Here is a 57671-nt window from a genome sequence, read left to right as displayed (position 1 = left end):
CGTCAGAAAGCAGTGGCCGGACGAATTGAAGATTCATCTGGTTGAATATGTGCCGATTGCGCGTTGGAATGATCAACATATGGTCGATGTAGAAGGGAATTCCTTCAGCGTCCCGGCGGATCGCACCAATAAGCAGAATTTACCGATGTTGTATGGCCCGGAAGGCAGTGAGAACGAAGTGTTGCAGGGGTATCGCGACATGGGGCAGGTGCTGGCAAAGGATAAGTTCACGTTGAAAGTGGCGGCGATGACCGCACGTCGCTCCTGGCAGTTGACGCTGAATAACGATATTAAGCTCAACCTTGGCCGAGGCGATACCATGAAACGGCTTCAGCGCTTTATGGAACTCTACCCGGTTCTACAGCAGCAAGCGCAGACCGACGGCAAACGGATTAGCTACGTTGATTTGCGTTATGACTCTGGCGCGGCGGTAGGCTGGGTACCTGCTCCCGCAGAGGAAACTAATCAACAACAGAATCAGGCACAGGCAGAACAACAATGATCAAGGCGACGGACAGAAAACTGGTAGTTGGACTGGAGATTGGCACCGCGAAGGTTGCCGCTTTAGTAGGGGAAGTTCTGCCCGACGGCGTGGTCAATATCATTGGCGTGGGCAGCTGCCCATCGCGTGGTATGGATAAAGGCGGGGTTAACGACCTGGAATCCGTGGTGAAATGCGTTCAGCGCGCCATTGATCAGGCCGAACTGATGGCGGATTGCCAGATTTCGTCAGTGTATCTGGCGCTTTCAGGTAAACATATTAGCTGTCAAAATGAAATTGGCATGGTGCCGATTTCAGAAGAAGAAGTCACGCTGGACGACGTTGAGAACGTGGTGCATACCGCGAAATCGGTCCGCGTGCGCGATGAGCATCGTGTCCTGCACGTTATCCCGCAGGAATATGCAATCGACTACCAGGAAGGGATCAAAAACCCGGTGGGCCTGTCCGGCGTACGTATGCAGGCAAAAGTCCATCTGATTACCTGCCATAACGATATGGCGAAAAATATTGTTAAAGCGGTGGAACGTTGCGGTCTGAAAGTGGACCAACTCATTTTTGCCGGTTTAGCGGCCAGTTATTCCGTGTTGACGGAAGATGAACGTGAGCTGGGTGTCTGCGTTGTGGACATCGGCGGTGGTACAATGGATATCGCCGTCTATACCGGCGGTGCGCTGCGTCATACCAAAGTGATCCCCTATGCGGGCAACGTGGTCACCAGCGACATCGCCTACGCTTTCGGAACGCCGCCGAGCGATGCCGAAGCGATTAAAGTTCGCCATGGTTGCGCGCTGGGTTCCATTGTCGGTAAAGACGAGAACGTCGAAGTACCGAGCGTCGGCGGGCGTCCGCCGCGTAGTCTGCAGCGCCAGACGCTGGCAGAGGTGATTGAGCCGCGTTATACCGAGCTGCTCAACCTGGTGAATGAAGAGATCCTGCAACTGCAAGAGCAGCTGCGCCAGCAAGGGGTGAAGCACCATCTGGCGGCAGGGATTGTTTTAACGGGCGGCGCCGCGCAAATTGAAGGTCTTGCCGCCTGTGCTCAGCGCGTGTTCCATACGCAGGTTCGTATTGGCGCGCCGCTGAATATTACCGGTTTAACGGATTATGCCCAGGAGCCGTATTATTCGACGGCGGTTGGGTTGCTGCACTACGGGAAGGAATCTCATCTCAGTGGTGAAGCAGAAGTGGAAAAACGCGTAACTGCATCAGTTGGCTCGTGGATTAAGCGACTTAATAGCTGGCTGCGAAAAGAGTTTTAATTTTTTAAGTGGACGCAGAAAATTAGCGTTCTCAGGCGACAGGCACAAAACGGAGAGAAACTATGTTTGAACCTATGGAACTGACCAACGACGCGGTGATTAAAGTCATCGGCGTCGGTGGCGGCGGTGGCAATGCCGTCGAACACATGGTACGCGAGCGTATCGAAGGTGTGGAATTCTTTGCGGTGAACACCGACGCGCAGGCGCTGCGTAAAACGGCTGTTGGCCAGACAATTCAGATCGGTAGCGGGATTACCAAAGGTCTGGGTGCCGGTGCAAACCCGGAAGTCGGTCGCAATGCGGCTGATGAAGACCGTGAAGCGCTGCGTGCTGCTCTTGATGGCGCAGACATGGTGTTTATTGCCGCAGGTATGGGTGGCGGTACCGGTACCGGCGCCGCGCCAGTCGTCGCTGAAGTAGCGAAAGATCTGGGCATCCTGACCGTGGCGGTGGTCACTAAGCCGTTTAATTTTGAAGGCAAGAAGCGCATGGCGTTCGCCGAGCAGGGGATCACTGAGCTGTCCAAGCACGTGGACTCGCTGATCACTATTCCGAACGATAAGCTGCTGAAAGTTCTCGGCCGCGGCATCTCTCTGCTGGATGCTTTCGGCGCAGCAAACGATGTGCTGAAAGGCGCAGTACAGGGTATCGCCGAACTGATTACCCGTCCGGGTCTGATGAACGTCGACTTTGCGGATGTGCGTACCGTGATGTCCGAAATGGGCTATGCGATGATGGGCTCCGGCGTAGCGAGCGGTGAAGACCGTGCGGAAGAAGCGGCTGAAATGGCCATCTCTTCTCCGCTGCTGGAAGATATCGATCTGTCCGGCGCGCGCGGCGTTCTGGTCAACATTACGGCTGGCTTCGATCTGCGTCTGGATGAGTTCGAAACCGTCGGTAACACTATCCGTGCTTTCGCTTCGGATAATGCGACCGTGGTTATCGGTACGTCCCTTGACCCGGATATGAACGACGAACTGCGTGTGACCGTTGTGGCCACCGGTATCGGTATGGACAAGCGTCCGGAAATTACCCTGGTGACCAACAAACAGGTTCAGCAGCCGGTTATGGATCGCTACCAGCAGCACGGTATGGCTCCGTTAACGCAAGAGCAGAAACCGGTTGCGAAAGTGGTGAACGACAACACGCCGCAAACTGCGAAAGAGCCGGATTATCTGGATATCCCAGCGTTCCTGCGTAAGCAAGCCGATTAAGAATTGGCTGGAAGTTGGGCATCAGCGCTCTTTGTGCTAAACTGCCCTCCCGAATGTATTGTACACTTCGGTTGGATAGGTAACTTGGCGAGATTATACGATGATCAAACAAAGGACTCTTAAACGTATCGTTCAGGCGACTGGCGTCGGTTTGCATACCGGCAAGAAAGTCACCCTGACGTTACGCCCTGCGCCGGCAAATACCGGGGTCATCTATCGTCGCACCGACTTGAATCCACCGGTTGATTTTCCGGCTGATGCCAAATCTGTGCGTGATACCATGCTCTGTACTTGCCTGGTGAACGAGCATGACGTGCGGATTTCAACGGTCGAGCACCTGAATGCCGCATTGGCGGGCCTTGGCATTGACAACATCGTTGTTGAAGTCGATGCGCCGGAAATTCCAATTATGGATGGTAGCGCTGCGCCGTTCGTTTATTTGCTGCTGGACGCCGGCATCGATGAGCTGAACTGTGCCAAGAAATTTGTCCGCATCAAAGAGACCGTTCGGGTCGAAGATGGCGACAAATGGGCTGAATTCAAGCCGTTCAATGGTTTTTCGTTGGATTTTACCATCGATTTTAACCACCCGGCGATTGATGCAAGCAGCCAGCGCTATGCGATGAACTTCTCTGCCGATGCATTTATGCGCCAGATTAGTCGCGCTCGTACTTTTGGTTTTATGCGTGATATCGAATATCTGCAGTCCCGCGGCCTGTGCCTGGGCGGCAGCTTCGATTGTGCCATCGTTGTTGACGATTATCGCGTATTGAACGAAGACGGTCTGCGCTTTGAAGATGAGTTTGTCCGTCACAAAATGCTGGATGCGATTGGCGACCTGTTTATGTGTGGTCACAATATCATCGGTGCATTCACGGCGTTCAAGTCAGGTCACGCGTTGAATAACAAACTGCTGCAGGCTGTTCTGGCAAAACAGGAAGCCTGGGAGTATGTGACTTTCGAAGACGAAGCAGAAATGCCGCTGGCATTCCGCGCACCGTCAATGGTTATGGCATAAGCCTGACCATTCAGTAAAACAGACTGGTAACCTGGTACTCTCTCCGACCAGGGGGCCAGTCTTTTTTCTTTTTTTTGCCTCCCTCTGCCGGTTCTGTCCTGATTCTGCGGCGCTGTTCATTGTGCGTTCGCTGATTTATTGAACGTTTTTGCCTTGCCGCAACCGTCATTCCTGCTGCTGTCGTGCAGTATTAATGGTAGTATTTGGGCGCAAAAAATATTTCCTCGGGTTGCTTCAACTAAAGGTAACGTACGTGAGTGGATTGCTGACGCGCTGGCGACAGTTTGGCAGACGGTATTTCTGGCCGCATCTCCTGTTGGGGATGGTCGCGGCTGGCTTTGGCCTGCCCGCGCTTAGCAACAGCCACGAAACGGCTTCGCCGACCAAAACCACGGCCAGCAACCACAGCCCGAATAAAGTCAATTTCTCCCAGCTGGCGCTGCTGGACGCCAGCCGTCGACCTAACTTTACCGTCGATTACTGGCATCAGCATGCTATCCGCACGGTCATCCGCCATCTCTCATTTGCGATGGCACCGCAAGCGTTGCCGGTTGCCGAAGCGTCTTCGCCATTCCAGGCGCAGCATCTGGCTTTACTTGACACGCTCAGCGCCCTGCTGACGCAGGAGAGCAAACCGCCGGTGATTGTTCGCCAGGCGGCTTACACCCCGTCCCATTCTGCATTTTCTGTCTCGGCCTGGATTAGCCAGGTGGCAGGGATTCGCGCAGGACCTCAACGCCTCAGCTGAACTAAAAACGGATGATTCTTTTTGTGACTCCGCATCGCGGGGCGTTTGAGATTTTATTATGCTAATCAAATTATTAACTAAAGTTTTCGGTAGTCGTAACGATCGTACTTTGCGCCGCATGCGCAAAACCGTTGGCCTCATCAATGCCATGGAACCGGAGATGGAAAAGCTCTCGGATGACGAGCTGAAAGGCAAGACCGCCGAGTTTCGTGCTCGTCTGGAAAAGGGCGAAAGCCTGGAAAGCCTGATCCCGGAAGCCTTTGCCGTGGTACGTGAAGCCAGTAAACGCGTATTTGGTATGCGCCACTTCGACGTCCAGCTGCTGGGCGGCATGGTGCTTAACCAGCGTTGCATCGCGGAAATGCGTACCGGTGAAGGTAAAACGTTGACCGCAACGCTGCCTGCGTACCTGAATGCGTTGTCCGGTAAAGGCGTTCACGTGGTCACCGTCAACGACTATCTGGCGCAGCGTGATGCTGAAAACAACCGTCCGCTGTTTGAGTTCCTCGGTATGACCGTCGGGATCAACATGTCCGGTTTACCGGCGCCTGCCAAACGTGAAGCGTATGGCGCGGATATTACCTACGGTACCAACAACGAATACGGCTTTGACTACCTGCGCGACAATATGGCGTTCAGCCCGGAAGAGCGCGTTCAGCGTAAACTGCACTATGCGCTGGTCGATGAGGTGGACTCCATCCTGATCGATGAAGCGCGTACTCCGCTGATCATTTCCGGTCCGGCGGAAGACAGCTCGGAAATGTACAAGCGCGTTAACAAGATAATCCCGCACCTGGTTCGTCAGGATAAAGAAGATTCCGACACCTTTACCGGTGAAGGCCACTTCTCCGTTGATGAAAAGGCGCGCCAGGTTAACCTGACCGAACGTGGTCTGGTGCTGATCGAAGAGCTGCTGGTGCAGGAAGGGATCATGGACGAAGGCGAATCGCTGTATTCGCCGTCGAATATTATGCTGATGCACCACGTGACGGCGGCGCTGCGCGCGCACGTGCTGTTCACCCGCGACGTTGACTATATCGTCAAAGATGGCGAAGTGATTATCGTCGATGAGCATACTGGTCGTACGATGCAAGGGCGTCGCTGGTCTGATGGTCTCCACCAGGCGGTTGAAGCGAAAGAAGGCGTGGATATCCAGAATGAAAACCAGACGCTGGCCTCCATCACCTTCCAGAACTATTTCCGTCTGTATGAGAAACTGGCGGGGATGACCGGTACGGCAGATACCGAAGCCTTTGAATTTAGCTCTATCTACAAGCTGGATACCGTCGTGGTACCAACTAACCGCCCGATGATCCGTAAAGATATGGCGGATCTGGTCTATATGACCGAAGCGGAAAAAATTCAGGCGATCATCGAAGATATTAAAGAGCGCACCGCCGCAGGTCAGCCGGTTCTGGTTGGTACCATTTCGATTGAAAAATCAGAAGTGGTTTCCCATGAGCTGGCCAAAGCCGGTATCAAGCACAACGTGCTGAACGCGAAGTTCCACGCCAGCGAAGCGGATATCGTTGCCCAGGCGGGTTACCCGTCAGCGGTAACCATCGCCACCAACATGGCCGGTCGTGGTACGGATATTATGCTCGGCGGGAGCTGGCAGGCCGAAGTCACCGCGCTGGAAGATCCGACGCCAGAGCAAATCGCGCAAATTAAAGCCGACTGGCAGGTGCGTCACGATGCCGTTCTGGCGGCAGGCGGCCTGCATATTATCGGTACCGAGCGTCATGAATCCCGTCGTATCGATAACCAGCTGCGCGGTCGTTCCGGTCGTCAGGGGGATGCCGGTTCTTCCCGCTTCTACCTGTCGATGGAAGATGCCCTGATGCGTATCTTTGCCTCCGACCGTGTCTCCGGCATGATGCGTAAACTGGGGATGAAGCCAGGCGAAGCGATTGAGCACCCGTGGGTCACCAAGGCCATCGCTAACGCACAGCGTAAAGTCGAAAGCCGCAACTTTGATATTCGTAAGCAGCTGCTGGAATATGATGATGTTGCTAACGATCAGCGTCGGGCAATCTACAGTCAGCGTAACGAATTGCTGGACGTTTCTGATGTCAGCGAAACCATCAACAGCATCCGTGAAGATGTGTTCAAAGCGACCATCGATGCCCATATCCCGCCGCAGTCTCTGGAAGAGATGTGGGATGTTGAAGGTCTGCAGGAACGTCTGAAAAATGACTTCGACCTTGAGCTGCCGCTGAAAGAATGGCTGGATAAAGAGCCGGAGCTGCATGAAGAGACGCTGCGTGAGCGTATTCTGCAGAGCGCGATTGAGACCTATCAGCGTAAAGAAGAAGTTGTGGGCGCCGAAATGATGCGTCATTTCGAGAAAGGCGTCATGCTGCAGACTCTGGACTCCCTGTGGAAAGAGCACCTCGCGGCGATGGACTACCTGCGTCAGGGCATTCATCTGCGCGGCTATGCGCAGAAAGATCCGAAGCAGGAGTACAAGCGTGAGTCCTTCTCCATGTTTGCCGCGATGCTGGAATCACTGAAGTATGAAGTGATCAGCACCCTGAGCAAGGTTCAGGTCCGCATGCCGGAAGAAGTTGAGGCAATGGAGCAGCAGCGCCGTGAGGAAGCTGAACGTCTGGCACAGATGCAACAGCTTAGCCATCAGGATGACGACACTGCCGCCGCGGCTGCGCTGGCTGAGGAGACCGGCGAGCGTAAAGTGGGTCGTAACGATCCTTGCCCGTGTGGTTCCGGTAAAAAATATAAGCAGTGCCACGGCCGTCTGAGCTAAGCTCAGAGCATGAAAAATGAAGGCGCAGATATCTGCGCCTTTTTTATGGAATAATCACGATGAAACAACTGCAAATCTCCGTGGGTATTATCCGCAATCCGCAAGGGGAGATCTTTATCACCCAGCGGGCCGCCGATGTCCATATGGCCAATAAACTTGAGTTTCCCGGCGGTAAAATTGAAGCCGGAGAATCTGCGGAGCAGGCGCTGGTGCGTGAACTGCAGGAAGAGGTGGGGATTACGGTACGCTCATCCCGTCTGTTTGATACGCTGGAGTATCAGTTCCCGGACCGCCACATTACCCTGTGGTTCTGGCTGGTGGAAGAGTGGTCCGGCGAGCCGTGGGGGAAAGAAGGGCAGCCGGGTCAGTGGATTGCGCAACGAGCGTTAGATTCTGAGGCGTTTCCGCCGGCCAATGAACCCATTATTACGAAACTCGTACAGGCGGCTTCCTGAATCAGCGTTCCCCGGACAATGCGCGATGTCGCCTTGTCCGGGAACCGGTCACGGTTGTTGTTCCTCGCTCCAGCCATCGCTATCGGACAGATCGCTTGCGCTGGGAATACGTTTTTCTTCTGCAGCCCATTCACCCAGATCTATCAGCTGACAGCGTTTAGAGCAAAAGGGGCGAAACAGGCTCTGTGCGTTCCAGACCACGGATTTACCGCAGGTGGGGCAATTGACGATCGTCTCTTCTGACATTTTTTCTCCTTAACAACAAGCCAGTTCGAAATCAAAACGCTCAGGTACCACCCCGAACTCGCTGTCCAGCGGCATGAAGCGGATAGCAAAACGACTCTTATGGCCGGAGATTTGTGGGTAGAGCTGGCTGGCAATGTCCAGTCGCAGACGAAGCAGGTCAGCATCTTCGCCATTGTCCTGATAAAAGCCGTTGAGGCTGGTCTGCTTACGGAAAGGGGCGGCATTACGAATCAGATCGAGGATAAGCACCAGAGATTGAGTCAGCGGCTCAAGGCTGGCTATCCAGACTCCGACCTGTTCATCGCGGTATGCCTGCGGCATGTGCAGCCAGATATGCAGCGTCGGCAAATCAAAACTGCAGCAGCCGCCGGGAATGCTCAGACGCTGGCGTACCAGCGCAATCAAACGATCTTCGCGCAGGAACTGGCCGATGCGCGGCGCGGACATCAGCGTGCTGCCGCACTGCTTGAGCTGCTGGCGTAATACGTCAATGCGCTCCCGATCGACGCCGGGAATATCTGCCCATGACTGCAGTTTACGCTGCTGGCGTTCCAGCTCTTTCAGCAGGTCCGTCCTGACCTCTCCACGTTCCAGTACATCTAAAAGATCGCCCGCGTTGCGGAAAAAATGGAGTGCATCGGCGTAGCTGGCGATTGTCGGATGAACGGACAATTGCTGAGTCAAAAATTCAATACGCAGCCAGGTGCGCATTTTCTCGTTGAGTGGATGTTCAAACAGAACGGGGGTGTGCATTACGATTTTTCCTGTGAGGCTGCCTGCGATGCCAGCATTAGATACTTTTCGTGCAGGCGGGTAACATCCGATGCGATGGCATCCGGAGGGCCCATGTTTTCAATGATATCATCCGCAACGGCAAGGCGCTGTTCGCGCGTCGCCTGGGCGGCAAGAATATGTTCTGCATGTTCACGGCTGACCCGATCGCGAAGCACCGTACGCGCGATCTGCGTCTCTTTTGGAACATCAACGACCAGTACGCGATCGGCATTCGCGGCCAGCCGGTTTTCGACCAGTAAGGGGACGACCCAGAGAAGATAAGGGGAGCTCGCGGCCAGCATCTGCCGGCGTGTTTCCTGCTGAATGAGCGGATGCAGTAGCGCGTTAAGCCAGGCTTTATCCTCGGGGTGAGCAAAGATTTTTTCACGCAGAGCGCGGCGGTTCAGCGTGCCGTCATCGTTGAGCATCTGCGAGCCAAAGTGAGTGGCGATGGCCTGAAGCGCGGTGGTGCCGGGTTCTACAACCTGGCGGGCGATAATGTCAGCGTCAATAACGTTAATCCCGAGGTGGGAAAATGCATCGGCCACGGTACTCTTGCCACTGCCAATGCCGCCTGTTAACGCTACCGTATACCTCATACGCTCCGATCCTGAACTGACCATATACACATTACTCTTCACAGGCGCCCGTTTTGCTGAGCACCACGACCGGGTGAACGCTATCCCATCAAGGTGACTGCCGGCCAGTAAACGGCCATCACAATATATACTGGATTGTTTTGTATATAAATCAAATGGTTAAAAATGATGCGCTGGACGTCGATTATCATCAGCGCGCCATCTACTGTTCACCAGGTAAATTTATACGATTGTAGCGTAAAAAAAGTGAAAATCGCAGTCTTGCGCGGCCATGATTCGTGCGTATGATAACGTCACTGGAGTTGTGCTCTCACAATAATGCCATTAACCCCAGGAATTCGTTCATGCGTATCGAAGAAGATCTGAAGCTTGGTTTTAAAGACGTTCTTATCCGCCCAAAACGCTCTACTCTCAAAAGCCGTTCTGATGTTCAGCTGGAACGTGAATTCACTTTTAAACATTCTGGCCTGTCCTGGTCTGGCGTGCCGATCATTGCCGCTAACATGGATACTGTCGGGACGTTTGACATGGCGAAAGCGCTGGCCTCTTTCGGTATTCTGACCGCGGTTCACAAGCACTATACCGTTGAACAATGGCAGGGGTTTGTCCAGTCGGTGTCTGCAGATGTGCTGAAATACGTCATGGTGTCCACCGGGACCTCGGATGTTGATTTCGAAAAAACCCAGCAGATCCTTTCTCACAATCCGCAGCTTAGCTTCGTCTGCATCGATGTGGCGAATGGTTATTCTGAACATTTTGTTCAGTTCGTCGCTAAAGCGCGCGCAGCCTGGCCGCAGAAAACCATTATTGCCGGTAACGTCGTGACGGGCGAAATGTGCGAAGAGCTGATTCTGTCCGGCGCTGATATTGTGAAAGTGGGGATCGGTCCGGGCTCCGTATGTACTACTCGCGTGAAGACCGGCGTCGGTTATCCGCAGCTGTCTGCCGTTATCGAGTGTGCCGATGCAGCGCATGGCCTGGGTGGCCAGATCGTCAGCGACGGCGGTTGCACGATGCCTGGTGATGTGGCGAAAGCCTTCGGCGGCGGCGCAGATTTTGTCATGCTGGGGGGAATGCTGGCCGGCCATGAAGAGAGCGGCGGTACCGTCGTTGAAGAAAACGGCGAGAAATTCATGCTGTTCTACGGCATGAGCTCCGAATCCGCCATGACGCGCCACGTTGGCGGCGTTGCGCAGTATCGCGCCGCGGAAGGCAAAACCGTGAAGTTGCCTCTGCGTGGACCGGTGGAGAATACGGCTCGCGATATCCTCGGCGGCCTGCGTTCTGCCTGTACCTATGTGGGCGCTTCTCGCCTGAAAGAGCTGACCAAGCGTACGACCTTTATTCGCGTGCAGGAACAAGAGAATCGCGTGTTCAACAGCCTGTAATGCCTGATGCTGGCGCGTTGCGCGCCAGCGCTTATCCCCCCATTCCGCTAATGGCGTCACCCAGATGAAAGATGGGTAAATACATCGCCACCACCAGCACGCCGACAATCGTTCCGGTGACCAACAGCAGGGCTGGCTCCAGTAACGTTGCCAGGTTTTCTGCCTGATTATGCGTCTGCTCGCTATGATGACGGGCGAGATTTTCCAGCATCGTATCCAGCGATCCGGATGCTTCACCGGTACGGATGAGCTGCAGGCATAGCGTGGTAAAACCACCGCTTCGCTCAAGCGCCTGCCAGATGGGCGCTCCGTGGCTAATGTGCCGATGTACCTGCTGGATCCGCTGGCGCCATAGCGGGCAGTTCAGCGTTTCCTCGACGCTTTCCAGACCTTGCAGAAAGCTAATACCTGCACTTTGGGTGAGTGCGAGTACGGTAAAGATCTGGCTAAGCCGCTGTCCGCGTATCAGTTTCCCCACGACCGGAAGCGTGTGCAGCATTTTTTGCCGCCGTAGCAGCCACGGCGGACGGCGGGCGGCTATCAGGTTAAGGAGCGCGGGCAGCATAATCGGCAGAATCAGCATTGGCCAGCCATGGCTAAGGCTTTCGCTGGCGTGAATAATCAGGCGCGTCAGCAGCGGTAGCGGTGTGTTGAAGGTTTGGTAAATCGCCGCAAATTCCGGCAGGACGAAGCACAGCATCGCCACCACCACCGCCAGAGCGAGGCTCAGAATCACGACCGGGTAGCGCACCGCTTTCTTCACTTTATCCGCCAGCTGCTGCTGTTCCTGCTGCTGACGCGCCAGCTGAAGACAACAAAAATCCAGTTTACCGGTGAGTTCGCCGGTACGGATCATCGCCAGACAGAGCGGGGCAAAGGCCTGAGGCCACTTTTCCAGCGCGGCAGAAAGCGAGACGCCTTGCGCCAGATCCTGAGCCAATGCGCGCAATAACGCCTGCCATTGCGCGCTCGGCTGCTGCTGCGCCAGTAGTTCGAGCCCTTCCGCTAAAGAAAGCCCGGCCTGAAGGAGCACGGCCAGCTGGCGAACAACCTGACTGCCATAGCGCGGATGCCAGAGCGTGTTTTTGATCGCACAGCGGCGAATGGCCAGTGGCATAATGCGTTCATGCTGAAGCGCCTGGAATACTTCCAGTCGACCAGGGTTCCACTGTGTCCCCTGACAAATCCGGCCCTGCATATCCACGCCTTGCCAGCGCCAGAGACGGTTAGCGGTCATGAGGGATCCCCAGTACGCGGATGATTTCTTCAAGGTTAGTCAGCCCCTGCTCGACCGCCAGACAGCCACTTTCAAACAGCGTCATCATGCCCGCTTCGCGTGCCAGAGATTCGATTTCCAGCGCGCTCAGGCCGCGGGCAATCGCTTGACGTAGCGGGGCATTCACCGGCAATAGCTCAAATAATGCCTGGCGACCATAGTAGCCGTGATAGCAGTGCTGGCAACCTACGGCCTGCCAGCGCGGGAGGGGCCGGGGCCACAAACGGCGCGGTATATCCGTCGCTTTTCCGGTTTCACGACGGCAGTGTACGCACAGTTTACGCACCAGGCGTTGAGCGATGACCAGCGACAGCGCAGAAGAGAGCATCCAGCCGGCAACCCCCATTTGCTGTAGGCGGGTGAGAGTTTCACTGGTGGAGTTGGTGTGCAGTGTCGAGAGGACCAGATGTCCGGTTTGCGCCGCTTTAATCGCAATCTCTGCGGTTTCCGCATCGCGAATTTCCCCGACCATGACGATGTCAGGATCCTGGCGTAACAGCGCGCGCAGAACGTTTTGAAAAGTCAGCCCGGCACGGGGGTTGATTTGTGTCTGGTTCAGGCCGGCTATCGGCATCTCCAGCGGATCTTCCACGCTACAAATATTGACCGCATCGTGGTTCCTGGTTTGCAGCGCGCTATATAGCGTAACGGTTTTACCACTACCGGTTGGGCCGGTAACCAGCAGCAGTCCCTGCGGCTGGTCGAGGGCCGAGCGCAGCGCGATAAGCTGGTCTGACGAAAGCCCCAGCGCCCCCAGATCCAGCGCCTGATCGACCTGATGCAGTAAACGCAGCACGATTTTCTCCCCGTGGCGACAGGGAAGGGTGGCAATACGGAAAGAGACCGGGCGACCGGCAAGGGGCAGGGTGAACTGACCATCCTGCGGCAGCCGATGCTCAGCGATGTCCAGGTTGCCGAGCACTTTAAGTCGTGCGGCAATCGGGGCTGAGCGTTCAGCGGGAAGGGGCGACAGCGCATGGAGTACGCCATCGACCCGCAGGCGAATGCGCAGGTGATTTTCTGCGGGTTCAAAATGAATATCGGAGGCCCGCTGGCGTAGCGCTTGCTCAAGGATCTGCTGAACCTGCCCGATAACATCGGCCGCGGTATCGCTGTGAGCCGGGAGCGGGGCGTGGGCCGCTCCCTGCTGCCGCTGATGCATCTGCTCCTGGCTCCAGCATTCGATATCGATCCGTTTCTGAGTGGCGAAACGCAGCGCCTCCATCAGTTCAGGCGCCGGAGCGTCGACAACTGCGATGGCGATGGTTTGCTCATCGCTGTTCAACAGCAGCGCCTGATAGCGCTGGCAAAGGGAGATTAACCGATCGGTTTTCATCGCGGCGGCCTCAGTTTATGCGGAACACATCTTCACAGGCCTGCTGGAGTGCGCTGTTGCTGGCTATGCTGCAGACGCGCTGCCAGCCGGTGATACCGTTGGCGTTGTCCCAGGACGGCGTCATGGCGACGCTCAGCCCGTTCAGGCTTTCTTGTCCGTTAAGCGTGACAACACCTTGCGCGACGCTCATTGTGGCGACATAGCGCGTGGTCGCTGAAGAAGGGATCCCGTTGGCGCCGGCGTCGCAGCTTGCCAGCCCTCCGTGTTCGAGCGCGCACAGTTCAATGGCCGTACGGTACGGGACAAAGGTTTGCAGCATGTCGGTCAGGGCCGCTTTGCGCAGGTAGTTCTGATAAGCCGGAATGCCGATAGCGCTCAGAATGGCGATAATGCCGATGACCACCATCAGCTCGATCAGGGTAAATCCGCGTTGTCTGTCCATATATGCTCCTTGTGATTAAGGATGCACTGTGACGCGCTTGAGGCGCAGCGGCGAATGGCAAATGATGAGGCGGGAAACGATCTTCCAGATTTTCTGCTGTTCTTGCAGGTGTGAGCGTCAGCGATGCTCGCTGTCTCGCAAAAGAGCGCCCCGGCGCGTTGTCGATCCGGGGCGGGGCGATTAACGAAAACGCATGGAGAGATCCAGGGCGTGTACGTGCTTGGTCAGCGCGCCGACGGAGATGTAGTCAACGCCGGTTTCGGCAAATTCGCGGATGGTTTTAAAGGTGACGTTGCCGGACACTTCCAGCGCCGCCTTGCCGTCGGTCCGCTTCACCGCTTCGCGCATCAACTCGGTGGTGAAATTATCGAGCATAATGATATCCGCGCCGGCTTTAAGCGCTTCATCCAGTTCATCAAGCGATTCCACTTCCACTTCCACCGGAACGTCCGGGTGCAGCCAGAAAGCTTTTTCCACCGCCTGACGCACTGAGCCGGAGGCAATAATATGGTTTTCTTTAATCAGGAAGGCGTCGAATAAACCCAGGCGGTGGTTGGCGCCGCCGCCGCACAGTACGGCATATTTCAGGGCGGTGCGCAGGCCAGGCAGCGTTTTACGCGTATCGAGCAGCTGGGTTTTGGTTCCTGCCAGGAGCGCCACATAGCGATGTACTTCGCTGGCGACCCCGGACAGGGTCTGCACGAAATTCAGCGCGGTGCGCTCACCGGTCAGCAGCAGCCGGGAAGGGCCCTCCAGCTCAAACAGCGGCTGGTCCGCTTTGATGAGATCGCCATCTTTGACGTGCCAGGTGATGCTGACATCGTCGCCAGCCAGTTGAATGAAGACCTCTTCCACCCAGCGTTTACCGCAAAATACGCCCTCTTCGCGCGTAATAATGACCGCATGCGAGCGCGCGTCTTCCGGCAATAATTGGGCGCTAATATCGTTGTTGGCATTGACCTCGCCACCCAGATCTTCCCGCAGGGATTGGGCGACGGCATCGGTGATATCCAGGTTAATGCGTTCCAGCAGCGCGTCACGGCGGCGGTCGGGATTGTAGCGACGAAGCGACATGATAAAGCTCCAGATAGATAAGATTCAGCAGTGGGAAACATGCTAACCTGAACAGCGTTTCTACACCATACAGACTTCGCCCTTCAGGGCGCCTGTGTATCGGCTATGTCTCTGCTTTTTAGCGATGATTTATGGGTCGCCGGGCCGCAGGCCGAACGATTTTGTGTATGATAATCAGCATCCTTTGGGCCACGGGCGGCCCGGGAGCATGAGTTAGCGAAAGGAGATTCCGCATGCAGTTGAATGGGGGATGGCTGGTGGATGCGCGTCGGGTTCCTTCGCCGCACCATGATTGCCGCCCGGATGATGAAGCCCCTTCCTTACTGGTGGTGCATAATATTAGTCTGCCGCCGGGGGAATTTGGCGGCCCGTGGATCGATGCTTTATTCACCGGAACGCTTGATCCCAACGCTCATCCTTTCTTTGCGGAAATCGCGCATCTGCGCGTTTCAGCGCATTGTCTGATTCGCCGCGATGGCGAAATTGTGCAGTATGTTCCTTTTGATAAGCGAGCGTGGCACGCGGGCGTCTCCAGCTATCACGGACGTGAACGCTGCAATGACTTCTCTATCGGCATTGAGCTGGAAGGAACCGACACGCTGGCCTATACCGATGCCCAGTACCAGCAGCTGGTGGCCGTAACGCGGCAGCTGATCGCGTTGTACCCGGCCATCGCCAACCATATGACTGGCCACAGCGATATTGCGCCAGTGCGAAAAACGGATCCCGGTCCGGCTTTTGACTGGGCAAAATTCCGCGGCCTGCTGGCCGCTTCGTCAGAAAAGGAGATGCCATGACGTTGTTTACTACGCTGCTGGTTCTCATCGCCGAGCGGCTGTTTAAGTTGGGTGAGCACTGGCAGCTCGATCACCGTCTGGAAGTGCTGTTTCGCCGGGTAAAACACTTTTCACTCCCTGCGACGCTGCTGATGACGGCGCTGGCAATGGCGGTGGTCTATCTTATTCAGCGCGTGCTGCACGGGGTGCTGTTTAACGTCCCGCTGCTGGTGTTCTGGATCTTGCTCGGTCTGCTGTGTATTGGCGCGGGCAGGGTACGGCTGCACTATCATGCGTACCTGAAAGCGGCATCGCGCAACGATCGTCATGCCTGCGATGCGATGGCCAGCGAGCTGACGCTGATTCACGGCGTGCCGCCCGGCTGTGACGATCGCGAGTTTCTGAGCGAATTGCAAAATGCGCTGCTGTGGATTAACTACCGCTACTATCTGGCTCCGCTGTTCTGGTTTGTGGTTGGCGGGTCATGGGGACCCATTACGTTGATCGGTTACTGTGTGCTGCGCGCCTGGCAGACGTGGCTGGCGCGTTATCAAACGCCGCGCCATCGCTTACAGTCGGGGATTGATGCCATTCTGCACGTGGTGGACTGGCTGCCGGTGCGTCTGGTCGGCGTGGTGTATGCGCTGGTCGGGCACGGTGAAAAAGCGCTGCCGGCCTGGTTTGCTTCGTTGGGCGATCGCCACTCGTCGCAGTACCAGGTTCTGACCCGACTGGCGCAGTTTTCGCTGGCGCGCGAACCGCATGTGGATAAGGTCGAGACGCCTAAAGCGGCGGTCTCAATGGCCAAAAAAACATCGCTGGTGGTGGTCGTTATCATGGCGCTACTCACCATTTACGGTACCCTGGTTTAAGCCCCGCCCGCTGTCGGGCAGGGGGAATCAAGAGGTATCGTCGGACGGGATGCCGGAGTCAGGCATCCCGTTTTCTTGCCTGCGAACCCGTTTGAACCGCATGTGGCGATGAGATAGTACCGCAGATCCCCCCCCTCAATCCCGGTATCGTTCCGGGCACGATAGACCCATACCTCTTCCCCTACCGGCGTTTGCGTAAACCGCTGTGGCCGGGACCCTACTGACGGTTCTCATCGCCGGTGTGAAATAAATACGGGCTCTGCTGATTTAGACCCGTTCCGGGGTGAACGGAATCAGCAATAAAGGCGTCGCCGTATCAGAATGACGAAATGGCTAAAACTACCGGGAAGGGGAGGGAAGGGATGGGAAGGCGTGAACCCGATAACAATGTGCTGTGCCCGCCATCACGGGACGGGCACAGCGTGTAGAGAGGGATTATTGCGCTTTTAGCGCGCCGGCGCTTTTCTGTTTAAACAGATAGCCGATGCCGAGAACCGCAATCCAGACCGGGATCAGGTACACGGAAATCGCCATGCCCGGCGTCATCAGCATAATCACCAGTACCGCCACCATGAACAGCAGGCAGACCCAGTTGCCGACCGGGTAGAACAGCGCCGGGAAACGCGAAACCACGCCCTGCTGCTGTTTTGCGCGACGGAACTTCATATGCGCGAGGCTAATCATCGCCCAGTTAATCACCAGCGCGGAGACCACCAGCGCCATCAGCAGGCCAAACGCCGACTCCGGTGCAAAGTAGTTAATCAGGACGCACAGCGCGGTGACCACGGCGGAGACCATAATGGTGTTGACCGGCACGCCGCGCTTATCGACGCTCATCAGCGCTTTCGGGGCGTTCCCCTGCTGGGCCAGACCGAACAACATGCGGCTGTTGCAGTAGACGCAGCTGTTATACACGGACAGTGCAGCGGTCAGCACCACCACGTTCAGGGCGTTGGCCACAAAGGTATCACCCAGCTCGTGGAAGATCAGCACGAACGGGCTGGTATCCGCGGTAACGCGCGTCCACGGCAGCAGTGAAAGCAGGACGGCGAGCGAGCCTACATAGAAAATCAGGATACGGTAGATAACCTGGTTGGTGGCTTTCGGGATGCTCTGTTCCGGGTTATCCGCTTCAGCGGCAGTGATCCCGACCAGCTCCAGACCGCCAAACGAGAACATGATAATCGCCATCATCATCACCAGTCCGGTGAAGCCATGCGGCAGGAATCCCCCCTGGTCCCACAGGTTGCGAACGGTTGCCTGTGGGCCGCCGTTGCCGCTGAACAGCAGCCAGCCGCCAAAGAGAATCATCGCCACAACGGCCACCACTTTGATAATGGCGAACCAGAACTCCATTTCACCAAACACTTTCACGTTGCTCAGGTTGATGGCATTGATGGCAATAAAGAACACCGCAGCGGACACCCAGGTTGGGATCTCGGGCCACCAGAACTGAATATATTTCCCGACGGCGGTCAGCTCGGCCATGGCCACCAGAACGTACAGTACCCAGTAGTTCCAACCGGAAGCAAAACCGGCAAAACCGCCCCAGTATTTATACGCAAAATGACTGAATGAACCAGCCACCGGCTCTTCTACGACCATCTCACCCAGCTGACGCATGATCAGGAAGGCGATAAAACCGGCGATCGCATAGCCCAGAATAATCCCGGGGCCGGCGGACTGGATAACGGATGCACTGCCCAGGAACAGGCCGGTGCCGATAGCGCCGCCCAGAGCAATAAGCTGAATATGGCGGTTTTTCAGGCCGCGCTTGAGCCGATCGCCATGCTGTTGACCTTCCATCATGAAACCTCGTGTGTGGTTATTATGTTTATACGCGTCGTCCTTCAGGCTACTGCTTCGTTGTCTGTCCCTGCCAGATAGCATAGCTATCTAAATTCAGGGGCGTTTTGGTCAGCTCTGCCCTGATTGATTCAGCTTACATATTGTTGTGTGGTGTCATTGCGAAATTCCGTTTTCGTATTGATTTCTTTACGCAAGGCGAAACATAAAAATACCAAAAGGCCTTTCGTCTCATCGAGAATAGTGATAAGCGCGAGTGAATGCACCTGCTTTATGAAGGGGTGATGACGAAGCGAGCAAAAAGAAACCATTTGTAAATAATGCTCTGAAGAGGGGGTAGTAATTCCTTTTGATTAACTAATCATATTTTGTGAATTAAAAATCGAATTTGTCGCAGTTGAATCGGTTCAGATGGTTTAGTTTTTCGTTTCATAAACGTTAACGCTACCTCTTATGTGGTAAACACATCATTTGTGTGAAGTTACAATTCTGAAATGTTATTTCTGTAAGGTTGTTAAAATGTGCGTGGTTTCCTGATTTCAATCAAAACCTGTATGGACAGAAGGTGAATACTTTGTTACTTTAGCGCTACGAACTGCGAATTGGTAAGACCAATTGACTACGGGCTAATGGCAGAGACAGGGAATATGGCCTACAGCAAAATCCGCCAACCAAAACTATCTGATGTGATAGAGCAGCAGCTTGAGTTTTTAATCCTTGAGGGGACCTTACGCCCCGGTGAAAAACTCCCGCCTGAACGCGAACTGGCCAAACAGTTCGACGTTTCCCGTCCCTCGCTGCGTGAGGCGATTCAACGCCTCGAAGCCAAGGGCCTGTTGCTCCGTCGCCAGGGCGGTGGAACTTTTGTGCAAAGCAGCCTGTGGCAGAGCTTCAGCGATCCGCTGGTCGAGCTACTGTCCGATCACCCTGAATCCCAATTTGATCTGCTGGAAACCCGTCACGCGCTGGAAGGCATCGCGGCTTATTACGCGGCGCTGCGCAGCAATGATGCTGACCGCGAACGTATTCGCGAGCTGCATCAGGCTATCGAACGGGCCCAGCAGTCCGGCGACCTTGACGCCGAATCTGACGCCGTCGTCCAGTATCAAATTGCCGTCACCGAAGCGGCGCACAATGTCGTGCTGCTCCATCTGCTACGCTGCATGGAGCCGATGCTCGCGCAAAACGTTCGTCAGAACTTCGAATTGTTGTACGCCCGTCGGGAGATGCTCCCGCAGGTCAGCAATCATCGTACTCGTATTTTCGAGGCGATAATCGCCGGAGAGCCGGAGCAGGCGCGCGAAGCGTCGCATCGACACCTGGCGTTCATTGAGGAAATTTTGCTGGATCGTAGCCGTGAGGAGAGTCGTCGAGAACGCTCACTGCGTCGTTTACAGCAACGGAAAGATGAGAACTCCGGTTCTTAAGCGCCATTTTTAGAGCGCGGCAACTAAACGCAGAACCTGTCTTATTGTGCTTTTGGTTGTTCAAATAGTTCGGGTTATATCGCGGCGGCAAGCGCGTGAATCCCCGGGAGCATAGCTAACTATGTGACCGGGGGGAGGAAGCGCAGCCAACAAAGAGATAACCTGAAATATGAAGAACAAAGAGTGCAATGGGACAGGTTCCAGATTAATCAACGATTAGATAGATAAGGAATACCCCCCATGTCAGAACGTTTACCAAATGACGTGGATCCGATCGAAACTCGCGACTGGCTACAGGCGATCGAATCGGTCATCCGTGAAGAAGGTGTTGAGCGTGCTCAGTATCTGATTGACCAACTCCTTTCTGAAGCCCGCAAAGGCGGGGTGAAGGTTGCTGCTGGCACATCTACAGGCAGTTACGTCAACACTATTGCCGTTGAAGACGAACCGGAATATCCGGGGAATCTGGATCTGGAACGTCGAATTCGTTCTGCGATTCGTTGGAACGCCATCATGACCGTTCTGCGCGCATCGAAAAAAGATCTGGAGTTGGGCGGCCACATGGCTTCTTTCCAGTCCTCCGCAACGTTCTATGAAGTGTGCTTTAACCACTTCTTCCGTGCGCGCAACGAGCAGGATGGCGGCGACCTGGTTTACTTCCAGGGCCACATTTCCCCGGGCGTATACGCACGTGCGTTCCTGGAAGGTCGTCTGACTGAAGAGCAGATGAACAACTTCCGTCAGGAAGTTCACGGTAACGGTCTGTCCTCTTACCCGCACCCGAAACTGATGCCGGAATTCTGGCAGTTCCCGACCGTTTCCATGGGTCTGGGCCCAATCGGTGCTATCTACCAGGCTAAGTTCCTCAAGTATCTGGAACACCGTGGTCTGAAAGACACCTCTAAACAAACCGTTTACGCCTTCCTGGGCGACGGCGAGATGGACGAGCCGGAATCTAAAGGCGCTATCACCATCGCGACCCGTGAAAAACTGGATAACCTGGTCTTCGTCATCAACTGCAACCTGCAGCGTCTGGACGGCCCGGTCACCGGTAACGGCAAAATCATTAACGAGCTGGAAGGTATCTTCGCCGGTGCTGGCTGGAACGTTATCAAGGTTATCTGGGGCGGTCGTTGGGATGAGCTGCTGCGTAAAGACACCAGCGGCAAGCTGATTCAGCTGATGAACGAAACCGTTGACGGCGACTACCAGACTTTCAAATCCAAAGATGGCGCGTACGTCCGCGAGCACTTCTTCGGTAAATATCCGGAAACCGCCGCGCTGGTCGCTGACTGGACTGACGAGCAGATCTGGGCGCTGAACCGCGGTGGCCACGATCCGAAGAAAGTCTTTGCGGCACTGAAAAAAGCGCAGGGCACCAAAGGTAAAGCGACCGTTATCCTGGCACATACCATTAAAGGGTATGGCATGGGCGATACCGCTGAAGGTAAAAACATCGCTCACCAGGTGAAGAAAATGAACATGGACGGCGTGCGTCATATCCGCGACCGCTTCAATGTTCCGGTAACCGATGAGCAGGTTGAAAACCTGTCTTACCTGACCTTCCCGGAAGGTTCCGAAGAGTACACCTATCTGCACGCCCAGCGTGAAAAACTGCACGGCTATCTGCCGAGCCGCCAGCCGCACTTCGATGAGAAGCTGGAGCTGCCGACCCTCGAAGATTTCGCTCCGCTGCTGGAAGAGCAGAACAAAGAAATCTCTACCACTATCGCGTTCGTTCGTGCCCTGAACGTGATGCTGAAGAACAAGTCCATCAAAGACCGCCTCGTGCCGATCATCGCCGATGAAGCGCGTACCTTTGGTATGGAAGGCCTGTTCCGTCAGATTGGTATTTACAGCCCGAACGGCCAGCAGTACACCCCGCAGGACCGTGAGCAGGTTGCTTACTACAAAGAAGACGAAAAAGGTCAGATCCTGCAGGAAGGGATCAACGAACTGGGTGCCGGCGCATCCTGGCTGGCTGCTGCGACCTCTTACAGCACCAACAACCTGCCGATGATCCCGTTCTACATCTACTACTCCATGTTCGGGTTCCAGCGTATCGGCGACCTGTGCTGGCAGGCTGGCGACCAACAGGCTCGCGGCTTCCTGGTCGGCGGGACTTCCGGTCGTACCACGCTGAACGGCGAAGGTCTGCAGCACGAAGATGGTCACAGCCATATTCAGTCTCTGACTATTCCGAACTGTATCTCTTACGATCCGTCTTACGCGTACGAAGTTGCGGTCATCATGCACGATGGTCTGGAGCGTATGTACGGTGAGAAACAAGAGAACGTTTACTACTACATCACCACGCTGAACGAAAACTACCACATGCCGGCCATGCCAGCAGGTGCCGAGGAAGGTATCCGTAAAGGTATCTATAAACTCGAAACCGTTGCAGGTAGCAAAGGTAAAGTTCAGCTGCTGGGCTCCGGTTCTATCCTGCGTCACGTTCGTGAAGCAGCGCAGATCCTGGCGAACGACTACGGCGTGGGCTCTGACGTGTACTCCGTCACCTCCTTCACCGAACTGGCCCGTGACGGTCAGGACTGTGAGCGCTGGAACATGCTGCACCCGCTGGAAACTCCGCGCGTTCCGTACATCGCTCAGGTGATGAACGACGCTCCGGCTGTAGCATCAACCGACTATATGAAACTGTTCGCCGAGCAGGTCCGTACTTATGTACCGGCTGACGACTACCGCGTGCTGGGTACTGATGGCTTCGGTCGTTCCGACAGCCGTGAAAACCTGCGTCACCACTTCGAAGTCGATGCTTCTTATGTGGTGGTAGCAGCACTGGGCGAACTGGCTAAACGTGGCGAAATCGATAAGAAAGTGGTGGCGGATGCCATCATCAAATTCAACATCGATGCAGAAAAAGTTAACCCGCGTCTGGCGTAAGAGGTAAAAGAATAATGGCTATCGAAATCAAAGTACCGGACATCGGGGCTGATGAAGTTGAAATCACCGAGATCCTGGTCAAAGTGGGCGACAAGGTTGAAGCTGAACAGTCGCTGATCACCGTAGAAGGCGACAAAGCCTCTATGGAAGTGCCGTCTCCTCAGGCAGGCATCGTTAAAGAGATCAAAGTCTCTGTTGGCGATAAAACCGAGACCGGCAAACTGATCATGATTTTCGATTCCGCCGACGGTGCAGCAGCTGCTGCACCTGCCAAGGCAGAAGAGAAGAAAGAAGCCGCTCCGGCAGCAGCACCTGCTGCAGCGGCGGCAAAAGACGTTCACGTACCGGACATCGGCGGCGACGAAGTTGAAGTCACCGAGATCATGGTCAAAGTGGGCGACACCGTTGCCGCTGAACAGTCCCTGATCACCGTAGAAGGCGATAAAGCTTCTATGGAAGTTCCGGCGCCGTTCGCGGGCACCGTGAAAGAGATCAAAATCAACACCGGCGACAAAGTTTCTACCGGGTCGCTGATCATGGTCTTCGAAGTGGCGGGCGCAGCACCAGCTGCGGCTCCGGCCCAGGCAGCCGCTCCGGCCGCCGCCGCGGCACCAGCCGCTGCTGCTGGCGCGAAAGACGTTCATGTTCCGGACATCGGTGGTGACGAAGTCGAAGTCACCGAAGTGATGGTGAAAGTGGGCGATAAAGTTGCCGCTGAACAGTCACTGATCACCGTTGAAGGCGACAAGGCTTCCATGGAAGTCCCGGCGCCGTTCGCGGGTACGGTAAAAGAAATCAAAATCAGCACCGGCGATAAAGTCTCTACCGGTTCTCTGATTATGGTCTTCGAAGTGGAAGGCGCTGCGCCTGCCGCCGCTCCGGCTCAGGCTGCTGCACCGGCACCTGCTGCTGCACCGGCGGAGAAGGCTAAACCGGCTGCTGCTCCTGCGGCGAAAGCGGAAGGCAAATCTGAGTTCACTGAAAACGACGCTTACGTTCATGCGACGCCGCTGATTCGTCGTCTGGCGCGCGAATTCGGCGTCAACCTGGCGAAAGTGAAAGGTTCCGGTCGTAAAGGCCGCATCCTGCGCGAAGACGTTCAGGCTTACGTGAAAGAGGCGGTGAAACGCGCCGAAGCAGCGCCTGCCGCTGCCGCCGGTGGTGGTCTGCCGGGCATGCTGCCGTGGCCGAAAGTGGACTTCAGCAAGTTTGGTGAAGTGGAAGAAGTTGAGCTGGGCCGTATCCAGAAAATCTCTGGTGCGAACCTGAGCCGTAACTGGGTGATGATCCCGCACGTTACGCACTTCGATAAAACCGATATCACCGATCTGGAAGCCTTCCGTAAGCAGCAGAATGCTGAAGCTGAGAAGCGCAAACTGGACGTGAAATTCACCCCGGTGGTCTTCATCATGAAAGCCGTTGCCGCTGCGCTTGAGCAGATGCCGCGCTTCAACAGCTCGCTGTCCGAAGATGCACAGCGTCTGACGCTGAAGAAATACATCAACATCGGTGTGGCGGTTGATACGCCGAATGGTCTGGTTGTTCCGGTCTTTAAAGATGTGAACAAGAAGAGCATTACCGAGCTGTCTCGCGAACTGACGGTTATCTCTAAGAAAGCGCGTGATGGTAAGCTGACGGCTGGCGAAATGCAGGGCGGTTGCTTCACCATCTCCAGCATCGGCGGCCTGGGGACAACCCACTTCGCGCCGATTGTCAACGCGCCGGAAGTGGCCATCCTCGGGGTGTCTAAATCCGCGATGGAACCGGTGTGGAATGGTAAAGAGTTTGTACCGCGTCTGATGATGCCTATCTCTCTGTCCTTCGACCACCGCGTGATCGATGGTGCTGATGGTGCGCGCTTTATCACCATCATCAACAACATGCTGAGCGATATTCGCCGCCTGGTGATGTAAGCGAAAAGCCGGCCTGACGGCCGGCTTTTTTCTGGTAATCTTGTTTTCGTTTCGGGGTTATCAGCAACAAAGGACAAAATCGTTTGCCGTTTGTTGTTTCAAAATTGTTAACAATTTTGTAAAATGCAGGCGGATAGAACGTCCCGGTGGACATGGGCGTAATTTACACAAAATAATTCGAGTTGCGTCAAGGCGGCAAGGGAGTGAATCCCTGGAGCGTACAAGCGGTACGTGACCGGGGTGAGCGAGCGCAGCCAACGCAGAGGCGGCTTGAAGGATGAAGTGTATAACAATAGCGTCAGACCCGCCGGATACAAACTACAGAGGTCATGATGAGTACTGAAATTAAAACTCAGGTCGTGGTACTTGGGGCAGGTCCTGCAGGCTATTCTGCTGCCTTCCGTTGCGCTGATTTAGGTCTGGAGACCGTCATCGTAGAACGTTACAGCACCCTCGGCGGTGTTTGCCTGAACGTCGGCTGTATCCCTTCTAAAGCGCTGCTGCACGTTGCTAAAGTTATCGAAGAAGCGAAAGCGCTGGCCGAGCACGGCATCGTTTTCGGCGAACCGAAAACCGACATTGACAAGATCCGCACCTGGAAAGAAAAAGTCATCACTCAGCTGACCGGTGGTCTGGCTGGCATGGCCAAAGGTCGTAAAGTGAAGGTGGTTAACGGCCTGGGTAAATTCACCGGCGCTAACACCCTGGAAGTGGAAGGCGAAAACGGTAAAACCGTGATTAACTTCGACAATGCGATCATCGCGGCGGGTTCCCGTCCGATTCAGCTGCCGTTCATTCCGCACGAAGATCCGCGCGTATGGGATTCCACCGATGCGCTGGAGCTGAAATCCGTACCGAAGCGTATGCTGGTTATGGGTGGCGGTATCATCGGTCTGGAAATGGGTACCGTGTACCATGCGCTGGGTTCAGAGATCGATGTGGTTGAGATGTTCGACCAGGTTATCCCGGCTGCCGACAAAGACGTGGTGAAAGTCTTCACCAAACGCATCAGCAAGAAATTCAACCTGATGCTGGAAACCAAAGTGACTGCCGTTGAAGCAAAAGAAGACGGTATCTATGTTTCCATGGAAGGCAAAAAAGCCCCGGCGGAAGCACAGCGTTATGACGCGGTGCTGGTCGCTATCGGTCGCGTTCCGAACGGTAAAAACCTCGACGCAGGCAAAGCCGGCGTTGAAGTTGACGAGCGCGGCTTTATCCGCGTTGACAAGCAGCTGCGTACCAACGTGCCGCACATCTTTGCTATCGGCGATATCGTCGGTCAGCCGATGCTCGCGCACAAAGGCGTTCACGAAGGTCACGTTGCCGCCGAAGTTATCTCCGGTCTGAAGCACTACTTCGACCCGAAAGTGATCCCGTCCATCGCCTACACCGAGCCAGAAGTTGCCTGGGTTGGTCTGACCGAGAAAGAAGCGAAAGAGAAAGGCATCAGCTACGAAACTGCCACCTTCCCGTGGGCAGCCTCTGGCCGTGCGATCGCTTCTGATTGCGCAGACGGTATGACCAAACTGATCTTCGACAAAGAGAGCCACCGTGTTATCGGCGGCGCGATTGTCGGCACCAACGGCGGCGAGCTGCTGGGTGAAATCGGTCTGGCTATCGAAATGGGTTGTGACGCAGAAGACATCGCGCTGACCATCCACGCCCACCCGACTCTGCACGAGTCCGTTGGCCTGGCGGCAGAAGTCTTCGAAGGTAGCATCACCGATCTGCCGAACCCGAAAGCGAAGAAAAAGTAAGTTTTTCTTTCCGGCAAAATGCAAAAGCGGCTCTGAGAGCCGCTTTTTTTATGCTCGATGTTCAGAACTGTGTCTGCGTTAATAAATCGCCACACCTTATAGATATCCTGGTAATAATTACGTCATAAACTTATAGGTGGTTAACTATATGGTGAGGTGTGTCATGAAACTCGTTTTAACAACAGCCCTGTTAGCCGCCACCCTGGCTTCTGGGGCGGCTTGCGCCGCAGATCCTGCCATTCCGTGGGCCGACAACAGCGGCGGCACGGAAAATACCCATATCGCCGCCATGGGGCAGAACCTGAATGCACAGCATCAGGCGATCAGCAAAACCCCGGAAGGCGTGTGGGCGGCGAACTCTGGCAGTATTCACCAGGATGAGGCGGCATTAAGCAGCAGCAAGCCGGCCTTCAGCGGCTATCCGCAGCTGATGCCGCATCAGGGCTAAACACTGTTTCAGCGTCTCAGATGTCCGGCGCAGGACGAGGCGCCGGGCATGTTTTTATGCCTTTTCTCCTGCAAGGGCGTGCCAGCCGTACGAGGGGATGAAGCGGCTGATTTTTGCCGGAATCCTGGTCAGCCGTCGGCAGCGGCCTGAAATTTATATCCCGGGAAATGTACCTAAAGCCTGTAAAATCCTGCCCTTAACGATTCAGCTAAATTTTAATGTTGCTTTTTTGTAAACAGATTAACACCTCGCCGAAATCCTGCTATGCTGCCGACGCGGTATCGGGCATTTACCCTACAAACTGCTGTCTCACAGGAGCGTGAAGAGAATCGCCTACCGCATTTTACAATGAGAGCGAGGAGAACCGTCGTGCTAGAAGAATACCGTAAGCACGTAGCTGAGCGTGCAGCCGTTGGGATTGTTGCCAAATCCTTAGATGCAACCCAAATGGCCGCGCTGGTAGAACTGCTGAAGAACCCGCCTGCGGGTGAAGAAGAATTCCTGTTAGACCTGTTAATCAACCGTGTACCGCCGGGTGTCGACGAAGCCGCCTATGTTAAAGCCGGATTCCTTGCCGCTGTCGCCAAAGGCGAAGCAACTTCCCCACTGGTTACCCCTGAAAAAGCCGTTGAACTGCTGGGCACCATGCAGGGCGGTTACAACATTCACCCGCTGATTGATGCGCTGGACGAGGCTAAACTGGCGCCGATCGCCGCCAAAGCGCTGTCCCATACCCTGCTGATGTTCGATAACTTCTACGACGTCGAAGAGAAAGCCAAAGCGGGTAACGAGTACGCTAAACAGGTGATGAAATCGTGGGCTGACGCCGAGTGGTTCCTGAACCGTCCGCCGCTGGCTGAGAAAATCACCGTCACCGTCTTCAAAGTGACCGGCGAAACCAACACCGATGATCTCTCTCCGGCGCCGGATGCCTGGTCCCGCCCGGATATCCCGCTGCACGCGCTGGCGATGCTGAAAAATGCCCGCGAAGGTATCGAACCGGATCAGCCGGGTTCCGTGGGCCCGATCAAGCAAATTGAAGCGCTTCAGCAAAAAGGTTTCCCGCTGGCCTACGTCGGTGACGTGGTGGGTACCGGTTCTTCGCGTAAATCCGCCACCAACTCGGTGCTGTGGTTTATGGGCGACGATATTCCGAACGTGCCGAACAAGCGCGGCGGCGGCCTGTGCCTGGGCGGCAAAATCGCACCGATTTTCTTCAATACCATGGAAGATGCGGGTGCGCTGCCAATTGAAGTGGACGTGAGCAACCTGAATATGGGTGACGTGATTGACGTTTACCCGTTCAAAGGCGAAGTGCGTAACCACGAAACCAACGAACTGCTGGCAAGCTTCGGGCTGAAAACCGATGTGCTGGTTGATGAAGTCCGCGCCGGCGGCCGTATTCCGCTGATCATCGGTCGCGGCCTGACCACCAAAGCGCGTGAAGCGCTGGGGCTGCCGCACAGCGACGTTTTCCGTCAGGCAAAAGACGTAGCAGAAAGCAGCCGCGGCTACTCGCTGGCGCAGAAAATGGTCGGTCGCGCCTGCGGCGTAGCCGGTATTCGTCCGGGCGCTTACTGCGAACCGAAGATGACTTCAGTGGGCTCCCAGGACACCACCGGTCCGATGACCCGTGATGAACTGAAAGACCTGGCGTGCCTTGGTTTCTCCGCCGACCTGGTGATGCAGTCCTTCTGTCACACTGCGGCCTATCCGAAGCCGGTTGACGTCACCACTCACCATACGCTGCCAGACTTCATTATGAACCGTGGCGGTGTTTCCCTGCGTCCGGGCGATGGCGTTATCCACTCGTGGCTGAACCGTATGCTGCTGCCGGATACCGTCGGTACCGGCGGTGACTCCCATACCCGTTTCCCGATTGGTATCTCTTTCCCGGCGGGCTCTGGTCTGGTGGCCTTTGCCGCCGCGACCGGCGTGATGCCGCTGGATATGCCGGAATCCGTGCTGGTTCGCTTCAAAGGCAAGATGCAGCCGGGGATCACCCTGCGCGACCTGGTCCATGCGATCCCGCTGTACGCGATTAAGCAGGGTCTGCTGACCGTTGAGAAGAAAGGGAAGAAAAACATCTTCTCTGGCCGCATCCTGGAAATCGAAGGTCTGCCGGATCTGAAGGTGGAGCAGGCGTTTGAGCTGACCGATGCTTCCGCAGAACGTTCTGCTGCTGGCTGTACCATTAAGCTGAATCAGGAACCGATCGTTGAGTATCTCAACTCCAACATCGTCCTGCTGAAGTGGATGATTGCAGAAGGCTACGGCGATCGTCGCACCCTGGAACGTCGTATCCAGGGGATGGAAAAATGGCTGGCGGATCCGCAGTTGCTGGAAGCCGACGCTGACGCGGAATACGCGGCGGTGATCGACATCGATCTGGCGGATATCAAAGAGCCTATTCTGTGTGCGCCGAACGATCCGGACGATGCGCGTCTGCTGTCCGACGTGCAGGGTGAGAAGATCGACGAAGTGTTCATCGGTTCCTGCATGACCAACATCGGTCACTTCCGTGCGGCGGGTAAACTGCTGGACAGCCATAAAGGCCAGCTGCCGACTCGTCTGTGGGTGGCTCCGCCAACCCGTATGGATGCGGCGCAGCTGACGGAAGAAGGCTACTACAGCGTGTTTGGTAAGAGCGGTGCGCGTATCGAAATCCCTGGCTGTTCCCTGTGTATGGGTAACCAGGCGCGCGTGGCGGACGGTGCGACGGTGGTGTCCACTTCGACCCGTAACTTCCCGAACCGTTTAGGGACCGGCGCTAACGTTTATCTGGCCTCTGCGGAACTGGCTGCGGTCGCTTCTCTGCTCGGCAAACTGCCGACGCCGGAAGAGTACCAGACCTTCGTCGCGAAGGTGGATCAGACCGCGGCGGACACTTACCGTTATCTGAACTTCAACCAGCTGGAACAGTATACTGATAAAGCTGATGGGGTTATTTTCCAGACGGCGGTCTAAGGTGAGGCGTCAGCTCGCCTGACGAATTGCCTGTAAACTCTCCTATGCCCGGTGAACATTGCATCACCGGGCATTTTTATTTCCAATCCTTCATCCGCCCGGCTTTTTTTCTTCCCCGGTACTGCGATAATTACCCTATGGGTACAATGTAGCGGTGACGCATTGCCCTTGCAGAGGAAGACACTATGGATTACGAATTTCTGCGCGATATTACCGGAGTGGTAAAGGTGCGAATGTCGATGGGCCACGAGGTGGTAGGGCACTGGTTTAACGAAGAGGTGAAAGATAACCTCGCCCTGCTGGACGAAGTGGAACAGGCCGCGCGTACCGTACAAGGCAGCGAGCGTTCCTGGCAGCGTGCCGGACATGAATACACGCTATGGCTGGATGGCGAAGAGGTGATGATTCGCGCCAACCAGCTGGAGATTTCAGGTGATGAAATAGAAGAGGGCATGAGCTACTACGACGAAGAAAGCCTCTCTTTGTGCGGCGTTGAGGATTTTTTACAGGTCGTTGCCGCCTACCGTCGCTTCTTACAAGACCGCTAACTCCCCGGCAGCGCTCTTTCAGGCGCTGCCCGCACTACCCTTCTTGATTACATTTAATCAAATAATCATTAAACGGCTTAATATTGGCCTCGAACTGCGATCTGAGCCTTATCTTTCTTTTATTTGATTTATTATAATCATTTGTGATTGCATTAAATCAACCAGGAGGGCGATGTGAAAATTAAAGCGACAATAGAAAAAATCCCGGGAGGGATGATGGTCGTCCCGCTTGTGCTGGGGGCTATGCTCAATACTTTCGCCCCCGAGGCGCTGCAGGTCGGGGGCTTTACCACGGCATTATTTAAGAACGGCGCCGCGCCGCTTATCGGGGCGTTTTTACTCTGCATGGGGGCGGGTATCCATATAAAAGCCGCCCCTAAATCTCTGTTGATTGGCGGCGGTATTACCTTCACTAAATTTGTTGTGGCGGTGGCGCTTGGATTTACCGTCGAGACGTTTTTTGGCGTCGACGGTCTGTGGGGGCTCTCCTCCGTCGCCATTATTGCCGCGATGAGCAACACGAATGGCGGCCTGTATGCCGCACTGGCCGGCGAGTTTGGCAGCGAGAATGAGGTGGGAGCTACGCCGCTGATGTCGCTGAGCGACGGCCCGATACTGACGATGATCGCTCTGGGCGCGGCGGGTATGGCTAATATTCCGCTGATGTCGATCGTGGTGGTGCTGATCCCCATGCTTATCGGCATGCTGCTCGGCAATCTGGATGTGCAGATGCGTGAATTCCTCACGAAAGGCGGCCCGCTGCTGATCCCGTTCTTTGCTTTTGCGCTAGGCGCCGGAATCGACCTGTCCATGCTGCTGAAGGGCGGGCTTGCCGGGATCCTGCTGGGCGTGCTGACCACTCTGGTAGGCGGTTTCTTCAATATTAAAGTCGATCGTCTGCTGGGCGGCACTGGTATTGCCGGCGCAGCGGCTTCCAGCACCGCGGGTAACGCCGTTGCCACGCCGATGGCCATTGCCCAGGCGGATCCTGCGCTGGGCGAGATCGTGGCGGTGGCAACGCCGCTGGTGGCCACGTCGGTGATTGTGACCGCCCTCTTAACGCCAGCGCTGACGTCGTGGGTGGCGAAACGTAACCAGCAGCAGGCGAAGGTAGTCCTCGGGGAGAAACCATAATGAAGATGATTGTTATCGCAGATGATTTTACCGGAGCAAATGATACAGGAGTCCAGCTGGCCAAAAAGGGCGCGCGTACTGAGGTCATGTTCAATGAGCGGCAGCAAGCGTCACGTCAGGCTGATGTGCTGGTGATAAATACCGAAAGCAGGGCGTTGGAGCCGGCTCAGGCGGCAGAGAAGGTGGGCGCGGTCGTCGCGCCCTGGTTTTGCGAGCGGGGCAATCCACCGCTGGTATACAAAAAGATAGATTCGACGTTCCGCGGTAACGTCGGCGCGGAGGTCGAGGCGGCAATGCAGGCCAGTGGTGCCAGGCTGGCCATCGTGGCGGCAGCGATTCCCGCGGCGGGGCGGGTGACGAGGAACGGGCAATGTCTGGTGCATGGCGTACCGCTCGTCGAAACAGAATTTGCCAGCGATCCCAAAACACCGATTATCTCTTCCCATATCAAGACATTGCTTGAATTGCAGACCACCTGTCCGGTTTATGAGCTGGATCTGGCGACGGTACGTGGCGGTGGCTCAGGCGCCGAACTCCAGCGTATCGGCGAGAGCGACGGCGGGATTGTGGTCGTTGATGCCGAAAACGATGGCGATTTGGCTCTGCTGGCGCAGGCGGTGGCCGGGCTTAACCAGCGTTACTTACTCGTTGGCGCAGCGGGTTTTGCTAACGCGCTGCCGGCAGAGTGTTACCTCAGTCCACGGCTGCAGCTGCCGGTGCTGGTGGTTGCCGGTTCGATGAGTGAGGCAACCCGGCAGCAGATTGTGTTTGCGGCGAAAGAGAGGGCGCTGGGGATTGTCGATATTGATGTTGAGGCGCTGCTACAAACGGACAGCGATAGCATAAAGGAAAAGATAGTCCGCCAGGCCAGCGCCATTTTGCGCGACCGTCAGCATTGTGTGCTGAGAACCTGCCGCGACGCCGATGCGCGCGGGATGATTGAGACGCTGTGCGAACGCTACCAGCTTTCACGCCAGCAGCTCGGAGACTGCATTAGCTCAGCACTAGGCGGTATCACGCTCGCCGTCATCAACCGGGCGCAAATCGGGGGGCTGTTCCTCACGGGCGGAGATATTGCCATCGCCGTGGCGAGAGCGCTCGGGGCTGAAGGCTATCGTATCGCCAGCGAAGTGGCGCCCTGCGTGCCCTGCGGAACGTTGGTGAACAGCGAAATTGACGATCTGCCGGTGATCACCAAAGCCGGTGGATTTGGCGGCGAAGCCACGCTTCGGGATGCACTTTATTTTATTGAGGAGCTGTACAGTGACAAATAACGTAATTGCCGTCACGATGGGCGACCCGGCAGGCATCGGGCCCGAAATCATTATCAAATCTCTGGCCGAAGGCGCGCTTTCCGGCACGCCGGCAGTGGTGGTGGGATGTTTACAGACGCTACAGCGTCTGCAGGCGTCCGGCGTCACGCCGCCCGTAGAATTACGTCCGATCAAGCAGGTTTCCCAGGCGCGCTTTGCGCCGGGGATCGTTAACGTCATTGACGAACCGCTGAAAGACCCGGCCAGGCTTATACCGGGAAAGGTGCAGGCTCAGGCTGGCGATCTGGCGTACCGCTGCGTTAAGCGGGCCACCGAAATGGCGCTGGCGGGAGAGGTTTCCGCCATTGCGACCGCGCCGCTGAATAAAGAGGCGCTTCATCTGGCGGGGCACATGTATCCGGGTCATACCGAACTGCTGGCCCGCCTGACGGACAGCCGCGATTATGCGATGGTGCTGTATACCGACAAGCTGAAGGTCATACACGTTTCGACGCATATTGCGCTGCGTAAGTTTCTCGATACGCTGAACGGCGAGCGTATTAAAACGGTTATCTCGCTTGCCGACACTTTCTTACGGCGCGTGGGGTTCAGTTCCCCGCGTATCGCGGTCGCCGGCGTTAATCCTCATGCTGGTGAAAACGGTCTTTTTGGCGATGAGGAGATCAACATTGTCGGCCCGGCGATTGCGCAGATGCAGCAGCAGGGCGTGGCCGTTTATGGCCCTTGCCCGCCGGATACCGTCTTTCTGCAGGCCTGGGAAGGGCAGTACGATATGGTGGTGGCGATGTATCACGACCAGGGGCATATTCCGTTGAAGCTGCTTGGCTTCTATGATGGCGTCAATATCACCGCCGGGCTGCCGTTTATCCGCACCTCAGCGGATCATGGCACCGCGTTTGATATTGCCTGGACAGGTAAAGCTAAGTCTGAGAGCATGGCGATTTCTATCCAGCTAGCCGCTCAGCTTGCTTAATTTATAGACTGTTATCCGGATTCATTCAGGTTGCACAAGGCGGCAGTCCGCAGTGCCTGAGGCGGTTACCCGCGCCGGTTAAGCGCTGGCGTGGCTGTCGGCTTACAACGTGAAAGATGAAAGGGATATGAAGTCACAAAATCGCTTAGACCAGATTCTGGACTATCTGAAAGGCCATAATCTGGTCACCGTTGAACAACTGGTTACCGCTATTGACGCTTCGCCCGCGACCATACGTCGCGATCTGATTAAGCTGGATGAGCAGGGCGTGATTAATCGCAGCCACGGCGGCGTGGCGCTTAACCGCTTTATCCCGGCCCAGCCGACGACCAATGAAAAGCAGCTGCTGCATCCCCAGGAAAAGAGTGCGATTGCCCAACTGGCCCTGTCGATGATTAAAGCCGGCGATTCGGTTGTGCTGGATGCCGGGACGACGATGCTGGAGCTGGCGCGTAACCTGACTTCGCTGCCGCTGCGCGTAATTACCTCCGATTTACGCATCGCCCTGTTTCTCTCGGAGTTTAAGCAGATCGAGGTGACCATCATCGGCGGTCGCATCGATGACAGCAGCCAGTCATGCATTGGCGATCACGGTCGTAAACTGCTGCGCGGTATCTACCCGGATATCGCATTTATTAGCTGTAATTCATGGAGTCTGGAGAAGGGGATTACCACGCCGACGGAAGAGAAGGCGGGGCTCAAGCAGGATCTGGCGCTGAATGCGAGCCGCCGGGTGCTGTTAGCGGACAGCAGCAAATATGGCTCCTGGTCGCTGTTTTGCGTCACCCCGCTTGCCAGTCTGACGGATATCGTCACCGATCGCGGCCTGACGACCCAGGCGCAGGAGGCGCTCGCCAACCTGCCTTGCCGGCTTCACCTGGCATAACCAGACAGGGCCACTGCCGTAGCCCTGTCTGCGTTTCTCAGATATGCGGAATGTTGCGGGCGTAGTAAATTTCTCGCATCTCTTTCCACAGTAGACTGGTGATGGACTTGCGCTCTTCTGCGCTGAGGTCTTCGGGCCTGGTGTGGAACATGTAGTGCTTCAGATCGAACTCTTTCAGCAGCATTTTGGTGTGGAAGATATTTTCCTGATAGACGTTGACGTCCACCATGTCATACAGCGCTTTGATGTCCTCGGACATAAAGTTCTGAATGGAATTGATTTCATGGTCAATAAAGTGCTTCATGCCATTGATATCACGGGTAAAACCGCGGACGCGATAATCAATAGTGACAATGTCAGATTCCAGCTGATGGATGAGATAATTCAACGCATTAAGCGGTGAAATAACCCCACAGGTGGAGACTTCGATATCGGCACGGAAGGTGCACAGCCCGCCCTCGGGATGGCTTTCCGGGTAGGTGTGCACGCAAATATGGCTCTTGTCGAGATGGGCGACGACGGCTTCCGGGAGCGGGCCCGGGCGTTCGGTCTGGTCGATAAGCTGCGGATCAACCGGTTCTTCACTGACCAGAATCGTGACGCTGGCCCCCTGAGGTTCATAATCCTGGCGGGCAATGTTCAGAATGTTGGCACCGATGATCGAGCAGGTCTCTGACAAAATCTCGGTCAGACGGTTGGCGTTATAGAGTTCATCGATATAGGCGATGTAGCCATCGCGCTCCTCTGCCGTTTTGGCGTAGCAGATATCGTAAATACAAAAACTCAGGCTCTTGGTCAGGTTGTTAAAGCCGTGCAGCTTCAGTTTTTTCAATTTAGTTCACCCCCTTACTGAGGATCGCTGGCGGACAGCGCATCCTGTAAATATTGCGGTAGGGCAAAGGCCGCCTTGTGAATGGCCGGATTATAGTAACGGCACTTCAGGTTCGCTTTGTGAAAACGCGCCTGGATAATTTCATTGGACAGGTCGCGCAGGGCATCATTATCGGTCGCCCACGCGAAGGTCATAATGCCGCCATAGTAGGTCGGAATCGCGGCCTGATAGAAGCTGACATCGCTGAAATAGTGGCCGAGTTTGCGGTGGCTGTCGATCGCTTCATCCTGTTGCAGGAAGCAGACGCCGTTCTGGGCGACAAAAATGCCGCCGGGGTTCAGGCAACGCTTGCAGCCTTCGTAAAAGGCTGAGGTGAACAGGCTCTCGCCGGGACCGATAGGGTCGGTGCAGTCGGAAATTATCACATCAAACGTTTGCGTGGTCTGGTTAACAAAATTGACGCCATCGTCAATCACCAGCGTAAAGCGCGGATCGTCATAAGCGCCCGCGTTATGATTTGGCAGATACTGGCGGCAGAATGAGACCACGCCAGCGTCGATTTCGACCATGGTGATGGTTTCGATGGTGCTGTGACGAGACACTTCTCGCAGCATCGCGCCGTCACCGCCGCCGATGATCAGCACATGTTTCGCCTGGCCGTGGGCCATCAGCGGGACATGGGTCATCATCTCATGATAGATAAACTCATCGCGTTCGCTGGTTTGTACCACCCCGTCCAGCGCCATCACGCGGCCAAAGGCTGCATTCTCAAAAATGATCAAATCCTGGTGATCGGTCTTTTCGTGATACAGCACCTTATCAACCGCAAAATACTGACCAAAATGGTCGTGCAGCGTTTCATGCCACAGATTGTTATCAGCCACAGGCGGGTTCCTCCATTGTGAACATCCGGTACGCTCGAAAAACGAGCGCAACATCATAGCCAACTCTGGATGATGATGCACGGTGGATATTTCAGCCGTTCGCATGGCGGCAGGCTGCATGGCAGGAATGGCGGGACGGGAAGACCATGCCACCTTATACAGGCGGCGGGATTGTGTTCGGGCCCGGCGGGTGGACTATTTCACGTAAGCGAGCAGGCTCAGCGAATCGCGGGCCAACGCCTTGCATTTTTTCGTCGTGGGGATTTTGATACCGCTGAGGTCGCGGTAGCTGTCTTCACCGAGCGCCTTCATATTGAAGCTGTCGTAGTTGCTCAGATCCCATTGGTTCTGTTGAGCAAAAAAGACCAGCGCGCGACGAATTTGGGTATTCGGCAGATTCTGGTAACCGCAGTCGTTTTTCAGAAAGACAAATACCGCCGTTAAATCAGCCATATCTTCCGCTTCGGACTCACTTAACGCATAGCTATTGGCGGATAGAGCAAGCAGGCTGCCGAGCACTATTGTTCTGAAAAGCGTCTTCATTTTCTCTACCATTGGATCACGGACGCTCAACGTTAGCATACTTCTTTACACTACGTAGAGCTTTATTCTTACTCTTCTGCTTGACCTTCCTGCTGGTGGAAGGTTTAAGCTCAAAAGTTCACCAGCAGAATAAAAAGGATGTGAAAATGCAACGTCGTGAATTTATCAAATTAACCGCGGCGGCCAGCGTATTCAGCGCGCTGCCGCTGTGGAGCCGCTCGGTTTTCGCCGCCAGCCGTCCGGTTCTGCCGGTGCCCGATCTTCTGACCGCCGACGCACGTAATCGCATCACATTAACGATCCAGGCCGGAAAAACGCAGTTTGGTCCGCATCAGGCGACCACCTGGGGCTATAACGGCAATCTGCTGGGGCCAGCGCTGAAGCTCAAAAAAGGGGAGGCGGTGACCGTGGATATCCATAACCGCCTGGCCGAAGAGACCACCGTACACTGGCATGGGCTGGAGGTGCCGGGTGAGGTCGACGGCGGTCCGCAGGGGATCATCGCGCCAGGCGCCTCCCGCAGCGTGAACTTTACTCCCAGCCAGCGGGCCGCCACCTGCTGGTTCCACCCGCACCAGCATGGAAAAACCGGTCGTCAGGTGGCGATGGGGCTGGCGGGGCTGGTGCTGATTTCTGATGAGGAAAGCGAGCGGTTGCTGTTGCCCAGGCAGTGGGGGATCGATGATGTACCGCTGATTGTGCAGGATAAGCGTTTTACTGCCGCCGGCGAGATTGATTATCAGCTCGACATGATGAGCGCGGCGGTCGGCTGGTTTGGCGATACCTTGCTGGCAAACGGGGCGCTCTACCCTGAACATGCCGCGCCGCGCGGCTGGCTGCGCTTACGTTTACTGAACGGCTGTAACGCCCGCTCGCTGAATTTCGCCACCAGCGATAACCGGCCGATGTACGTTATCGCCAGCGACGGCGGACTGCTTGCCGAACCGGTGAAGGTCAGCGAGCTGCTGGTGTTAATGGGGGAGCGCTTTGAAGTGCTGGTGGATACCCGCGACGGTAAAGCTTTCGATCTGCTCACCTTGCCGGTGAGTCAAATGGGGATGGCGATCGCGCCGTTCGACACCCCGCAGCCGGTCCTGCGCATCCAGCCGCTGACTATCCAGGCATCCGGTACCCTGCCGGATTCTTTGGTCAGTATGCCGGCGCTGCCGTCGCTGGAGGGGCTGACACAGCGCACGCTCCAGCTGTCGATGGATCCGATGCTGGATATGATGGGAATGCAGGCGCTGATGCAAAAATATGGTGATCAGGCGATGTCCGGCATGAACCATGGTAGCATGATGGATCACGGCAATATGGGTCACGGCATGATGGGCAATATGAGCGCCAAGGGGCAGATGAATCATGGCGATATGGGGAACATGAACCACGGCGGCATGGGACAGATGAACCACGGTGCCGACGGTTTCGATTTCCATAATGCTAACCGGATCAATGGCCAGGCCTTTGATATGAATACCCCGCTGTTCGCCGCGGCGAAAGGGCAGTTTGAGCGCTGGGTGATTTCCGGCAAAGGCGACATGATGCTGCACCCGTTCCATATTCACGGCACCCAGTTCCGTATTCTGTCGGAAAATGGCGCTGCGCCTGCCGCGCATCGTTCAGGCTGGAAAGATACCGTCCGGGTTGAGGGGGGCGTTAGTGAAGTGTTGGTGAAGTTCGATCACGGGGCGTCGAAAACGCATGCTTATATGGCGCACTGCCACCTGCTGGAACATGAAGATACCGGCATGATGCTCGGCTTTACGGTGTAGGTTTTTCCCCGCCGGGGATATTCTGCCCGCATAATAGAGAGGCCCGGTGTTCACCGGGCCTTCTGTTTTGTTACTGCGTTTTTACCTGGGCTTATTGCGCCTCATCAGGCAGCGCATAGGCGACGATATAGTCACCCATCTTCGTGCCAAACGAGCCGTGGCCGCCTGCGGCGATGACCACATACTGTTTGCCATTTACTTCATAGGTCATCGGCGTCGCCTGGCCGCCTGCCGGCAGACGGGCCTGCCACAGTTTTTCCCCGTTGCTCATGTTGTAGGCACGCAGGTAGTTATCGGCGGTAGCGCCAATAAACAGCACGTTGCCCGCGGTGGAGATTGGGCCACCAAGCATCGGCATACCGAGGTTAAACGGCAGCTGGACCGGCATCGGGAACGGCAGGCTATCCTGCGGCGTACCGATACGTTTTTTCCATACCACTTCGTTGGTTTTCAGATCCAGCGCGGAGATGTAACCCCAGGCCGGCTGTTTGCACGGCAGGCCAAACGGCGACAGGAAGGCGTTGAGGGTCACGCCGAACGGTACGCCATACTGCGGCTGGATGCCGGATTCGGTACCGGAACCTTTCGCGTCTTTTGGCGGCTCCATCGGGTTGCCCGGGCCGCGTGGGATCAGTTTCGATACAAACGGCAGCGCCATTGGGTTGGCGATGGCCACCTGACGGTTCGGATCAACGGAAATCCCGCCCCATTCAAACATTCCCAGGTTACCCGGGAAGACCAGCGTGCCTTGTTCTGACGGCGGGGTGAAGATGCCTTCATAACGCAGCTGGTGGAAGATAACGCGGCACACCAGCTGATCGAACATGGTGGCGCCCCACATATCCGCGCCGGTCAAATCTTTCTTCGGACGGAAGCTCAGGTCGGAGAATGGCTGAGTTTTCGAGACATAATCGCCTTTCGCTGCGCCCTGAGGAACCGGTTTTTCCGGTGCCGGGACAACCAGTTCGCCGTTACGACGGTCGAGAACGAAGATATTACCGGTTTTGGCCGGTGCGTAGATGACCGGAACAGTTTTACCGTTAACGTCGATATCCGCCAGCGTAGGCTGAGACGGCATATCCATGTCCCACAGATCGTGGTGAACGGTCTGATAGCTCCATGCCAGTTTACCGGTGGTCGCGTTCAGCGCCACGATAGAGCTGGCGTAGCGTTCCTGTTCCGGCGTACGGTTACCGCCCCAGATATCCGGCGTGGTCACGCCCATCGGCAGGTACACGAGGTCCAGCTTCGCATCATAGGCCGCAGGCGCCCAGGAGTTCGGGGAGTTCAGCGTGAAATGATGTTGATCATCCGGAATGGCGTTCGGATCTTTCGCGCCCGGATCGAAGACCCACAGCAGTTTACCGGTGTTGACGTCAAAGCCGCGAATAACGCCCGACGGTTCGCGCGTCGAGAAGTTATCGGTCACGGCGCCGGCAATGATAATGGTGGTATCGGTCACGATCGGCGGAGACGTTGGTTCATACATCCCCGGCGTGGTGACCGGCATATTGGTCTGCAGATTGAGAATACCTTTGTTGGCAAAGGATTCGCACAGCTGGCCGTTGTCGGCGTTAATCGCGAACAGGCGACCATCGTTGACCGGCAGGATAATCCGGCGCGGACAGTTGGCGACGACGTCTGCCGGCGCCTTGTCTGCTTTCGCTTCGTGATAAGAGACGCCGCGACAGGTGACGTGCTGGAAGGACGGATCCGCGTTCAGCTGCGGGTCAAAGTGCCATTTTTCTTTCCCGGTAGCCGCATCAAGAGCAAACAGACGCTGGTGGGCGGTACACAGGTACAGCATGTTCCCCACTTTAATTGGCGTCACTTCGTTGGTGATTTCACCCGGATCGTTCGGCTGCTTCAGGTCGCCGGTGCGGAACACCCAGGCTTCCTTCAGGTTTTTCACGTTATCGGCATTGATTTGCTTCAGCGGCGAATAACGCTGACCTTCCTGATTACGGCCATACGCCGGCCAGTCGCTATCGGCAACCGCGGAGATCGGCGCCGCAGGCGTCGCATCGGCATTCAGGGTGCCGTTCACTTCCTGCGGGTCATTAAAACCGGCCCAGGTCAGGATACCACCGCTGATCAGCAGGGCAACGACCAGACCGGCGACCGCGCCGCCCGATGGGATCGGCAGACGACGCCAGACAAAAGGCAAAATAAGCCAGATGCCGAAGAAGACCAGGATATCGCTACGCGGCGTAAGCGCCCAGAAGTCAAAGCCGACTTCCCAGACGCCCCAGATCATGGTGGCGAGAAGCAGCGCAGCATACAGCCAGAGCGCTGCGCGTTTGCCCTGTAACAGCATCACGGTGACGGCCAGCATGACCAGGCCAGCAATAGGGTAGTACCAGGAGCCGCCAAGAGCCGCCAGCCATACCCCGCCAATAAGAAGATACAGGCCGCAGAACGCTGCAAAGAGAGCTGTCAGCGTCACGAGAAGCCGTGATTGTTGAGACTTTGTTTCTGCCATAGAAAGACACTCGGTTGTTTGTTAATTTTTAATTGCAATTAATTATAGGATTTAACAAGTGTGATCGGAATCACAAAATGGGCTTTATTATTCCCTGCATCGCATATTTCTTTTTACTGGTATACTGCATAGCTTGCCGGTCAATGTCGGTGCATTCGCAACGGTGTTGATGATTTATCTTAAGAATCAAATGGTTAGTTTAATGAAACATACTGTAGAAGTGATGATCCCGGAAGCCGAGATCAAAGCGCGTATCGCCGAACTGGGTCGTCAAATCAACGAGTGCTACAAAGACAGCGGCAGCGAAATGGTGCTGGTGGGGCTGCTGCGCGGCTCATTTATGTTTATGGCCGACCTGTGCCGTGAAGTGCAGGTGCCGCATGAAGTCGATTTTATGACCGCCTCCAGCTACGGCAGCGGCATGTCGACGACCCGTGACGTGAAAATCCTGAAAGATCTGGATGAAGACATTCGCGGTAAAGACGTATTGATTGTGGAAGACATTATCGATTCCGGCAACACGCTGTCTAAAGTGCGTGAAATTCTCAGCCTGCGTGAGCCGAAATCTCTGGCTATTTGTACGCTGCTGGATAAGCCGAGCCGTCGTGAAGTGAACGTGCCGGTCGAGTTTGTTGGTTTTGCCATCCCGGATGAGTTCGTGGTCGGCTACGGGATTGATTACGCGCAGCGCTACCGTCATCTGCCGTACGTCGGCAAAGTGGTACTGCTGGACGAGTAAGGTTTCATGCGACCCCGGACGATGGCGCGCCGCGCTGCCGGGGTTTTCTCAGCGGGTGGCTTACTTGTGGTTGGCGTGTTTGCTCTTGAGGTTGGAAATCCCGTGACGGTAGCGCTGTTCAAGGGTTTCACGGCTGACGGCGGTCACATCAAGATCGCGTAGCATCCCGTCATGGATACCGTAGGCCCAGCCGTGGATGGTGACCTTCTGACCCCGTTTCCACGCCGACTGCATAATAGTCGAGTGGCCCAGGTTATAAACCTGCTCCATCACGTTCAGTTCACATAATGTATCCAGTCGGCGCTCTTCGGGCATTTCGCCCAGCAGCGAGCTGTGTTTGAACCAGATATCGCGAATATGCAGCAGCCAGTTGTCGATAAGCCCCAGCTCGGTGTTTTCTACCGCCGCCTGCACGCCGCCGCAGCCATAGTGGCCGCAGATGATGATATGCTCGACTTCCAGCACGTCGACGGCATACTGCACCACGGAAAGACAGTTCAGGTCGGTATGAATCACCAGATTGGCGACGTTACGATGGACAAACAGTTCACCGGGCTCAAGGCCGGTTAACCGTTCCGCAGGAACACGGCTATCAGAACATCCAATCCACAGAAAGCGTGGCTTCTGCGCTTGTGACAATTTTGCGAAAAAGCCGGGGTCTTCTTCCACCAGCATTTTTGACCATAGTGCATTATTGCTGATGAGTGTATCTATATCATTCATGGACGTTTACGGCCTGTAACCAAGTAAGTGCGTTGGGCTAATATAGGTTAACCTCACTTTATTTAAAACAACCCATCGCGTGTCATGACACGAGAAGAGATATTTAATGACCATTGCTCTGGAATTAAAACAGCTCACCAAGACCTACCCCGGCGGGGTTCAGGCGCTGCGGGGAATCGATCTGCAGGTGGAAGCCGGGGATTTTTATGCGCTGCTCGGCCCTAACGGGGCGGGGAAATCCACCACGATTGGCATTATCAGCTCGCTGGTAAATAAAACCTCCGGCGAGGTCAACGTCTTTGGCTACGACCTGCAAAAGGACGTGGTGAACGCCAAGCGTCAGCTCGGGCTGGTGCCGCAGGAGTTCAACTTCAACCCGTTTGAAACCGTCCAGCAGATCGTCGTGCATCAGGCGGGCTACTACGGCGTGGAGCATAAAGAAGCGCTTCTGCGCAGCGAAAAGTACTTAAAACAGCTCGATCTGTGGGAAAAGCGCAACGAACGTGCACGGATGCTCTCCGGCGGGATGAAGCGACGCCTGATGATCGCCCGCGCGCTGATGCATGAACCTAAACTGCTGATCCTCGATGAACCCACCGCGGGCGTGGATATCGAACTTCGCCGCTCGATGTGGGGTTTTCTCAAGGATTTGAACGATAAAGGCACCACCATCATCCTGACCACCCATTATCTGGAAGAGGCGGAGATGCTGTGTCGCAATATCGGGATTATTCAACGGGGAGAACTGGTGGAAAACACCTCGATGAAGGCGCTGCTTGCCAAGTTGAAATCAGAAACGTTCATTCTCGATCTGGCGCCGAAAAGCCCGCTGCCGACGCTGGAAGGTTACCAGTATCGCCTGGTGGATACCTCCACGCTGGAAGTCGAAGTGCTGCGCGAGCAGGGGATTAACAGCGTATTTGCCCAGCTGAGTGCCCAGGGCGTTCAGGTGTTAAGTATGCGTAACAAAGCCAACCGGCTGGAAGAGCTGTTTGTCACGCTGGTGCAGGACAGAAAAGGAGAATCAGCATGATGCAGCTTTATTGGATCGCGCTGAAAAGCATCTGGACCAAGGAAATTCACCGCTTTATGCGTATCTGGATCCAGACGCTGGTGCCGCCGGTGATCACCATGACCCTCTATTTTGTCATCTTTGGCAATTTGATCGGCTCGCGGATCGGCGAAATGCATGGCTTTACCTATATGCAGTTTATTGTGCCGGGTCTGATCATGATGGCGGTGATCACCAACGCCTATGCCAACGTGGCCTCCTCGTTCTTCAGCGCGAAATTTCAGCGCAATATCGAAGAGCTGCTGGTGGCGCCGGTGCCAACGCACGTGGTTATCGCCGGTTATGTTGGCGGCGGGGTTGCGCGCGGGCTGTGCGTAGGGATTCTGGTTACCGCGATCTCGTTGTTCTTCGTGCCGTTCCAGGTGCATTCCTGGCTGTTCGTTGGGCTGACGCTGATTCTGACCGCGGTCCTCTTTTCGCTGGCGGGTTTGCTGAACGCGGTTTTTGCCAAAACCTTTGATGATATCAGCCTGATCCCCACCTTTGTGCTGACGCCGCTGACCTACCTCGGGGGGGTATTTTACTCCCTGACCCTGCTGCCGCCCTTCTGGCAGGCGCTGTCGCACCTTAACCCGATCGTGTACATGATCAGCGGCTTCCGCTATGGATTCCTCGGTATCAACGATGTTCCGCTGGTTACGACTTTTGGCGTGCTGGTGGTCTTTATTGTTCTGTTCTACGCGCTGTGCTGGTATCTGATCCAGCGTGGACGCGGTCTGCGCAGCTAACCGCGCGTCGGCGAATAGCGCCTGGCCTTCAGGCGAGGCGCTATCTGCTAATCTTGACTGCCATCACTCATCTGCGTCATCCCCTTTGTTACAGTGTTTCTCTGCTAAGGAGGCTGTCTATGTTGGGGTGGGTGATTACCTGTCATGATGAGAAGGCGGAAGTGCTGCTGGATCGTCTGGAAAAAAAGTTTGGCCCGCTGGCGCAATGCCGGGCGGTAAATTACTGGCGTAATCTTAGCAGCAATATGTTGAGCCGGATGATGTGCGATGCGCTGCACGCCACGGACAGCGGCGATGGGGTGATTTTTTTGACCGATAACACCGGAGCGCCTCCCTATCGCGTGGCGGCCCTGATGAGCCATAAACATACCCACTGTGAAGTGATCTCCGGCATCAGCTATCCATTACTGGAGAGCATGTATCTTCTGCGCTACACCCTGAGCAGCGAAGCGTTTCGCGATGCGATCGTGAGCAGCGGAAGCCCGGTCGTCAGCAGCCTCTGGCACCAGCAGCAAAAAAATCCGCCTTTTCGCCTGCGTCATGATGCGTTCGGGAATTAAGCATTGGTATTGATGCCGCTTTTGTTACAATGGCGGCTGATTTCTCTAGCGGTCCGACCTGCATGTTTGCCCGAATTTTTGCCCTGCTCCTTTTACTGACATCACTCAGCGCTTCAGCCAGTCTGCTTAGCCAGCAGGGCATGCCCGCCCGCTACATGCAGACGACGGAAGATGCGGTTATCTGGGCGCAGATCGGCAATGACGTGGTGAGCGTGGGGAACATTCGGGCCGGGCAAATTATCGCCGTGGTGCCGACGTCCGCCGATTATTATGAATTCAGCTTCGGTTTCGGCACCGGCTTTATTGATAAGGGCCACCTCGAACCGGTGCAGGGCAAGCAGCGGGTTGAAGACAGTCTTGGCGATTTGCATAAACCGCTGAGTAACCAGAATCTGCTTACCTGGAAAGATACGCCGGTGTACGATGCGCCTGCCGTCGGCAGCGCGCCGTTTGGCACCCTGGCGAATAATCTGCGCTATCCCATTATCAGCAAGCTGAAAGACCGCCTTAACCAGACCTGGTTTCAAATTCGCCTTGGTAACCGGCTGGCGTGGGTCAGCAGCCTCGACGCGCAGGAAGATCGCGGTATTCCGATGCTGACCTATCATCACATTCTGCGCGATGAAGAGAACACCCGTTTTCGCCACACCTCTACCACGACTTCGGTACGTGCCTTCAGCAACCAGATGACCTGGCTCCGCGATCGGGGCTACACCACGCTGACCATGTATCAGCTGGAAGGCTATCTGCGTAATAAAATCAATCTGCCGGCCCGCTCGGTGGTGATTACCTTTGACGATGGTCTGAAGTCGGTTAACCGCTATGCGTACCCGATTTTGAAGCAGTATGGCTTTCACGCGACGGCATTTATTATCTCATCGCGTATCAAGCGCCACCCGCAGAAGTGGGAGCCGAAATCGCTGCAGTTTATGAGCGTTTCCGAGCTCAAGCAGATTCAGGACGTTTTTGATATACAGTCCCATACGCACTTCCTGCATCGGGTGGATGCGCTACGCCATCCGATTTTGTTGAGTCGCAGCTACCATAATATTCTGTTTGATTTTGAGCATTCACGGCGCGCGCTTTCGCAGTTCAATCCGCATGTGCTCTATCTTTCTTATCCCTTCGGCGGCTATAACGCGACGGCGATCAAGGCGGCGAACGACGCCGGTTTTCATATGGCGGTGACCACGGTGAGAGGGAAGGTGACGCCGGGGGATAACCCGTTCTTACTAAAAAGGCTCTATATTCTGCGGACCGATTCGCTGGAGACGATGTCGCGGTTGATCAGCAATCAGCCGCAGGGATAAAGGATGTCGGTGATACGAAACCGGCCACCCCGCGAATAAATTCCTGACAAGGTTTTCCATAGAGCATCTTATTTATTTTCAGAATTTGTTATCTGGCATAAAGTCCATTTTTTATTTATGGTTATTTGATTTGATTCGCCCACAATACAGGAAGCAGCGTCATTAACTGCTTTCGGTACCGTACAGGTGTTCTCATGAAGCCAATACAATACGTACTATTATGGTTTGGGCAAGCATTGCTGTTTACAGTTGTGTTTGTCCTGTTATACGTGCTGATACCAGAAATAAAGATGTACAGACTGATTACAGAATTAACAGGATTCATGTCCGATTTTACATGGGATAAGTATTATTTTTTGGCTCTTTGTATTGCTTCACTATTCATCGTGGCAATAGTGGTTTATGTAACGGCTGCAGTTAAAAGACGTTTAGCCTGACTGTTCTATTATAAATAAACGGTGCCCCGCCTGGGCGGCGCACCGTCAGCGATTGGCTATCAGGCAACCTGCACCGAAATGATTCGCGAGCCACGTTCGGCGGCAATGGCATGATAGACGATCTAACATGGGTGGGAGAAGTACAGAGGGGACATTTTAGACTTCATCCAGCAGGTTATAAGGGGGGGTTAGTGAAGGTTGTATGACTCTACCCCGACTATCTGATTTTATGTTGTTACGTGCTGCATTACTTAATACGCCCACAATACAGATAGCAGCCTCATTGACTGCCTTCGGGACCATACAGGTGTACTAATGAAACCGATACAATACGCGCTATTATGGATTGGCGAAGCATTATTATATACAGTAGTATTCGTGCTGCTGTTTTTATTTATGCCTGAAGTCAAAACCTACTATCTGATCAGGCGCTATACAGAAGTTATACCTGGTGATATATGGGATAAGTATTACTTTCTGTCGCTTTGTATTGCTTCACTATTCATCGTAGCAATAGTGGTTTATGTAACGGCTGCAGTTAAAAGACGTTTATCCTGACTATTCTATTATAAATAAACGGTGCTCCGCCTGGGCGGCGCACCGTCAGCGATTGGCTATCAGGCAACCTGCACCGGAATGGCCTTTGCCTGGCGTTTCATTTCGTTGTCGCCTTCGAAATAGGCCACTTTCGGCTGCCAGCGGCGGGCTTCTTCATCAGGCATGGTGACGAAGCTGGCAATAATCAGAATGTCACCCACGCTGGCGCAGTGTGCGGCAGCGCCGTTCACCGAAATGATTCGCGAGCCACGTTCGGCGGCAATGGCATAGGTGGAGAAGCGGTTGCCGTTGGTCACGTTCCAGATGTGGATCGCTTCGTTTTCAAGAATACCGGAGGCATCCAGAAAATCCTGGTCAATGGCGCAGGAACCTTCATAGTGCAGGTCGGCCTGCGTGACTTTTACGCGGTGGAGTTTGCCCTGCAGCATATTACGAATCATGATGTCTACCTTTCTTCCCGTTCTGCTCCAGCGTACAGGGGCTGGCGGGCGAGCGACTTTCCCTGCCGGGGGACCGTAATGCTCTTGCCTGCCGCCGCTCTGCAAGCGGATGAGTCAGGGTCTATACCTTAATGATACGAAGCGGACATGACATCCGCTTTGAGTAAATGTCCGGCAATATTGCCAGATTTTTAACCCTTGTCTACTGACCCAGCTCGACGATGTGGTTATCGATCAACCGCGCCTGTCCCAACCATGCGGCCATCAGGATCACCGCACGTTGACTGGTTGCCGTCAGCTCCAGCAGCGTATCCGCATCCCGGATCTGGATATCGTCGGCGCGGAAGCCTTTCTCGTTCAGCTCCTGCCCGGCAAGGGTAATGATTTCATCCAGGTTACGTTCACCGGCGGCAAGCTTGTCGGCGACGGCGCTCAGCACTTTATACAGGCCCGGCGCAATTTTACGCTGCTCTGCGGTGAGGTAGCCGTTGCGTGAGCTCAGCGCCAAACCATCTTTAGCACGAATAATCGGTACGCCGATTATCTCAATATCGTAATCCATGTCGGCAACCATTTTACGAATCAGCGCCAGCTGCTGGAAGTCTTTCTCGCCAAAGCAGGCGACGTCTGGCTGCACCAGGTTAAACAGCTTGCTGACGATGGTCGATACGCCGCGAAAGTGGCCTGGACGACTGGCGCCCTCAAGCATGGTCGACAGCCCCGGCACATCCACACTGGTCTGGTTTTCGGTGCCGTGCGGATAGATCTCTGCCGGCGCGGGGGCGAAAACAAAATCCACCTTACGTTTGTTCAGCTTTTCGCAATCATCCTGCAGGGTACGCGGATAGCGCGACAGGTCGTCAGGACGATCGAACTGCATCGGGTTGACGAAAATAGTGACCACCACGACATCGGCGCTGGCTTTTGCGGTATCCACCAGTTGCATATGACCGTCGTGCAGGTTGCCCATAGTGGGAACCAGCGCGATACGCTTACCTTCCTGGCGCAAACGGCGAATATGCTGGCGCAGCAGCGGCAGGGATTCAATAATCAGCACAACAAGACTCCTTAATGGAAACTGTGTTCTTCGCCCGGATAAACGCCGGACTCCACGTCGGCAATATACTGCCGCACTGCGGCGCGCATGTCGCCCGCTTCAGCCAGGAAATTTTTAGCAAATTTAGGGATATGGCCGCCGGTGATCCCGAAAGCGTCATGCATCACGAGGATCTGCCCGTCGGTGACGTTGCCTGCACCAATGCCGATAACCGGAATGGTTAACGCCTCGGTGATACGTTGGGCCAGTTCGACCGGGACGCACTCAAGGACCAGCAGCTGTGCGCCTGCCGCTTCCAGTGCCAGCGCGTCGTCGAACAGCGCCTGCGCCGCATCGCCGCGGCCCTGCACTTTATAGCCGCCAAAAATATTGACCGACTGCGGGGTCAGACCGAGGTGGCCGCAAACCGGCACCGCGCGTTCCGTCAGCATTTTTACCGTTTCCGCAAGCCAGGCGCCGCCTTCAAGCTTGACCATGTTGGCGCCTGCGCGCATCACGATGGCGGCGTTAGCGAAGGTCTGTTCAGGGGTGGCATAGGTCATAAACGGCAGGTCAGCGAGCAGCAGGCAATGGGGGGCGCCGCGGCGTACTGCCTGGGTGTGATAGGCGATATCTTCCACGGTCACCGGCAAGGTCGAGTCGTGCCCTTGCACCGTCATGCCCAGCGAGTCACCTACCAGCATCACGTTGATCCCTTCATCGGCAAACAGCTTCGCAAAGCTGTAGTCATAGGCGGTGATGGTGGCGAAGCGCTGCTTCTCCTGTTTGCATTTCTGCAGCAGGGCGATAGTGGTCGGTTTCATAACGTTTCCTGATGATGAAAGTCATATTAACCGGCATTCTAACAGCAGCGTTCAGAGGGGCAATGGTTTTAGGCAACCGATAACGACGATCGCCGTAATGGCTAAAAATGGGGAAGGGGGAAACTACCAGATCGCCGGCTTTTCGGCGCCAAGGTTTTCCAGCACCTGACGCAGAGTGGCGCCGTCAGGGAAATGGAGCGTCGGGGCAATCTCATACAGCGGCCACAGCATAAAACCGCGGTTTTTCATATCGTAGTGCGGTACCGTCAGGCGCTCGCTGTGAATCACCGCATCACCAAACAGCATGATATCGAGATCCAGCGTGCGGGGGCCCCAGCGTTCGGCTTTGCGTTGACGGCCCTGCTGCAGTTCGATGCGCTGGGTATGATCCAGCAAAGCTTCAGCCTGCAGTTCCGTCTCCAGGGCGACGGCGGCGTTGAGGTAGTCAGGCTGATCCTGCGGCCCCAACGGCGGCGTGCGGTAAAAAGAGGAGACGGCGACCATCCGGCTGTCCGGGATGGCCGCCAGCGCCGTCACGGCAGCATTGACCTGCTCCAGAGGAGAAGCCAGATTACTGCCGATCGCGATGTAGACGCGGGTCATGCGCCACCCTGACGCGGAGCGCGTTTACGCGGGCGGCGATGGCGGCGGCGCGGTATGGGTTCGTCATCAAGCTCGTTAAGCATCTCTTTTTGATCTGGCGGCGCGGCAACCTGGAACTCGCCCCACCATTTGGTCAGACGCTGCAGTTCGCCATTCTTCTCGGCGCCGGCACGCAGCTCCAGCAGATCGTAGGCGGCGCGGAACTTCGGATGTTCCATCAGCTTCCAGGCGCGTTTGCCCTGGCGGCGGGACATGCGCAGCTGCAGCTGCCAGATATCGCGGACCAGAGTGGTAATACGCTTCGGAATGGCCAGCGTACGGCAGGCTTCATCCAGCACATCGTTCATCGCCAGGGCGAAAGCGTCGTTGTAGGCCAGACCGCTCTCCTGGGTGATTTTCTGCGCCATTTCCAGCAGCGGATACCAGAACATGACCGCGAACAGGAACGCCGGGTTAACGCGCATATCGTTATGGATGCGGTTATCGGTATTCTTCAGCACCTGGGTAATGATGTGTTCCATCGGGCTATCGCCGCGCTCGGTAAAGTAGCGGGTGATGGTCGGGAACAGCGGCTGGAACAGGTTATATTCGCGCAGCAGCATGTAGGTATCATAGCCATAGCCCGCCTGCAGCAGCTTCAGCACTTCTTCGAACAGACGCGCCGGAGGAACGTCGTGGAGCAGTGCGGCAAGACGCGGAATCGGCTCGGCGGTTTCCGCGCTGATGTTCATATTGAGCTTGGCGGCAAAACGCACGGCGCGCAGCATGCGGACCGGATCTTCGCGGTAGCGGGTTTCCGGATCGCCAATCAGGCGAATCATGCCCTCCTGCAGATCTTTCATGCCGCCGACGTAGTCGCGCACGGTAAAATCGGCCACGCTGTAATACAGGCTGTTAATGGTGAAGTCGCGACGCTGGGCATCTTCTTCGATCGAACCGAAGATGTTGTCGCGTAGCAGCATCCCGTTCTGGCCGCGCTGTGAAGTCACACGGTCGGTGGTGTGCCCTTCATGGTGGCCGCGGAAGGTGGCGACTTCGATGATTTCCGGCCCGAACATCACGTGCGCGAGGCGGAAACGACGGCCCACCAGACGACAGTTGCGGAACAGTTTACGGACCTGATCCGGCGTCGCGCTGGTTGTCACGTCAAAATCTTTCGGTTTTTTACCAAGCAGAAGGTCACGTACGCCACCGCCGACGAGATAGGCTTCATAGCCCGCCTTGTTCAGTCGATAGAGCACCTTGAGGGCATTATCACTGATATCTTTGCGGGAAATTGCATGCTGTTCACGCGGGATAACCGTCATATGCGTTTGTTCAACGGCGGCTTCTGCGTCGCGCTCTTCACGGCTTAGCACCTTACGGCAAAAATTAGCGACTCGGGTAAAAATGTTGCACCTCGTAGTGTCAGACGGACTTCAGATCAAAATATTACTCTAGGCATTTCGGGTTGCAGCAAGGTGGCAAACTTGTGAGTCCCGGCAGCATAGAGAACTATGTGACTGGGGTGAACAAGTGCAGCCAACGCAGGAGCAACTTGAAAGGCGACGAGAAAAATAGCGGCTAATCATAGCTCAGAGAGAGCCATTTGAGAATGCTGGATTTTTTGCAGGTCCCAGTTGGCTACCGCATTCTTCAGCAGATCCTCAATAGTCAACGCTCGCCATTCCTGCTCAATATCCTGATTAAGAAACATTAACGCCCGCATAATTTCGGGGCGCGGATCGCCCTCCGGCAGCGCCGGGGCGTGGTTTTGTTTGGAGAGTTTATTCCCCTGGGCATTCACTGCCAGCGGCAGATGGACATAGTCCGGGGCCTGCCAGCCAAAATGCTGATACAGCGAAATCTGGCGCACTGTCGGTTCGATAAGATCCGCCCCGCGGACGATTTCGCTGACCCCCTGAAAATGATCGTCCACGACCACCGCCAGATTATAGGCGAACAGGCCGTCGCGGCGGTGAATAATGAAATCCTCCCGCGCCAGCGCCTCATCGGCGACGAGGGGGCCGCGCAGACGGTCATCAAACGCGAGGACCGGCCGCGTCTGACGTAAACGCAGGGCGGCGTCATGTGCGCCGAGTCGTAAATCGCGGCAGTGGCCGTCATACACGCCGCCGACGGCGTGTATGCGTGCCCGGGTGCAGGTGCAGTAATAGCAGAGTCCCTGTTCGTGCAGCCAGGCCAGCCGTTCGCGGTAGGCTTCGTGACGCTGCGACTGCCACAGCACTTCGCCGTCCCAGTGCAGGCCGTAGTGCTCTAGCTGGCGCAGAATCGTACTGGCGGCGCCGGGGACTTCACGCGGCGGATCGATATCTTCAATGCGTACGCGCCAGATACCGTTGTGCGCACGGGCCTGAAGATAGCTGCCGAGAGCGGCAATCAAAGAGCCGAAATGAAGTTCGCCGGAAGGTGAGGGGGCAAAGCGGCCAATATAGTGTGAGTCATTCATGAGTGACGAATAAAACATGTAGGCGGGAGAGACTCCCGCCGGAGATACGATAGCGAAGCGAATTAGCCAGCCATCTGCTTTTCGCGAATTTCCGCCAGCGTTTTGCAGTCGATGCACAGGTCAGCGGTCGGACGCGCTTCCAGACGGCGAATGCCAATCTCAACGCCGCAGGATTCGCAGAAGCCGAAATCCTCATCTTCGACTTTCTTCAGCGTTTTCTCGATCTTTTTGATCAGTTTACGTTCGCGGTCGCGGTTACGCAGTTCCAGGCTGAACTCTTCTTCCTGAGCGGCACGGTCTACCGGATCCGGGAAGTTAGCCGCTTCATCCTGCATGTGCGATACGGTGCGATCCACTTCATCCCTGAGTTGATTACGCCATGCTTCAAGAATACGCTTGAAGTGCGCCAGCTGGGCTTCGTTCATATACTCTTCGCCCGGCTTCTCTTGATACGGCTCCACCCCAGCGATGGCGAGAATACTCAGGGACGATGTTTTACGGTTTTGCCCTTCTTGCATGTTGCTTCTCCTTAACACGCACTATCGATCCCCATGTTGGGGGAAAAATCAGGCCGCTATAAATAGCAGATGCTTTTCCGGATAGCAATTATCTAAACGTTACACTTGACAACCCTGTGAAGAAAAGCGTATTTGCGCTCGCGACCCGGACATAATTTAGCCGTTTATTTACCGGGGGTTAACACCGCGGCAATCGGCTTATTCAGAGTCATCATCTCGGTAGAAAGTTCCGCTTTATAAACGAGAATTTCTACCCCCTTGGTTTGCGCCTCAATCAACAGCTGTGCGTATCTGGCATCAATATGATGCGCGGGTGAGAAACAGTCGATCGCCGAATGGAGCACGGCGAACAAGATTACGGCCCGGTCGCCTGCCGCCGCCACGCTCATCAGCTCCCGAAGGTGCTTTTGACCGCGTTCGGTCACTGCATCGGGGAAATAACCGCTGTCATTTTCCGCCAACGTAACCGATTTCACTTCAATATAGCAGTTTTGTCGATCTTCTGCCTGTAACATTATGTCAATGCGACTCTTTTCCTCGCCGTATTTTACTTCACTTTTCAGCGTGTTATAACCAGAAAGTTCGACAATATTCCCCGCCAGTATCGCCTCTTTTGCCAGTATATTCGCGCGTAGAGTATTAACACAAATTATCGCGCCGCGCTGGGTTTGCGTTAATTCCCAGGTATGAGCGTATTTGCGTTTCGGATTATCCGATGTGGAGTACCAGACGGTATCGCCGGGAGTCGCGCAGCCGGTCATCGCGCCGGTATTCGGGCAGTGCAGCGTAAGTTCCCGGCCGTCGGGGGTGACCACATCCGCCAAAAACCGTTTGTAACGCTGAATCAGGATGGCGGATTGTAAAGATGGATTGAACTGCATCAGCTTTCCTTGTTAAAGGGGTAACGTTCCAGCGCGGTATAGCGGGTGCGTCCGCGGGAAAAACGGGATTCATAAAGCACAAATTCGCTGACGGCAAAGGTCCAGCTGAAGCCCGGCGGCGGAATGGGCACCGCGTGGCGGGCCTCGCGCAGCAGGGTGATATGCGGATGAAACGGCTGCGGACTTTGATAGCAGCCGCTGCGTGCCGCCTGGGCGCGCAGCAGGCTGGCCAGCTGTAACAGGCCGCGCGGAGGCCGGCGGGGGCCGAGCCACACCACGCGGGAACGCAGCCACTGGCCGGCATCGTCGAGGGTGAGCGTAAATCCGGGCTGGTGGATGCGTCCGGCCAGCGCCGCCAGCGCACGCTGCTTGTCCGCGCTGACTTCGCCAAGAAAGGCCAGCGTCAGGTGCAGGTTATCTGCGGCCACCGGCCGTCCGGCATCTTCCGCAAAGTTCGCCGCGCGCCAGTGAACGATTTGCCGCTGGGCTTCAGGCGGTAGCTCAAGGGCGAAAAACAGCCTTTTCGGCTCGGACATGATAGAGACTCGGTAATGAATTATCAGGATGCTACAATGCTTGCCCGCAAATGTTAACCTCCGGAGCCATTCGTGTCCCAATTGCCGGTTGCCGCCGTCCTCCCTGAACTTCTTTCCGCACTGCAGCAGGCGCCTCAGGTATTGCTCAATGCGCCAACCGGCGCCGGGAAATCGACCTGGCTGCCGCTGCAAATACTCGCCGATGGTCATATCGACGGGCGCATTATCCTGCTGGAGCCGCGGCGATTGGCCGCCCGCAACGTGGCCCAACGCCTGGCGGAGCTGCTGGGCGAGAAACCGGGGGAGACCGTCGGCTACCGGATGCGCGCCGAAACCTGCGTCGGACCAAATACGCGGCTGGAGGTGGTGACTGAAGGTATCCTGACGCGGATGATCCAGCACGATCCCGAACTGAGCGGCGTCGGGCTGGTGATCCTTGATGAGTTCCACGAGCGTAGTCTGCAGGCGGATCTGGCGCTGGCGCTATTGCTGGATGTCCAGCAGGGGCTACGGGAGGATCTTAAACTGCTGATTATGTCAGCGACGCTGGATAACGATCGCCTGCAGCGGCTGTTGCCTTCGGCTCCGACCATTTGCTCTGAAGGGCGTGCGTTCCCGGTGGAAAAACGATTTCAGGCGCTTGCCGCGCATCAGCGTTTCGATGAAGCGGTCGCCATCGCCGCTACGGAACTGCTGCGCCAGGAGCGCGGCTCGCTGCTGCTGTTCCTCCCGGGTGTGGGGGAAATTCAGCGGGTACAGGCGCAGCTGGCCGAACGGGTGGCCGACGATGTGGTGCTGTGCCCGCTGTACGGAGCGTTGCCGCTGAGCGATCAGCGCAAAGCGATTCTCCCCGCAGCGGCAGGCAAACGTAAGGTGGTGCTGGCGACCAATATCGCCGAGACCAGCTTAACCATCGAAGGCATCCGGCTGGTAGTCGATAGCGCCCAGGAGCGCGTCGCTCGCTTTGACGCCCGTACCGGCTTAACCCGCCTGATGACACAACGCATCAGCCAGGCGTCGATGGCCCAACGCGCCGGTCGCGCCGGTCGTCTGGAGCCGGGGATTTGTCTGCATTTGCTTGGCAAAGAGCAGGCGGAACGCGCGGCGGCTCAGAGCGATCCGGAGATACTGCACAGCGATCTCTCTGCGCTGCTGCTGGAGCTTTTACAGTGGGGATGCCCCGATCCGGCGCAGCTGAACTGGCTCGATTTGCCGCCTGAGGCAAACCTGGCCGCGGCGCGGTGCTTGCTGACGGCGCTATCGGCGCTGGAGGGGAACAGACTATCGGCGCGCGGGCGCGAAATGGCCGCCCTGGGTAACGATCCGCGTCTCGCGGCGATGTTGACGGCGGCCACTGATGCGGATGATGCGGCGACTGCGGCGAAACTGGCGGCGATCCTCGAAGAGCCTCCGCGCGGCGCAAGCAGCGATCTCGGCGCGGCGTTTGCCCGCCAGCAGCCGAACTGGCAGCAGCGGGCCCGGCAGCTTCTGAAGCGGCTGGGCAGCCGCGATGGCCAGCCCGATGCACAACGCCTGGCGCCGCTGCTGGCCCCGGCATTTGTCGACCGGATCGCCCGTCGCCGCGGTCAGGAAGGGCGCTATCAACTCGCCAACGGGATGGGGGCGATGCTGGACGCCGACGATGCGCTCGGGCGCCACGAATGGCTGATTGCGCCTCTGCTCCTGCAGGGAAGCGCCTCGCCGGACGCGCGGATTCTGCTGGCGCTGCCGCTGGACGTCAATGCGCTGCTGGCGCAGTGCCCCGGGCTGGCGCAATGTTCCGATACCGTCGAATGGGATGAGGCGCAGGGGACGCTGAAGGCCTGGCGACGCACCTGCATTGGTCAACTGGTGTTCAAAACCCAGCCGCTGGCGAAGCCCTCGGAAGAGGAGCTGCATCAGGCGATGCTCAACGGCATCCGCGATAAGGGCCTCGGCGTGCTTAACTGGACGGCGGAAGCCGAACAACTGCGCCTGCGCCTGCACTGCGCAGCACAATGGTTGCCAGAAGAGGCGTGGCCGGCCGTCGACGACGCCTCGCTGCTGGAGTCGCTGGAAGCCTGGCTGCTACCGCAGATGAGCGGGGTGCACTCGCTGCGCGCGCTGAAAGCGTTGGATGTGCGCCAGGCGCTACAAAACTGGCTGCCGTGGTCGTTGCGCCAGACGCTGGACAGCGAACTGCCAACCCATTACACGGTGCCGACCGGGAGCCGGATAGCGATCCGCTACCATGCCGACAATCCGCCCGCGCTGGCGGTACGTATGCAGGAGATGTTTGGCGAAGCCGCCACGCCGACGATAGCCCAGGGCCGGGTCGCGCTGGTGCTGGAGCTGCTGTCGCCTGCGCAGCGTCCGCTGCAGATTACCCGCGACCTCAGTGCTTTCTGGCAGGGGACCTATCGCGAGGTGCAAAAAGAGATGAAGGGACGTTACCCCAAACACGTCTGGCCGGACGATCCGGCCAATACCGCGCCAACGCGGCGCACCAAAAAGTATTCGTAGCGGACGGGCCAGGAGGCATTATTGAAGACAGCCCAGGGGAATAAAACGGTGTGAAATAAAACACAGGTAGGCTATTTGGTCATGACTGACGGCGTAGGCAATCAATAAATGGCGCTAGCGGGCGATTAAACTGGCTGCATTCTGCGGCTTCCGGCGGACTGTTGCTCTTCACTTCTTTGCCCGAATATTTCTGGTTACCGGCGGAATATCATATTCATCCAGCGCTGAAGCCGTTGTTTTTTATCACCGAAGAGGTCCTCAGGCAGACCGCTGAGGCGATGAACGGCGGAGGATATTTTATGTTATTAAAAAACATAATATTTTCGCTTTTGTTACCTCGTGAGGGAGTAAAATGCTGGTTAAGCCTGTCCCGGTTTAGTGCTATCCTGTGTCACCTGGACTATTTGTGCTATGTCCCAAAATTCTCGTCAGGCGATGTGTGTAACGTGATGATTTATATTA

At 55.9% G+C, this 57671-nt stretch carries 51 protein-coding genes (1 of these 51 only partly in view); 29 read left to right on the top strand and 22 right to left on the bottom strand.

Annotation, left to right across the window (positions count from 1 at the left end; all coding sequences use genetic code 11):
- From ftsQ to mutT, 7 genes are all read left to right on the top strand, one after another.
- A protein-coding gene (ftsQ, locus tag CWM52_RS02035) for a cell division protein FtsQ (RefSeq protein ID WP_004857878.1) crosses the window boundary here: on the top strand, window positions 1-502 show its 3' portion. The gene continues 332 nt to the left of window position 1, outside the view; 502 of the gene's 834 nt are visible here — the last part of the coding sequence; the start codon falls outside the window, past its left edge; it ends in the stop codon at window positions 500-502.
- The gene (ftsA, locus tag CWM52_RS02030) at window positions 499-1761 is read left to right on the top strand and encodes a cell division protein FtsA (protein WP_004857881.1); all 1263 of its coding nucleotides are present in this window, start codon (window positions 499-501) and stop codon (window positions 1759-1761) included. The genes ftsQ and ftsA overlap by 4 nt, the downstream gene beginning before the upstream one ends.
- Before the next feature lie 62 nt (window positions 1762-1823).
- On the top strand, window positions 1824-2975 hold the full coding sequence (gene ftsZ / locus CWM52_RS02025) for a cell division protein FtsZ (protein ID WP_004857884.1): 1152 nt from the start codon (window positions 1824-1826) through the stop codon (window positions 2973-2975).
- Window positions 2976-3075: 100 nt separating this feature from the next.
- Window positions 3076-3993 (top strand): UDP-3-O-acyl-N-acetylglucosamine deacetylase, encoded by a 918-nt coding sequence (gene lpxC, locus CWM52_RS02020; RefSeq protein WP_100682559.1) that lies wholly within the window; start codon window positions 3076-3078, stop codon window positions 3991-3993.
- A gap of 253 nt (window positions 3994-4246) precedes the next feature.
- A complete protein-coding gene (gene secM / locus CWM52_RS02015) occupies window positions 4247-4741 on the top strand; it encodes a secA translation cis-regulator SecM (protein WP_100682558.1) in 495 nt (164 codons plus the stop codon).
- A gap of 58 nt (window positions 4742-4799) precedes the next feature.
- A complete protein-coding gene (gene secA, locus CWM52_RS02010; protein WP_100682557.1) occupies window positions 4800-7505 on the top strand; it encodes a preprotein translocase subunit SecA in 2706 nt (901 codons plus the stop codon).
- 59 nt (window positions 7506-7564) lie between these two features.
- The gene (mutT, locus tag CWM52_RS02005) at window positions 7565-7960 is read left to right on the top strand and encodes an 8-oxo-dGTP diphosphatase MutT (RefSeq protein WP_100682556.1); all 396 of its coding nucleotides are present in this window, start codon (window positions 7565-7567) and stop codon (window positions 7958-7960) included.
- 48 nt (window positions 7961-8008) lie between these two features.
- Here mutT and yacG read toward each other — a convergent pair whose 3' ends face one another.
- From yacG to coaE, 3 genes are read right to left on the bottom strand one after another with little or no spacing between them, the layout of a single operon-like run.
- Entirely contained in the window at window positions 8009-8206 is a 198-nt protein-coding gene (gene yacG, locus CWM52_RS02000) for a DNA gyrase inhibitor YacG (RefSeq protein WP_100682555.1), read from the bottom strand.
- A 9-nt stretch (window positions 8207-8215) separates the two neighbouring features.
- The gene (gene zapD / locus CWM52_RS01995) at window positions 8216-8959 is read right to left on the bottom strand and encodes a cell division protein ZapD (protein ID WP_100682554.1); all 744 of its coding nucleotides are present in this window, start codon (window positions 8957-8959) and stop codon (window positions 8216-8218) included.
- Entirely contained in the window at window positions 8959-9579 is a 621-nt protein-coding gene (gene coaE / locus CWM52_RS01990; RefSeq protein ID WP_100682553.1) for a dephospho-CoA kinase, read from the bottom strand. The genes zapD and coaE overlap by 1 nt, the downstream gene beginning before the upstream one ends.
- Before the next feature lie 344 nt (window positions 9580-9923).
- Between coaE and CWM52_RS01985 the strand changes: the two genes are divergently transcribed.
- Window positions 9924-10967 (top strand): GMP reductase, encoded by a 1044-nt coding sequence (locus CWM52_RS01985; protein WP_100682552.1) that lies wholly within the window; start codon window positions 9924-9926, stop codon window positions 10965-10967.
- Between the two features lie 31 nt (window positions 10968-10998).
- On the opposite strand, the gene hofC is transcribed toward CWM52_RS01985, so the two are convergent.
- From hofC to nadC, 4 genes are all read right to left on the bottom strand, one after another.
- Window positions 10999-12204, bottom strand: coding sequence for a protein transport protein HofC (gene hofC / locus CWM52_RS01980; RefSeq protein WP_100682551.1), 1206 nt, complete (start codon window positions 12202-12204; stop codon window positions 10999-11001).
- Window positions 12194-13579, bottom strand: coding sequence for a type II secretion system protein GspE (gene gspE / locus CWM52_RS01975; RefSeq protein WP_100682550.1), 1386 nt, complete (start codon window positions 13577-13579; stop codon window positions 12194-12196). The genes hofC and gspE overlap by 11 nt, the downstream gene beginning before the upstream one ends.
- Before the next feature lie 10 nt (window positions 13580-13589).
- Window positions 13590-14021, bottom strand: a complete 432-nt coding sequence (gene ppdD, locus CWM52_RS01970) for a prepilin peptidase-dependent pilin (RefSeq protein WP_100682549.1) — start codon at window positions 14019-14021, stop codon at window positions 13590-13592.
- A gap of 180 nt (window positions 14022-14201) precedes the next feature.
- A complete protein-coding gene (gene nadC / locus CWM52_RS01965) occupies window positions 14202-15095 on the bottom strand; it encodes a carboxylating nicotinate-nucleotide diphosphorylase (RefSeq protein WP_100682548.1) in 894 nt (297 codons plus the stop codon).
- Between the two features lie 233 nt (window positions 15096-15328).
- On the opposite strand from nadC, the gene ampD reads away from it, so the two are divergent.
- Window positions 15329-15892, top strand: a complete 564-nt coding sequence (ampD, locus tag CWM52_RS01960; protein ID WP_100682547.1) for a 1,6-anhydro-N-acetylmuramyl-L-alanine amidase AmpD — start codon at window positions 15329-15331, stop codon at window positions 15890-15892.
- Window positions 15889-16743: a beta-lactamase regulator AmpE gene (ampE, locus tag CWM52_RS01955; protein ID WP_100682546.1), complete on the top strand. Its 855-nt coding sequence runs from the start codon at window positions 15889-15891 to the stop codon at window positions 16741-16743. The genes ampD and ampE overlap by 4 nt, the downstream gene beginning before the upstream one ends.
- Window positions 16744-17178: 435 nt before the next feature.
- Here the strand turns inward: ampE and aroP are convergent, their stop codons facing one another.
- Window positions 17179-18552, bottom strand: coding sequence for an aromatic amino acid transporter AroP (gene aroP / locus CWM52_RS01950; RefSeq protein WP_160702312.1), 1374 nt, complete (start codon window positions 18550-18552; stop codon window positions 17179-17181).
- Window positions 18553-19196: 644 nt separating this feature from the next.
- Here aroP and pdhR point away from each other — a divergent pair.
- From pdhR to CWM52_RS01885, 11 genes are all read left to right on the top strand, one after another.
- Entirely contained in the window at window positions 19197-19976 is a 780-nt protein-coding gene (pdhR, locus tag CWM52_RS01940; RefSeq protein ID WP_004857919.1) for a pyruvate dehydrogenase complex transcriptional repressor PdhR, read from the top strand.
- 240 nt (window positions 19977-20216) lie between these two features.
- Complete coding sequence (gene aceE / locus CWM52_RS01935) at window positions 20217-22880, top strand: pyruvate dehydrogenase (acetyl-transferring), homodimeric type (protein WP_100682543.1); 2664 nt, start codon at window positions 20217-20219, stop codon at window positions 22878-22880.
- Window positions 22881-22894: 14 nt separating this feature from the next.
- Window positions 22895-24793, top strand: coding sequence for a pyruvate dehydrogenase complex dihydrolipoyllysine-residue acetyltransferase (aceF, locus tag CWM52_RS01930; RefSeq protein WP_100682542.1), 1899 nt, complete (start codon window positions 22895-22897; stop codon window positions 24791-24793).
- 332 nt (window positions 24794-25125) lie between these two features.
- Window positions 25126-26550 carry a dihydrolipoyl dehydrogenase gene (gene lpdA, locus CWM52_RS01920; RefSeq protein ID WP_100682540.1) on the top strand — a complete coding sequence of 475 codons (1425 nt, stop codon included), beginning with the start codon at window positions 25126-25128 and terminating at the stop codon, window positions 26548-26550.
- 163 nt (window positions 26551-26713) lie between these two features.
- Window positions 26714-26998, top strand: coding sequence for a hypothetical protein (locus tag CWM52_RS01915; RefSeq protein WP_100682539.1), 285 nt, complete (start codon window positions 26714-26716; stop codon window positions 26996-26998).
- 369 nt (window positions 26999-27367) lie between these two features.
- The gene (acnB, locus tag CWM52_RS01910) at window positions 27368-29965 is read left to right on the top strand and encodes a bifunctional aconitate hydratase 2/2-methylisocitrate dehydratase (protein ID WP_100682538.1); all 2598 of its coding nucleotides are present in this window, start codon (window positions 27368-27370) and stop codon (window positions 29963-29965) included.
- A gap of 185 nt (window positions 29966-30150) precedes the next feature.
- On the top strand, window positions 30151-30513 hold the full coding sequence (gene yacL, locus CWM52_RS01905) for a protein YacL (RefSeq protein WP_100682537.1): 363 nt from the start codon (window positions 30151-30153) through the stop codon (window positions 30511-30513).
- 174 nt (window positions 30514-30687) lie between these two features.
- Window positions 30688-31647 carry a 2-keto-3-deoxygluconate permease gene (locus tag CWM52_RS01900; protein ID WP_100682536.1) on the top strand — a complete coding sequence of 320 codons (960 nt, stop codon included), beginning with the start codon at window positions 30688-30690 and terminating at the stop codon, window positions 31645-31647.
- The gene (gene dtnK, locus CWM52_RS01895; RefSeq protein ID WP_100682535.1) at window positions 31647-32921 is read left to right on the top strand and encodes a D-threonate kinase; all 1275 of its coding nucleotides are present in this window, start codon (window positions 31647-31649) and stop codon (window positions 32919-32921) included. Before CWM52_RS01900 ends, dtnK begins: the two co-directional genes overlap by 1 nt.
- Window positions 32881-33894 carry a D-threonate 4-phosphate dehydrogenase gene (locus tag CWM52_RS01890; protein ID WP_100682534.1) on the top strand — a complete coding sequence of 338 codons (1014 nt, stop codon included), beginning with the start codon at window positions 32881-32883 and terminating at the stop codon, window positions 33892-33894. The genes dtnK and CWM52_RS01890 overlap by 41 nt, the downstream gene beginning before the upstream one ends.
- Window positions 33895-34021: 127 nt before the next feature.
- Window positions 34022-34780: a DeoR/GlpR family DNA-binding transcription regulator gene (locus CWM52_RS01885; RefSeq protein WP_100682533.1), complete on the top strand. Its 759-nt coding sequence runs from the start codon at window positions 34022-34024 to the stop codon at window positions 34778-34780.
- A 37-nt stretch (window positions 34781-34817) separates the two neighbouring features.
- Here CWM52_RS01885 and speD read toward each other — a convergent pair whose 3' ends face one another.
- From speD to CWM52_RS01870, 3 genes are all read right to left on the bottom strand, one after another.
- Entirely contained in the window at window positions 34818-35612 is a 795-nt protein-coding gene (speD, locus tag CWM52_RS01880) for an adenosylmethionine decarboxylase (protein ID WP_100682532.1), read from the bottom strand.
- Between the two features lie 14 nt (window positions 35613-35626).
- Complete coding sequence (gene speE, locus CWM52_RS01875) at window positions 35627-36496, bottom strand: polyamine aminopropyltransferase (RefSeq protein ID WP_100682531.1); 870 nt, start codon at window positions 36494-36496, stop codon at window positions 35627-35629.
- Window positions 36497-36691: 195 nt separating this feature from the next.
- Complete coding sequence (locus tag CWM52_RS01870) at window positions 36692-37039, bottom strand: YacC family pilotin-like protein (RefSeq protein ID WP_015585138.1); 348 nt, start codon at window positions 37037-37039, stop codon at window positions 36692-36694.
- 146 nt (window positions 37040-37185) lie between these two features.
- Here CWM52_RS01870 and cueO point away from each other — a divergent pair, with 146 nt between their 5' ends.
- Window positions 37186-38811 (top strand): multicopper oxidase CueO, encoded by a 1626-nt coding sequence (cueO, locus tag CWM52_RS01865; protein ID WP_100682530.1) that lies wholly within the window; start codon window positions 37186-37188, stop codon window positions 38809-38811.
- 91 nt (window positions 38812-38902) lie between these two features.
- On the opposite strand, the gene CWM52_RS01860 is transcribed toward cueO, so the two are convergent.
- A complete protein-coding gene (locus CWM52_RS01860; RefSeq protein ID WP_100682529.1) occupies window positions 38903-41293 on the bottom strand; it encodes a glucose/quinate/shikimate family membrane-bound PQQ-dependent dehydrogenase in 2391 nt (796 codons plus the stop codon).
- 202 nt (window positions 41294-41495) lie between these two features.
- Between CWM52_RS01860 and hpt the strand changes: the two genes are divergently transcribed.
- Complete coding sequence (gene hpt, locus CWM52_RS01855; RefSeq protein ID WP_015585135.1) at window positions 41496-42032, top strand: hypoxanthine phosphoribosyltransferase; 537 nt, start codon at window positions 41496-41498, stop codon at window positions 42030-42032.
- A 60-nt stretch (window positions 42033-42092) separates the two neighbouring features.
- Here hpt and can read toward each other — a convergent pair whose 3' ends face one another.
- Window positions 42093-42755 carry a carbonate dehydratase gene (gene can / locus CWM52_RS01850; protein WP_100682528.1) on the bottom strand — a complete coding sequence of 221 codons (663 nt, stop codon included), beginning with the start codon at window positions 42753-42755 and terminating at the stop codon, window positions 42093-42095.
- 106 nt (window positions 42756-42861) lie between these two features.
- Between can and CWM52_RS01845 the strand changes: the two genes are divergently transcribed.
- The 5 genes from CWM52_RS01845 to CWM52_RS01815 all read left to right on the top strand — a co-directional run bounded on the left by CWM52_RS01845 (window position 42862) and on the right by CWM52_RS01815 (window position 47420).
- Window positions 42862-43788, top strand: a complete 927-nt coding sequence (locus tag CWM52_RS01845) for an ABC transporter ATP-binding protein (RefSeq protein WP_100682527.1) — start codon at window positions 42862-42864, stop codon at window positions 43786-43788.
- Complete coding sequence (locus CWM52_RS01840; protein ID WP_100682526.1) at window positions 43785-44555, top strand: ABC transporter permease; 771 nt, start codon at window positions 43785-43787, stop codon at window positions 44553-44555. The genes CWM52_RS01845 and CWM52_RS01840 overlap by 4 nt, the downstream gene beginning before the upstream one ends.
- Before the next feature lie 119 nt (window positions 44556-44674).
- Complete coding sequence (locus CWM52_RS01835) at window positions 44675-45115, top strand: PTS sugar transporter subunit IIA (protein WP_100682525.1); 441 nt, start codon at window positions 44675-44677, stop codon at window positions 45113-45115.
- A 62-nt stretch (window positions 45116-45177) separates the two neighbouring features.
- Window positions 45178-46425, top strand: coding sequence for a polysaccharide deacetylase family protein (locus CWM52_RS01830; protein ID WP_100682659.1), 1248 nt, complete (start codon window positions 45178-45180; stop codon window positions 46423-46425).
- A gap of 752 nt (window positions 46426-47177) precedes the next feature.
- Window positions 47178-47420 (top strand): hypothetical protein, encoded by a 243-nt coding sequence (locus tag CWM52_RS01815; protein WP_100682523.1) that lies wholly within the window; start codon window positions 47178-47180, stop codon window positions 47418-47420.
- Between the two features lie 59 nt (window positions 47421-47479).
- Here CWM52_RS01815 and panD read toward each other — a convergent pair whose 3' ends face one another.
- From panD to thpR, 9 genes are all read right to left on the bottom strand, one after another.
- A complete protein-coding gene (gene panD / locus CWM52_RS01810) occupies window positions 47480-47860 on the bottom strand; it encodes an aspartate 1-decarboxylase (protein WP_004858002.1) in 381 nt (126 codons plus the stop codon).
- Between the two features lie 202 nt (window positions 47861-48062).
- Entirely contained in the window at window positions 48063-48917 is an 855-nt protein-coding gene (panC, locus tag CWM52_RS01805; protein WP_100682522.1) for a pantoate--beta-alanine ligase, read from the bottom strand.
- A gap of 11 nt (window positions 48918-48928) precedes the next feature.
- Window positions 48929-49720: a 3-methyl-2-oxobutanoate hydroxymethyltransferase gene (panB, locus tag CWM52_RS01800; protein ID WP_100682521.1), complete on the bottom strand. Its 792-nt coding sequence runs from the start codon at window positions 49718-49720 to the stop codon at window positions 48929-48931.
- A gap of 123 nt (window positions 49721-49843) precedes the next feature.
- On the bottom strand, window positions 49844-50323 hold the full coding sequence (gene folK, locus CWM52_RS01795; protein ID WP_100682520.1) for a 2-amino-4-hydroxy-6-hydroxymethyldihydropteridine diphosphokinase: 480 nt from the start codon (window positions 50321-50323) through the stop codon (window positions 49844-49846).
- Window positions 50320-51714 carry a polynucleotide adenylyltransferase PcnB gene (pcnB, locus tag CWM52_RS01790; protein WP_100682519.1) on the bottom strand — a complete coding sequence of 465 codons (1395 nt, stop codon included), beginning with the start codon at window positions 51712-51714 and terminating at the stop codon, window positions 50320-50322. Before pcnB ends, folK begins: the two co-directional genes overlap by 4 nt.
- 176 nt (window positions 51715-51890) lie before the next feature.
- Complete coding sequence (gluQRS, locus tag CWM52_RS01785) at window positions 51891-52772, bottom strand: tRNA glutamyl-Q(34) synthetase GluQRS (RefSeq protein WP_100682518.1); 882 nt, start codon at window positions 52770-52772, stop codon at window positions 51891-51893.
- Between the two features lie 62 nt (window positions 52773-52834).
- Window positions 52835-53290 (bottom strand): RNA polymerase-binding protein DksA, encoded by a 456-nt coding sequence (gene dksA, locus CWM52_RS01780; protein ID WP_004858018.1) that lies wholly within the window; start codon window positions 53288-53290, stop codon window positions 52835-52837.
- Window positions 53291-53454: 164 nt separating this feature from the next.
- Window positions 53455-54171: a DNA/RNA nuclease SfsA gene (gene sfsA, locus CWM52_RS01775; RefSeq protein WP_100682517.1), complete on the bottom strand. Its 717-nt coding sequence runs from the start codon at window positions 54169-54171 to the stop codon at window positions 53455-53457.
- Complete coding sequence (gene thpR / locus CWM52_RS01770; protein WP_100682516.1) at window positions 54171-54707, bottom strand: RNA 2',3'-cyclic phosphodiesterase; 537 nt, start codon at window positions 54705-54707, stop codon at window positions 54171-54173. Before thpR ends, sfsA begins: the two co-directional genes overlap by 1 nt.
- A gap of 72 nt (window positions 54708-54779) precedes the next feature.
- On the opposite strand from thpR, the gene hrpB reads away from it, so the two are divergent.
- Entirely contained in the window at window positions 54780-57209 is a 2430-nt protein-coding gene (hrpB, locus tag CWM52_RS01765; RefSeq protein WP_100682515.1) for an ATP-dependent helicase HrpB, read from the top strand.
- Window positions 57210-57671 lie beyond the last annotated feature (462 nt).

Source organism: Raoultella sp. T31 (assembly GCF_002806725.1).
GTDB classification, from domain to species: Bacteria; Pseudomonadota; Gammaproteobacteria; order Enterobacterales; family Enterobacteriaceae; genus Klebsiella; species Klebsiella electrica.
This window is presented reverse-complemented; position numbering and strand designations above follow the sequence as displayed.

Excerpts from the sequence above, each read along its gene's own strand:
- ftsA (WP_004857881.1), top strand. The coding sequence starts at position 499 with ATGATCAAGGCGACGGACAGAAAACTGGTAGTTGGACTGGAGATTGGC.
- ftsZ (WP_004857884.1), top strand. The coding sequence starts at position 1,824 with ATGTTTGAACCTATGGAACTGACCAACGACGCGGTGATTAAAGTCATC.
- lpxC (WP_100682559.1), top strand. The coding sequence starts at position 3,076 with ATGATCAAACAAAGGACTCTTAAACGTATCGTTCAGGCGACTGGCGTC.
- secA (WP_100682557.1), top strand. The coding sequence starts at position 4,800 with ATGCTAATCAAATTATTAACTAAAGTTTTCGGTAGTCGTAACGATCGT.
- mutT (WP_100682556.1), top strand. The coding sequence starts at position 7,565 with ATGAAACAACTGCAAATCTCCGTGGGTATTATCCGCAATCCGCAAGGG.
- yacG (WP_100682555.1), bottom strand. The coding sequence starts at position 8,206 with ATGTCAGAAGAGACGATCGTCAATTGCCCCACCTGCGGTAAATCCGTG.
- zapD (WP_100682554.1), bottom strand. The coding sequence starts at position 8,959 with ATGCACACCCCCGTTCTGTTTGAACATCCACTCAACGAGAAAATGCGC.
- coaE (WP_100682553.1), bottom strand. The coding sequence starts at position 9,579 with ATGAGGTATACGGTAGCGTTAACAGGCGGCATTGGCAGTGGCAAGAGT.
- CWM52_RS01985 (WP_100682552.1), top strand. The coding sequence starts at position 9,924 with ATGCGTATCGAAGAAGATCTGAAGCTTGGTTTTAAAGACGTTCTTATC.
- hofC (WP_100682551.1), bottom strand. The coding sequence starts at position 12,204 with ATGACCGCTAACCGTCTCTGGCGCTGGCAAGGCGTGGATATGCAGGGC.
- gspE (WP_100682550.1), bottom strand. The coding sequence starts at position 13,579 with ATGAAAACCGATCGGTTAATCTCCCTTTGCCAGCGCTATCAGGCGCTG.
- ppdD (WP_100682549.1), bottom strand. The coding sequence starts at position 14,021 with ATGGACAGACAACGCGGATTTACCCTGATCGAGCTGATGGTGGTCATC.
- nadC (WP_100682548.1), bottom strand. The coding sequence starts at position 15,095 with ATGTCGCTTCGTCGCTACAATCCCGACCGCCGCCGTGACGCGCTGCTG.
- ampD (WP_100682547.1), top strand. The coding sequence starts at position 15,329 with ATGCAGTTGAATGGGGGATGGCTGGTGGATGCGCGTCGGGTTCCTTCG.
- ampE (WP_100682546.1), top strand. The coding sequence starts at position 15,889 with ATGACGTTGTTTACTACGCTGCTGGTTCTCATCGCCGAGCGGCTGTTT.
- aroP (WP_160702312.1), bottom strand. The coding sequence starts at position 18,552 with ATGATGGAAGGTCAACAGCATGGCGATCGGCTCAAGCGCGGCCTGAAA.
- pdhR (WP_004857919.1), top strand. The coding sequence starts at position 19,197 with ATGGCCTACAGCAAAATCCGCCAACCAAAACTATCTGATGTGATAGAG.
- aceE (WP_100682543.1), top strand. The coding sequence starts at position 20,217 with ATGTCAGAACGTTTACCAAATGACGTGGATCCGATCGAAACTCGCGAC.
- aceF (WP_100682542.1), top strand. The coding sequence starts at position 22,895 with ATGGCTATCGAAATCAAAGTACCGGACATCGGGGCTGATGAAGTTGAA.
- lpdA (WP_100682540.1), top strand. The coding sequence starts at position 25,126 with ATGAGTACTGAAATTAAAACTCAGGTCGTGGTACTTGGGGCAGGTCCT.
- CWM52_RS01915 (WP_100682539.1), top strand. The coding sequence starts at position 26,714 with ATGAAACTCGTTTTAACAACAGCCCTGTTAGCCGCCACCCTGGCTTCT.
- yacL (WP_100682537.1), top strand. The coding sequence starts at position 30,151 with ATGGATTACGAATTTCTGCGCGATATTACCGGAGTGGTAAAGGTGCGA.
- dtnK (WP_100682535.1), top strand. The coding sequence starts at position 31,647 with ATGAAGATGATTGTTATCGCAGATGATTTTACCGGAGCAAATGATACA.
- CWM52_RS01890 (WP_100682534.1), top strand. The coding sequence starts at position 32,881 with ATGCACTTTATTTTATTGAGGAGCTGTACAGTGACAAATAACGTAATT.
- CWM52_RS01885 (WP_100682533.1), top strand. The coding sequence starts at position 34,022 with ATGAAGTCACAAAATCGCTTAGACCAGATTCTGGACTATCTGAAAGGC.
- CWM52_RS01870 (WP_015585138.1), bottom strand. The coding sequence starts at position 37,039 with ATGAAGACGCTTTTCAGAACAATAGTGCTCGGCAGCCTGCTTGCTCTA.
- cueO (WP_100682530.1), top strand. The coding sequence starts at position 37,186 with ATGCAACGTCGTGAATTTATCAAATTAACCGCGGCGGCCAGCGTATTC.
- CWM52_RS01860 (WP_100682529.1), bottom strand. The coding sequence starts at position 41,293 with ATGGCAGAAACAAAGTCTCAACAATCACGGCTTCTCGTGACGCTGACA.
- hpt (WP_015585135.1), top strand. The coding sequence starts at position 41,496 with ATGAAACATACTGTAGAAGTGATGATCCCGGAAGCCGAGATCAAAGCG.
- can (WP_100682528.1), bottom strand. The coding sequence starts at position 42,755 with ATGAATGATATAGATACACTCATCAGCAATAATGCACTATGGTCAAAA.
- CWM52_RS01845 (WP_100682527.1), top strand. The coding sequence starts at position 42,862 with ATGACCATTGCTCTGGAATTAAAACAGCTCACCAAGACCTACCCCGGC.
- CWM52_RS01840 (WP_100682526.1), top strand. The coding sequence starts at position 43,785 with ATGATGCAGCTTTATTGGATCGCGCTGAAAAGCATCTGGACCAAGGAA.
- CWM52_RS01835 (WP_100682525.1), top strand. The coding sequence starts at position 44,675 with ATGTTGGGGTGGGTGATTACCTGTCATGATGAGAAGGCGGAAGTGCTG.
- CWM52_RS01830 (WP_100682659.1), top strand. The coding sequence starts at position 45,178 with ATGTTTGCCCGAATTTTTGCCCTGCTCCTTTTACTGACATCACTCAGC.
- CWM52_RS01815 (WP_100682523.1), top strand. The coding sequence starts at position 47,178 with ATGAAACCGATACAATACGCGCTATTATGGATTGGCGAAGCATTATTA.
- panD (WP_004858002.1), bottom strand. The coding sequence starts at position 47,860 with ATGATTCGTAATATGCTGCAGGGCAAACTCCACCGCGTAAAAGTCACG.
- panB (WP_100682521.1), bottom strand. The coding sequence starts at position 49,720 with ATGAAACCGACCACTATCGCCCTGCTGCAGAAATGCAAACAGGAGAAG.
- folK (WP_100682520.1), bottom strand. The coding sequence starts at position 50,323 with ATGACCCGCGTCTACATCGCGATCGGCAGTAATCTGGCTTCTCCTCTG.
- gluQRS (WP_100682518.1), bottom strand. The coding sequence starts at position 52,772 with ATGAATGACTCACACTATATTGGCCGCTTTGCCCCCTCACCTTCCGGC.
- dksA (WP_004858018.1), bottom strand. The coding sequence starts at position 53,290 with ATGCAAGAAGGGCAAAACCGTAAAACATCGTCCCTGAGTATTCTCGCC.
- sfsA (WP_100682517.1), bottom strand. The coding sequence starts at position 54,171 with ATGCAGTTCAATCCATCTTTACAATCCGCCATCCTGATTCAGCGTTAC.
- thpR (WP_100682516.1), bottom strand. The coding sequence starts at position 54,707 with ATGTCCGAGCCGAAAAGGCTGTTTTTCGCCCTTGAGCTACCGCCTGAA.